Annotated in this window: 48 protein-coding genes and 2 tRNA genes (1 of these 50 only partly in view); 35 read left to right on the plus strand and 15 right to left on the minus strand. The window is 62.7% G+C overall.

The window, feature by feature from the left end:
• Positions 1-237: 237 nt before the first annotated feature.
• Genes betI through BLS60_RS13240 form a run of 3 tightly spaced genes read right to left on the minus strand, consistent with a single transcriptional unit; the run spans position 238 to position 3511 of the window.
• Positions 238-840 carry a transcriptional regulator BetI gene (gene betI, locus BLS60_RS13230; RefSeq protein WP_092368789.1) on the minus strand — a complete coding sequence of 201 codons (603 nt, stop codon included), beginning with the start codon at positions 838-840 and terminating at the stop codon, positions 238-240.
• A 59-nt stretch (positions 841-899) separates the two neighbouring features.
• Positions 900-1592: a response regulator gene (locus BLS60_RS13235; RefSeq protein ID WP_092368792.1), complete on the minus strand. Its 693-nt coding sequence runs from the start codon at positions 1590-1592 to the stop codon at positions 900-902.
• A complete protein-coding gene (locus BLS60_RS13240; protein WP_244153406.1) occupies positions 1589-3511 on the minus strand; it encodes an ATP-binding protein in 1923 nt (640 codons plus the stop codon). Before BLS60_RS13240 ends, BLS60_RS13235 begins: the two co-directional genes overlap by 4 nt.
• A 164-nt stretch (positions 3512-3675) precedes the next feature.
• On the opposite strand from BLS60_RS13240, the gene BLS60_RS13245 reads away from it, so the two are divergent.
• Positions 3676-5553 (plus strand): potassium transporter Kup, encoded by a 1878-nt coding sequence (locus tag BLS60_RS13245; protein ID WP_244153407.1) that lies wholly within the window; start codon positions 3676-3678, stop codon positions 5551-5553.
• A 145-nt stretch (positions 5554-5698) separates the two neighbouring features.
• Here BLS60_RS13245 and BLS60_RS13250 read toward each other — a convergent pair whose 3' ends face one another.
• A complete protein-coding gene (locus BLS60_RS13250) occupies positions 5699-6331 on the minus strand; it encodes a class I SAM-dependent methyltransferase (protein ID WP_092368795.1) in 633 nt (210 codons plus the stop codon).
• Positions 6332-6446: 115 nt separating this feature from the next.
• Here BLS60_RS13250 and BLS60_RS13255 point away from each other — a divergent pair, with 115 nt between their 5' ends.
• The 9 genes from BLS60_RS13255 (at position 6447) to BLS60_RS13295 (ending at position 15048) form a co-directional block, all read left to right on the plus strand.
• Positions 6447-8804, plus strand: coding sequence for a DNA polymerase II (locus tag BLS60_RS13255; protein ID WP_092368798.1), 2358 nt, complete (start codon positions 6447-6449; stop codon positions 8802-8804).
• A 116-nt stretch (positions 8805-8920) separates the two neighbouring features.
• The gene (locus BLS60_RS13260; protein WP_092368801.1) at positions 8921-9472 is read left to right on the plus strand and encodes a sugar O-acetyltransferase; all 552 of its coding nucleotides are present in this window, start codon (positions 8921-8923) and stop codon (positions 9470-9472) included.
• Between the two features lie 140 nt (positions 9473-9612).
• A complete protein-coding gene (locus BLS60_RS13265) occupies positions 9613-10251 on the plus strand; it encodes a peroxiredoxin (RefSeq protein WP_092368803.1) in 639 nt (212 codons plus the stop codon).
• Positions 10252-10261: 10 nt separating this feature from the next.
• Positions 10262-10849 carry an NADPH-dependent FMN reductase gene (ssuE, locus tag BLS60_RS13270; RefSeq protein WP_070880872.1) on the plus strand — a complete coding sequence of 196 codons (588 nt, stop codon included), beginning with the start codon at positions 10262-10264 and terminating at the stop codon, positions 10847-10849.
• A gap of 90 nt (positions 10850-10939) precedes the next feature.
• A complete protein-coding gene (locus tag BLS60_RS13275) occupies positions 10940-11932 on the plus strand; it encodes a sulfonate ABC transporter substrate-binding protein (protein ID WP_092368806.1) in 993 nt (330 codons plus the stop codon).
• Between the two features lie 56 nt (positions 11933-11988).
• On the plus strand, positions 11989-13137 hold the full coding sequence (gene ssuD, locus BLS60_RS13280) for an FMNH2-dependent alkanesulfonate monooxygenase (protein ID WP_092368809.1): 1149 nt from the start codon (positions 11989-11991) through the stop codon (positions 13135-13137).
• A 52-nt stretch (positions 13138-13189) separates the two neighbouring features.
• The gene (ssuC, locus tag BLS60_RS13285) at positions 13190-13984 is read left to right on the plus strand and encodes an aliphatic sulfonate ABC transporter permease SsuC (RefSeq protein WP_092368813.1); all 795 of its coding nucleotides are present in this window, start codon (positions 13190-13192) and stop codon (positions 13982-13984) included.
• The gene (gene ssuB / locus BLS60_RS13290; protein WP_092368817.1) at positions 13981-14781 is read left to right on the plus strand and encodes an aliphatic sulfonates ABC transporter ATP-binding protein; all 801 of its coding nucleotides are present in this window, start codon (positions 13981-13983) and stop codon (positions 14779-14781) included. Before ssuC ends, ssuB begins: the two co-directional genes overlap by 4 nt.
• A 51-nt stretch (positions 14782-14832) precedes the next feature.
• A complete protein-coding gene (locus tag BLS60_RS13295; RefSeq protein WP_013793202.1) occupies positions 14833-15048 on the plus strand; it encodes a TOBE domain-containing protein in 216 nt (71 codons plus the stop codon).
• Positions 15049-15272: 224 nt separating this feature from the next.
• Here the strand turns inward: BLS60_RS13295 and BLS60_RS13300 are convergent, their stop codons facing one another.
• Positions 15273-16796, minus strand: a complete 1524-nt coding sequence (locus tag BLS60_RS13300; protein WP_092368820.1) for an AhpA/YtjB family protein — start codon at positions 16794-16796, stop codon at positions 15273-15275.
• Positions 16797-16975: 179 nt separating this feature from the next.
• On the opposite strand from BLS60_RS13300, the gene serB reads away from it, so the two are divergent.
• On the plus strand, positions 16976-18187 hold the full coding sequence (gene serB / locus BLS60_RS13305; RefSeq protein ID WP_092368955.1) for a phosphoserine phosphatase SerB: 1212 nt from the start codon (positions 16976-16978) through the stop codon (positions 18185-18187).
• A 37-nt stretch (positions 18188-18224) separates the two neighbouring features.
• Here serB and BLS60_RS13310 read toward each other — a convergent pair whose 3' ends face one another.
• The 5 genes from BLS60_RS13310 to BLS60_RS13330 form a co-directional block, all read right to left on the minus strand.
• Entirely contained in the window at positions 18225-20288 is a 2064-nt protein-coding gene (locus tag BLS60_RS13310) for a GGDEF/EAL domain-containing response regulator (protein ID WP_092368823.1), read from the minus strand.
• 63 nt (positions 20289-20351) lie between these two features.
• The gene (locus BLS60_RS13315; protein ID WP_070880865.1) at positions 20352-22154 is read right to left on the minus strand and encodes a molecular chaperone; all 1803 of its coding nucleotides are present in this window, start codon (positions 22152-22154) and stop codon (positions 20352-20354) included.
• Between the two features lie 129 nt (positions 22155-22283).
• Positions 22284-23135 carry an archaetidylserine decarboxylase gene (gene asd / locus BLS60_RS13320; RefSeq protein ID WP_092368826.1) on the minus strand — a complete coding sequence of 284 codons (852 nt, stop codon included), beginning with the start codon at positions 23133-23135 and terminating at the stop codon, positions 22284-22286.
• A 65-nt stretch (positions 23136-23200) separates the two neighbouring features.
• The gene (locus BLS60_RS13325) at positions 23201-24016 is read right to left on the minus strand and encodes a rhodanese-like domain-containing protein (RefSeq protein ID WP_092368830.1); all 816 of its coding nucleotides are present in this window, start codon (positions 24014-24016) and stop codon (positions 23201-23203) included.
• A 67-nt stretch (positions 24017-24083) separates the two neighbouring features.
• Positions 24084-25598 carry an HDOD domain-containing protein gene (locus BLS60_RS13330; protein ID WP_092368833.1) on the minus strand — a complete coding sequence of 505 codons (1515 nt, stop codon included), beginning with the start codon at positions 25596-25598 and terminating at the stop codon, positions 24084-24086.
• 122 nt (positions 25599-25720) lie between these two features.
• Here BLS60_RS13330 and motA point away from each other — a divergent pair, with 122 nt between their 5' ends.
• Together motA and motB are read left to right on the plus strand one after the other, a co-directional pair.
• Positions 25721-26572 carry a flagellar motor stator protein MotA gene (gene motA, locus BLS60_RS13335; protein ID WP_070880861.1) on the plus strand — a complete coding sequence of 284 codons (852 nt, stop codon included), beginning with the start codon at positions 25721-25723 and terminating at the stop codon, positions 26570-26572.
• Between the two features lie 5 nt (positions 26573-26577).
• Positions 26578-27600, plus strand: coding sequence for a flagellar motor protein MotB (gene motB / locus BLS60_RS13340; protein WP_070880860.1), 1023 nt, complete (start codon positions 26578-26580; stop codon positions 27598-27600).
• A 79-nt stretch (positions 27601-27679) separates the two neighbouring features.
• Here the strand turns inward: motB and rsgA are convergent, their stop codons facing one another.
• Positions 27680-28711, minus strand: coding sequence for a small ribosomal subunit biogenesis GTPase RsgA (rsgA, locus tag BLS60_RS13345; protein WP_070880859.1), 1032 nt, complete (start codon positions 28709-28711; stop codon positions 27680-27682).
• Between the two features lie 119 nt (positions 28712-28830).
• Here rsgA and BLS60_RS13350 point away from each other — a divergent pair, with 119 nt between their 5' ends.
• Both BLS60_RS13350 and orn read left to right on the plus strand, forming a co-directional pair.
• Positions 28831-29622, plus strand: a complete 792-nt coding sequence (locus BLS60_RS13350) for a class I SAM-dependent methyltransferase (protein WP_092368835.1) — start codon at positions 28831-28833, stop codon at positions 29620-29622.
• 27 nt (positions 29623-29649) lie between these two features.
• The gene (gene orn, locus BLS60_RS13355) at positions 29650-30192 is read left to right on the plus strand and encodes an oligoribonuclease (RefSeq protein WP_092368838.1); all 543 of its coding nucleotides are present in this window, start codon (positions 29650-29652) and stop codon (positions 30190-30192) included.
• Between the two features lie 142 nt (positions 30193-30334).
• Here orn and queG read toward each other — a convergent pair whose 3' ends face one another.
• Positions 30335-31402: a tRNA epoxyqueuosine(34) reductase QueG gene (queG, locus tag BLS60_RS13360; protein ID WP_070880856.1), complete on the minus strand. Its 1068-nt coding sequence runs from the start codon at positions 31400-31402 to the stop codon at positions 30335-30337.
• Between the two features lie 58 nt (positions 31403-31460).
• Here queG and BLS60_RS13365 point away from each other — a divergent pair, with 58 nt between their 5' ends.
• From BLS60_RS13365 to BLS60_RS21990, 12 genes are all read left to right on the plus strand, one after another.
• A complete protein-coding gene (locus tag BLS60_RS13365) occupies positions 31461-32960 on the plus strand; it encodes an NAD(P)H-hydrate dehydratase (RefSeq protein ID WP_092368841.1) in 1500 nt (499 codons plus the stop codon).
• Complete coding sequence (gene tsaE / locus BLS60_RS13370; RefSeq protein ID WP_070880854.1) at positions 32948-33415, plus strand: tRNA (adenosine(37)-N6)-threonylcarbamoyltransferase complex ATPase subunit type 1 TsaE; 468 nt, start codon at positions 32948-32950, stop codon at positions 33413-33415. The genes BLS60_RS13365 and tsaE overlap by 13 nt, the downstream gene beginning before the upstream one ends.
• Before the next feature lie 8 nt (positions 33416-33423).
• Positions 33424-34854: an N-acetylmuramoyl-L-alanine amidase gene (locus BLS60_RS13375; protein WP_420831608.1), complete on the plus strand. Its 1431-nt coding sequence runs from the start codon at positions 33424-33426 to the stop codon at positions 34852-34854.
• On the plus strand, positions 34851-36725 hold the full coding sequence (gene mutL, locus BLS60_RS13380) for a DNA mismatch repair endonuclease MutL (protein ID WP_092368844.1): 1875 nt from the start codon (positions 34851-34853) through the stop codon (positions 36723-36725). The genes BLS60_RS13375 and mutL overlap by 4 nt, the downstream gene beginning before the upstream one ends.
• A 71-nt stretch (positions 36726-36796) precedes the next feature.
• Positions 36797-37753 carry a tRNA (adenosine(37)-N6)-dimethylallyltransferase MiaA gene (gene miaA, locus BLS60_RS13385; RefSeq protein WP_092368846.1) on the plus strand — a complete coding sequence of 319 codons (957 nt, stop codon included), beginning with the start codon at positions 36797-36799 and terminating at the stop codon, positions 37751-37753.
• Positions 37754-37865: 112 nt separating this feature from the next.
• Positions 37866-38126: an RNA chaperone Hfq gene (hfq, locus tag BLS60_RS13390; RefSeq protein WP_070880850.1), complete on the plus strand. Its 261-nt coding sequence runs from the start codon at positions 37866-37868 to the stop codon at positions 38124-38126.
• Positions 38127-38140: 14 nt separating this feature from the next.
• Positions 38141-39442: a ribosome rescue GTPase HflX gene (hflX, locus tag BLS60_RS13395; protein WP_092368848.1), complete on the plus strand. Its 1302-nt coding sequence runs from the start codon at positions 38141-38143 to the stop codon at positions 39440-39442.
• A 97-nt stretch (positions 39443-39539) separates the two neighbouring features.
• Positions 39540-40727, plus strand: a complete 1188-nt coding sequence (gene hflK, locus BLS60_RS13400) for an FtsH protease activity modulator HflK (protein ID WP_070880848.1) — start codon at positions 39540-39542, stop codon at positions 40725-40727.
• Positions 40727-41596, plus strand: a complete 870-nt coding sequence (hflC, locus tag BLS60_RS13405) for a protease modulator HflC (protein ID WP_070880847.1) — start codon at positions 40727-40729, stop codon at positions 41594-41596. The genes hflK and hflC overlap by 1 nt, the downstream gene beginning before the upstream one ends.
• Positions 41597-41941: 345 nt before the next feature.
• The gene (locus tag BLS60_RS13410; RefSeq protein ID WP_070880846.1) at positions 41942-43126 is read left to right on the plus strand and encodes an ATP phosphoribosyltransferase regulatory subunit; all 1185 of its coding nucleotides are present in this window, start codon (positions 41942-41944) and stop codon (positions 43124-43126) included.
• An 80-nt stretch (positions 43127-43206) separates the two neighbouring features.
• Positions 43207-44496, plus strand: coding sequence for an adenylosuccinate synthase (locus BLS60_RS13415; protein ID WP_092368851.1), 1290 nt, complete (start codon positions 43207-43209; stop codon positions 44494-44496).
• A gap of 191 nt (positions 44497-44687) precedes the next feature.
• Positions 44688-46622 carry a methyl-accepting chemotaxis protein gene (locus BLS60_RS21990; protein WP_092368853.1) on the plus strand — a complete coding sequence of 645 codons (1935 nt, stop codon included), beginning with the start codon at positions 44688-44690 and terminating at the stop codon, positions 46620-46622.
• A gap of 103 nt (positions 46623-46725) precedes the next feature.
• Here the strand turns inward: BLS60_RS21990 and BLS60_RS13425 are convergent.
• Positions 46726-46812, minus strand: a tRNA-Leu gene (locus tag BLS60_RS13425).
• A gap of 83 nt (positions 46813-46895) precedes the next feature.
• A tRNA-Leu gene (locus BLS60_RS13430) sits at positions 46896-46982 on the minus strand.
• Positions 46983-47184: 202 nt separating this feature from the next.
• On the opposite strand from BLS60_RS13430, the gene rnr reads away from it, so the two are divergent.
• The 7 genes from rnr to dnaB all read left to right on the plus strand — a co-directional run bounded on the left by rnr (position 47185) and on the right by dnaB (position 54310).
• On the plus strand, positions 47185-49680 hold the full coding sequence (gene rnr, locus BLS60_RS13435) for a ribonuclease R (protein WP_092368856.1): 2496 nt from the start codon (positions 47185-47187) through the stop codon (positions 49678-49680).
• Complete coding sequence (rlmB, locus tag BLS60_RS13440) at positions 49677-50426, plus strand: 23S rRNA (guanosine(2251)-2'-O)-methyltransferase RlmB (RefSeq protein ID WP_070880842.1); 750 nt, start codon at positions 49677-49679, stop codon at positions 50424-50426. The genes rnr and rlmB overlap by 4 nt, the downstream gene beginning before the upstream one ends.
• A 254-nt stretch (positions 50427-50680) precedes the next feature.
• Positions 50681-51103, plus strand: coding sequence for a 30S ribosomal protein S6 (rpsF, locus tag BLS60_RS13445; protein WP_070880841.1), 423 nt, complete (start codon positions 50681-50683; stop codon positions 51101-51103).
• A gap of 28 nt (positions 51104-51131) precedes the next feature.
• Positions 51132-51362 (plus strand): 30S ribosomal protein S18, encoded by a 231-nt coding sequence (gene rpsR / locus BLS60_RS13450; protein ID WP_003246847.1) that lies wholly within the window; start codon positions 51132-51134, stop codon positions 51360-51362.
• Positions 51363-51398: 36 nt separating this feature from the next.
• Complete coding sequence (locus BLS60_RS13455; RefSeq protein WP_070880840.1) at positions 51399-52292, plus strand: YybS family protein; 894 nt, start codon at positions 51399-51401, stop codon at positions 52290-52292.
• Positions 52293-52313: 21 nt separating this feature from the next.
• The gene (rplI, locus tag BLS60_RS13460) at positions 52314-52760 is read left to right on the plus strand and encodes a 50S ribosomal protein L9 (RefSeq protein WP_070880839.1); all 447 of its coding nucleotides are present in this window, start codon (positions 52314-52316) and stop codon (positions 52758-52760) included.
• 155 nt (positions 52761-52915) lie between these two features.
• On the plus strand, positions 52916-54310 hold the full coding sequence (gene dnaB, locus BLS60_RS13465; protein WP_070880838.1) for a replicative DNA helicase: 1395 nt from the start codon (positions 52916-52918) through the stop codon (positions 54308-54310).
• A 6-nt stretch (positions 54311-54316) separates the two neighbouring features.
• Here the strand turns inward: dnaB and BLS60_RS13470 are convergent, their stop codons facing one another.
• Positions 54317-56128: a diguanylate cyclase domain-containing protein gene (locus tag BLS60_RS13470; protein WP_244153415.1), complete on the minus strand. Its 1812-nt coding sequence runs from the start codon at positions 56126-56128 to the stop codon at positions 54317-54319.
• Between the two features lie 249 nt (positions 56129-56377).
• Here BLS60_RS13470 and BLS60_RS13475 point away from each other — a divergent pair, with 249 nt between their 5' ends.
• Positions 56378-57671: the 5' portion of a YgiQ family radical SAM protein gene (locus tag BLS60_RS13475; protein WP_092368961.1), read on the plus strand. 1034 nt of this gene lie beyond the right edge of the window; 1294 of the gene's 2328 nt are visible here — the first part of the coding sequence; it begins with the start codon at positions 56378-56380; the stop codon falls past the right edge of the window.

Consider the following 57671-nt stretch of genomic DNA (forward strand, 5'->3'; position numbering starts at 1 on the left):
TTATTTTTATTGATCGATCAATCAATAAAAATCCTGCGGGCGACGAGAAGCGAGCCGAATACGACATGTGAATCAGTGTCGGGGTGAAGCTGGCAGGGTGCTGCCATGTAGGCGCCGCGGCCCTGCGGCGTATGGCGCGGGCACTACCGATGGCGCGGCAAGGCCGTTATCGAGTCGCGCCGAGGTGGACGCTCCTACCTGGCCGGGGCTGCCGTGTAGGAGCCCGCTTGCAGACGATCAGCTGAGCGCGGTTTCTGCCTTGGCCAATTGCAGGTCGAGGTAGTCGTAGGCGATCTGCGCCGCCTGGCGAGTATCGAAGCTTTCCCCCGACAGCGCGCCGCGCAGCCACAACCCATCGATCAGTGCGGCCATGCCGCGCGCGGCTGCGCGAGCCTGCGGTTGCGGCAATACGCGGCGGAACTGGCCGCACAGGTTCGAGTACAGGCGCTGGTCGTTGACTCGCTGCAGGCGGCGCAGCGAGGGTTGGTGCATGCTGCTGGCCCAGAACGCCAGCCAGGTTTTCATGGCCGGCCCGCTGACTTGGGTTTCGTCGAAGTTGCCGTCGATGATCGCGCGCAGGCGTGCCTGGGGCGTGTCTTCACGCAGCAACCGGTAACGGGCATGGACGGCTTCGCTCAACGCCTGCATCAGATGACGCATGGTTGCTTCCAGCAGGCCGTTCTTGTCCTGGAAATAGTGACTGATGATGCCGTTCGACACGCCGGCGAGACGGGCGATGTAGGCGATGCTGGCATCGCTCATGCCCACTTGGTCGACGGCTTCGAGGGTCGCGGCAATCAGTTGCGAGCGGCGGATCGGCTGCATTCCGACCTTGGGCATCATGTTCTCCGGCAAGGGTTGTGGCGGCAGTCTAACAGAGGCATCCGGGGGCGGATCGTTCAGGCGTCCCGATCAACCAGCCGATAGCCGACCCCTGCTTCGGTGACGATCAACCTTGGCGCTGCAGGATCGTCGCCGAGCTTTTGGCGCAGGTGGGCGATGACGATGCGCAGGTAGTGGCTGTGCTCGATATGGCTGGGCCCCCAGATGTCACGCAATAGCTGCTGCTGGGTGACGACCATGCCAGGATGGCGGGCGAGCGTTTCCAGCACGGCGTATTCCTTGCGCGTCAGGCCGATGTCCTGGTCATCCAGGCTGACCCGGCGAAAGGCGAAGTCGACCCGCAACGGGCCACTGATCAGCGCGGCGGCAGGCCGTTGCGTCGAGGGACGGTTGCGCAGCAGGGCGCGTACCCGGGCGAGAAATTCCTGCACGCCGAAGGGTTTGCTGACGTAGTCGTTGGCGCCCTGGTCAAGGGCCATGACCTTGTCCTTTTCCCCGGCGCGTACCGAGAGCACCAGCACCGGTACACTCGACCACTCGCGCAGCCGCGCCAGCACTTCCTGGCCGTCCATGTCCGGTAGGCCGAGGTCGAGCACCACCAGGTCGGGTTGCTCCAGGGCTGCCAAACGCAGTGCCGCCTCGCCGCAATCGGCTTCGATCACTCGGTAATTCTGGGCTTGCAGGCCGATCCGCAGGAATTTGCGAATGGCCGCTTCGTCATCGACCAGCAGGATGCTTGCCGCATTCATGTTGGCGCGCCCTCGTGTTCGGCAGGTTCGCCACCCGGTGCGGCAGCCAGTGGCATGTGCAAGGTCAGTGTGCTACCGCGGCCGAGCACCGAGGCGACGCTCACGTGACCGCCGTGGGCGGTAAGCATGCCCTGACAGATCGCCAGGCCCAGGCCGGTACCACCGCCACCGCGGTCACCCCGCGCAGCGGTGTAGAACATGTCGAAGATGCGCGCTTGCTCATCCTCGGGAATGCCAGGGCCCTGGTCGCTCACGGCGATGTTCAGCCAGGCGCCATGGCTGCTGACACGAATACCGATTTCACCGCCCGGCGGCGAGAAGCGTGCGGCGTTTTCCAATACGTTGATCAAGGCCTGCTCGATCAATGCACCTTGTGCCCACAGCAGCGGCGTATCGTCCGGTACGTCGTAGCTGACACGCAGCGGCTGCAGCATCGGTCGCAAACGTTGCAGGGCCACGGCGATCAGGTCGCCAGCGCTCACCCAGTCGCGCTCCAGCTGCAAGGCGCCGTGGCTGAGGCGGGTCATATCCAACAGGTTCTGTATGTAACGATCCAGGCGGGCGGCCTCGGTGCCGGTGTCCTGCAGCAGTTCGTCGCGGACTGCCGCGTCGAGGTTGTCCGCGAACAGTTGCAGGGTTTCGATATTGCCGCGCATGGCCGTCAACGGGGTGCGCAGGTCGTGGGAAACCGAAGCCAGCAGGGCGCTGCGCAAGCGCTCGGTCTCGTGGTGCAGGCGTGAATGGGCCAATGCCTCGGCGATCCTTACGCGGGCCAATGCGTTACTCAGCAATGGCAGCAGGGTACCGATCAGGCGGCGCTGCTCAATGGGCGGCGCATCGCCTTGGCCGGTGCGCACGCCAAGCAGCGCCAGCGGTTGATCGACCTCCAGCAGCGGCCACCACCACCAGTGCGGGCGCGCCAGGCTGTGGCTGTCGTAACCACGGGGCTGGCCATTGCGCCAGGCATGTTCGGCACTGATCCGCTCCAGCTCGCTGAGGTCGGGAGGGCTGCCGTCGAGCGCCTGCCAGTGGCCGTTCTCGTCGAGGCTGAGCAGGCACAACTGCTGATCGGGAAGGTCCAGCTGACGAGCCATGGCGTGGAACAGGTCGCTGTGATCCCGTGCATTGCTCAGGCGTTCGGCGAACAGCAGCAACTGCTGGGTCTGCGCCTGCGCCTGCTGCAGGTCCTGATACTGCCGGCGCTGGCGGGCGGCAAGGTTGCCGGTGAGCAAGGCCATCAGCAGAAAAAAAACCAGAGTGAGGATGTCCTGCTCGCGGTGGATCACTACCGACCAGGCCGGCGGCAGAAAGTAAAAGCCATAGGCGCCGAACGACAGCAGCGCGCAAAGCAGCGCCGGGCCGGTGCTGCTGCGTACCGCCACCAGCAGCACGGCGGCGAGGAATACCAGGGAGATGTTCGGCAGGTCGAGCCAGCCCGAGACGGCCTGCGCCAGCAACGCGCCGACGAATGCTGCCACAACCGCCAGTAAGTACTCGGAGAACGGCGCGGTCGCTTGCGGCGGGCGCCTCTCGCTAGGCTTGCCCGGCAGGTTGAGCGCGCCGATCTCGAAGCCGTCGGCGTGGCGCAGCAAGGTCTTCACAAGCGCGCGTCGACCGCTACCAGCGCACCAGAGCCCTGCCGCCTGGCGGCTATGGGCGAACTCCACGAGTGAGGTTGCGCGGTTGCGGCCCTGCAGTTGCACGTAGCTGCCGCCGAGCTGTTCACAGAGGTGTTCCAGCGCGCCCATGGCCTGATGCCGGGCGCTGTCTGCAACCGCTACGGCGATCCACGGCCGACCGCGCAGCCGTGCCAGTTCGGCGACGTGGCTGAGCAGTGCCTCATCATTTGCCTGGCCGCTCAGGCAGGCCAGCAGTGGCCCCTGTGAATAACGCAGCGTGGAGGGTGCAGCGGTAGGCATGGTGATTTCCGTGGCCGGGGCTGTGCCGATCATGGCCCGCTGCAAGGTTGGCGTAAAGAACTGCGGATGGCCGTAAAAATGCCGTAAAACTTTGCCGGCCGGTGCTGTGGGTAACGGGCTTCAGGCGTATATCTGCAGGCATCTGCAGTCCCCGAGAAATCACTGTGAGCACCACCACACCCCGCACATCGTCCATCGCGCTGTTGGTCGGCGCCGTCGGCATCGTTTATGGCGATATCGGCACCAGCCCGCTGTACGCGCTGAAGGAAATCTTCTCGCCACATTACGGCGTCGACCTCTCCCAAAGCAGCGTGCTGGGCATTCTCTCGCTGATCTTCTGGTCGCTGACCTTGGTGGTCTCGGTCAAATACGTGATGTTCATCCTGCGCGCCGATAACGGCGGCGAGGGCGGCATCATGGCGCTGACCGCGTTGGCTCAGCGCGCCGCCGTCAATCATCCACGGCTGCGCGCGGCGCTGATCATGCTCGGCCTGTTCGGCGCCGCGCTGTTCTATGGCGATAGCATGCTCACCCCCGCGGTGTCGGTGGTTTCCGCCGTGGAAGGGGTCGGCCTGGTGGTCGACGGCATCGATCATTGGGTCGTGCCGGTGGCGTTGCTGATCTTGGTGCCATTGTTCCTGTTGCAACGGCATGGCACGGCCCGCATCGGTTATCTGTTCGGCCCGGTGATGGTGATCTGGTTCGTGGTGCTCGGTGCGTTGGGCGTGCACGGCATCGTGCAGCGGCCGGAAGTACTCCTGGCGCTGAACCCCTACTGGGCGCTGCAGTTTTTTATCAGCAATCCGCTGCTCGGGTTGACGGTGATGGGCGCGGTGGTGCTGACCATCACTGGCGCCGAAGCGTTGTATGCGGATCTTGGCCATTTCGGCCGTCGGCCCATCGTGCACGCCTGGCTGTTCCTGGCCTTTCCAGGCCTGATGCTCAACTACCTGGGGCAGGGCGCCGTGCTGCTCAGCGACCCTGAGGCGGTGCGTAATCCCTTTTACCTACTGGCGCCGTCGTGGGCACTGATACCGCTGATCGGCCTGTCCACCCTGGCCACCATCATTGCCTCCCAGGCGGTGATCACTGGGGCCTTCTCGGTGACTCGTCAAGCGATCCAGCTCGGCTATGTGCCGCGCATGCAGATCCTGCATACCTCCAGCGCCGAGCAGGGGCAGATCTATATCCCGCTGATCAACAGCCTGTTGCTGGTCGGCGTGGTGTTGCTGGTGCTGGGCTTCCAGTCATCCAGCGGCCTGGCAGAGGCCTATGGCGTGGCTGTGACCGGCACCATGTTGTGCACCACGTTGCTGGTGTCGGCGGTGATCCTGTTGTTGTGGCGCTGGCCGAAGGTGTTGGCGATACCGCTGTTGGCGGTGTTTCTGTTGGTCGATGTGGTGTTCTTTGCCGCCAACGTACCGAAAATCCTCGGTGGCGGTGCGGTGCCGATGATCGTCGGCATCTTGCTGTTCGGCCTGATGACTACCTGGAAGCGCGGTCGCCAATTGGTCCTCGAACGCCTCGACGAGCATGCGCTGGTGCTGCGTGACTTCATCGCCAGCATTGCCCTGCAGCCGCCCCATCGTGTGGTCGGCACCGCGGTGTTCCTGACCAGCCGGGTCGACGTGGTTCCCCACGCGCTGCTGCACAACCTGCTGCACAACCAGGTGCTGCACGAGCGGGTGATGTTGCTCACCGTGCTCTACGAGGATCGTCCTCGGGTGCCGCTGGCCGAGCGCTTCGAACTCGATGCCTATGACCAGGGGTTCTATCGCGTGCGCCTGCGCTTCGGCTTCCTCGAGGCGCCGGACATTCCTCAAGCACTGGCCCAGCTCAGCGACAAGGGCCTGGATTGCCCACCGATGCAGACCACCTACTTCCTCAGCCGGGAAACGGTGATCCCCTCCGAGCGCATCGGCATGGCGATGTGGCGTGAGCGGCTATTCGCCGTGCTGCAGAAGAACGCCGGCAGCTCCCTGGGCTTCTTCCGCCTGCCGGTGAACCGGGTGATTGAACTGGGCACGCAAGTGGAGATTTAGACTGTGAAGGCGAGAGCGGCCGGTCGTGGGGTGGACGACGCCTCACCTACGCGGCCCGATCCGTCCACCGCTCTGCGATCGCAAGGGTGGATGAAAAGAGCGTCATCCACCCTACGGCTGCTTCCGCCTTATATCGGTCACCGAGTCAGGTATGGCTGCGCCGCCACACGCTGGCCAGCCAGGGCTGCTGCTCGCGGGGCAGGCCGGCAGGGCGGTAGTAGTGCTCCAGCTCGTCGAAGCCGGCGGCCATGAGCAACTGACGCCAGCTCTCTAGGTCATGCCAGGCGCCGTAACGTTCACCGCTCCAGCCTTCCTGGTTGTCGCCCCGCGGGTTGGAGCTGAACAGCACGCCGCCCGGCTTCAGGCTGGCCCGCAGCTCCTTCAGCACGCGCGGCAGTTCCTGACTGGGGATGTGGAACAGCACGGCGTTGGCGAAGATGCCGTCGAAGTGGTCGGCGGGCAAATCCAGGGCGAGAAAATCCTGCTGCCAGACCTCGCAGCCGCTGTCGGCGCGGGCCATGGCGACGAACTCGGGGCAACCGTCGATGCCCACCGGGCGGTGGCCGAGGCGTGCGAAGGTACGCAGGTCACGGCCGGGGCCACAGCCGAAGTCGAGGATGCTCAGCGGTGCCGTGCCATGGGTGTGGCGCAGCAGCGCGTCGATGTTCTGGCTGACATCATGGTCGCGGGTGCCCTCGCGAAAGCCCTCGGCGCTGGCCTGGTAATGCGCCAGCGTGCGGGTGGTGATCTGTTGCAGCTGATCGGGGTCGAGTGGCATGGCGGCCTCGTCGCGGAACGTGGGCGTCTATTTAACCGTATTGCGCAGGCTTTGCGCGGGCGGGCTGCGGCCAGGCGCGATAACATCGCACCCTCAACAACAGGCGAGGTGGCAGGTGGATCTACAGCAGGGCTTCGTCCTGACCCGGCACTGGCGCGACACGCCGGCTGGCACCCAGGTGGAATTCTGGCTGTCGACCGACAGCGGCCCGCGCCTGGTTCGCCTGCCGCCACAGACCTCGGTGGCCTTCATCCCGGTCGAGCAACGCGCCCGCGCCGAGGCGCTGCTGGGCAAGGGCACGGACATCGAGTTGCGCCCGCTGCAGCTGCGCGATTTCCATCAACGGCCGGTGCTCGGCCTCTACAGCCGCCAACAGCGCCCGCTGATCCAGCTCGAGCAGACCCTGCGCCAGGGCGGGGTGGACGTCTACGAAGCCGATATCCGCCCGCCCGAGCGCTACCTGATGGAGCGCTTCATCACTGCGCCGGTGCTATTCGGCGGCACCCCAGGCGATGACGGCGTGCTGATCGATGCGCAGCTGAAGCCGGCGCCGGACTATCGCCCGCAGCTCAAACTGGTGTCTCTGGATATCGAAACCACTGCGCGCGGCGAGCTGTATTCCATCGCCCTGGAAGGCTGCGGGCAGCGTCAGGTGTACATGCTCGGGCCGCCGAATCGTCAAGCCGAGGTCGACTTCGATCTCGCCTACCTCGATAGCCGCGCCGAATTGCTGGAGGCCCTTAACGACTGGCTGGAGCGCCATGATCCGGACGCCATCATCGGCTGGAACGTGGTGCAGTTCGACCTGCGCGTGCTGCACGAGCATGCCCAGCGCCTGCAGGTGCCGCTGCGCCTCGGCCGTGGTGGGGAAACCCTGGGCTGGCGCGAGCACGGCTCCAAACAGCATTTCTTCGCCAGCGCGCCGGGGCGGCTGATCATCGACGGCATCGAGGCGCTGCGTTCGGCGACCTGGAGCTTTCAGTCCTTCAGCCTGGAAAGTGTCGCCCAGCAATTGCTCGGCGAGGGCAAGGCGATCGACAACCCCTACCAGCGCATGGACGAGATCAATCGCATGTTCGCCGAGGACAAGCCGGCCCTGGCCCGCTACAACCTCAAGGACTGCGAGCTGGTGACGCGCATCTTCGCCAAGACCGAGCTGCTCACCTTCCTCCTCGAACGGGCCACGGTCACCGGCCTGCCGGTGGACCGCAGTGGCGGTTCGGTGGCCGCGTTCAGCCACCTGTACATGCCGCTGATGCACCGCCAGGGCTTCGTCGCCCCCAACCAGGGCGAGCGCCCGCCCGAAGCCAGCCCGGGCGGCTTTGTCATGGACTCGCGGCCGGGGCTCTACGAGTCGGTGCTGGTGCTCGATTACAAGAGCCTCTATCCGTCGCTGATCCGCACCTTTCTGATCGACCCGGTCGGGCTGATCGAGGGCCTGCGCGAGCCTGACGATGCCCAGTCGGTGGCGGGTTTTCGCGGCGCGCGCTTTTCTCGCACCCGGCATTGCCTGCCGGCCATCGTCGAGCGCGTGTGGCAGGGCCGCGAGGCGGCGAAGCGTGCGGGCAATACGCCGTTGTCCCAGGCGCTGAAGATCATCATGAACGCCTTCTACGGCGTACTGGGGTCCAGCGGTTGCCGCTTCTTCGACACGCGCCTGGCGTCCTCCATCACCCTGCGCGGCCACGAGGTGATGCGCCGCACGCGCCAGCTGATCGAGGCCGAGGGGCATACGGTGATCTATGGCGACACCGACTCCACCTTCGTCTGGCTGCACAGCGCCCATGCCGAAGCGGACGCCGAGCGGATCGGCCGTGGCCTGGTGCAGCGCGTCAATGCCTGGTGGCGCGAGCATCTGCAGGCCGAGTTCGGTCTGCAGAGCGCGCTCGAGCTGCAGTTCGAAACCCACTTCAGCCGCTTTCTGATGCCGACCATCCGCGGCATGGAGGAGGGCAGCAAGAAACGCTACGCCGGGCTGATCCGCCAGGCCGATGGCCGCGAGGAGATGGTCTACAAAGGCCTGGAGACGGTGCGCAGTGACTGGTCGCCGCTGGCCCGGCAATTCCAGCAGGAGTTGTACCTGCGCATCTTCAAGCGTCAGCCTTACCAGGATTATGTGCGCGACTATGTACAGCGCACCCTGGATGGCGAATTCGATGAACGCCTGGTGTACCGCAAGCGGCTGCGTCGGCGCCTGGACGACTATCAGCGTAACGTGCCGCCTCACGTACGGGCCGCGCGCCTGGCCGACGCCCACAACGATGAGCAAGGGCGGCCGCGGCAGTACCAGAGCGGCGGCTGGATCAGCTACGTGATGAGCGTGGCCGGGCCGGAGCCGCTCGAATTGCGCCGCGCGCCGATTGATTACGGCCACTACCTGAGCAAACAACTGCAGCCGGTGGCCGACGCGATTTTGCCCTTCGTGGACGATGATTTCAGTGCGTTGATTGGCGGACAGCTGGAGCTGTTCTGAAGCCCGCACGCCAGGTGACGGGGCACACGAATTGATGCAATACCGCGCGGCTGATCGCCGGAACCCATGGCGGCACGAGGGTTCTCTACTTCACATTCGTGAAGGAGCAACGCGCTATGGCACTCGGTGAAAAATACAAGATGCTGACCGGCGAACTCTATCTGGCCAGCGATCCCGAGCTGCAGGCCGAGAGCGCGGCTACCATGGCGTGGCTGGCACGCTACAACGGCAATCTTGGCCTCTCTCCGGCCGAGCGTAGCCAGGTGCTGGGCGAGCGCCTGGCAGCAATCGGCAGAGGCGTGGTGGTGCGCTCGCCGTTTCATTGCGACTACGGTTTCAACATCAGCCTGGGCGATGAGGTGTTCATCAACTTCAACTGCGTGATTCTCGATGTGGTGGCCGTGAGCATCGGCGACAAGACGCAGATCGGCCCGGGCGTGCAGATCCTTACCGCCGACCACCCTCGTGATCCTGCCGAGCGTGAATCCGGGCTGGAGTTCGGCCGCCCGGTGACCATCGGGCGCAATGTGTGGATTGGTGCCGGTGCACTGATTCTGCCGGGGGTGAGCGTTGGCGATAACGCGCTGATCGGCGCTGGCAGCGTGGTTACCCGCGATGTGCCCGAGGGCACGACGGTGGTCGGCAACCCGGCTCGGGTGCGCGACTGAGGCAGTGCATCACTGGCCCGCTGGAGGCGGGTCAGTCGAATGTTATTTTGGTTATAAATAAATCGTTATTTATTCTTTTTAATATTTTTCGCTTCTGAGCATAGTGAGTCCCACGCAAGCACTTACCAGGAGCAACCGTCATGAGCATCCGCCTGGGCGATATCGCCCCCGACTTCGAGCAGGACTCCAGCGAAGGCCGTATCCGCTTCCACGAGTGGCTGGGTAGCCAGTGGGGCGTCCTGTTTTCCCATCCTGCTGATTTCACCCCGGTATGCACTACCGAGCTGGGTTTCACCGCCAAGCTGAAGGACGAGTTTGCCAAGCGCAACGTCAAGGCCATCGCCCTGTCTGTCGACCCGGTGGACTCCCACCTGAAGTGGATCGGAGACATCAACGAGACCCAGAACACGGCGGTCAACTTCCCGATTCTCGCCGATGCCGACCGCAAGGTGTCCGAGCTCTACGATCTGATCCACCCGAACGCCAACGACACCCTCACTGTGCGTTCGCTGTTCGTCATCGACCCGAACAAGAAGGTGCGCCTGACCATCACTTACCCAGCGAGCACCGGGCGCAACTTCCACGAAATCCTCCGGGTGATCGATTCCCTGCAGCTGACCGATAGCCACAAGGTGGCCACGCCCGCCAACTGGCAGGACGGCGACGAGGTGGTGATCGTGCCGTCGCTGAAGGACGAAGACGAGATCAAGCAGCGCTTTCCGAAAGGCTACCGTGCGGTGAAGCCTTACCTGCGCCTCACACCGCAGCCGAACAAGTAAGGGGCGCCCCATGCTGGTGGTTTTGCTGGGCGGTAGCCCGAGCCTGAAGTCGCGTTCCAACGCGTTGCTCGATTGGTCCCGGCAGTGGCTGCAGGCCCGCGGTGTCGAGGTGGTCAGCTATCAGGTGCGCGACTTTGACGCCGAGGACCTGCTCCATGCCCGCTTCGGCAGTTCGCGCATTCAGGAACTGCAGGCCCATGTGGCAACTGCAGACGGGTTGATTGTGGCGACGCCGGTGTACAAAGCGTCGTTTTCCGGAGCCTTGAAAACCTTGCTCGATGTACTGCCCGAGCGCGCCCTGCATCACAAAGTGGTGCTGCCCATCGCCACGGGCGGCAGCAGTGCCCACTTGCTGGCGGTGGACTACGCCCTCAAGCCGGTGCTGTCTGCGCTCAAGGCGCAGGACGTGCTGCACGGCGTGTTCGCCGAGGACAGCCAGATCGCCTACACCGACAGCGGTGCCGACCTGCTGCCGTTACTGGAACAGCGTCTGGATGACGCCTTGCAACAATTGATTCAGTCGCTCAACCGCCGACCGCAACCGATCGAACCGGGGCTGTTGAACGAACGCCTGCTTAGCGGGCGCTGGAGCGCCTGACGTCACTCACCCGTACTTGTCCAACCCCCACCTTACTTGCCCGCCAACGAGGCAGCAGGTGGCCAAACACTCAATGCAGAGGAGCGTGCCATGCGCACCATCACTTTGCGTCGGAGTCTGGTCGCCCTGTTTGTCGCGACCCTGTCTTTCGGCGCCACCCAGGCTCACGCCGCTGACAGCAACAAGGTGTTGCGAATCGGCTATCAGAAATACGGCACTCTGGTGCTACTCAAAGCCAATGGCTCGCTAGAGAAACGTCTGGCGTCCCAGGGGATCGAGGTCAAGTGGACCGAGTTTCCCGGCGGCCCGCAGCTACTCGAAGGCCTAAATGTTGGCTCGGTGGATTTTGGTACCACGGGCGAAACGCCGCCGGTGTTCGCGCAAGCCGCTGGCGCTGATCTGCTGTATGTCGCCTACGAGCCGCCAGCGCCCACCAGTGAAGCGATTCTGGTCGCCAAGGATTCGCCGCTGCGCTCGGTGGCGGATCTCAAGGGCAAGAAGGTCGCACTGAACAAGGGCTCCAACGTGCACTACTTGTTGGTGCGTGCGCTGGAGGAGGCCGGCCTGAAGTACAGCGACATCCAGCCGGTATACCTGCCACCGTCCGATGCCCGCGCCGCGTTCGAGCGCGGCAGCGTCGACGCCTGGGTCATCTGGGATCCCTTCCAGGCAGCTGCCGAGCAGCAATTGCAGGCCCGCACGCTGGTCGACGGCAAGGGTCTGGTGAGCAACCACCAGTTCTACCTGGCAACCCGGCCATACGCCGAGCAGCACCCGGAAGTGATCGAGACGCTGGTCGAAGAAATCCGCGCCATCGGCGAGTGGGTCAAGGCGCACAACGACGAGACCGTCGCTCAGGTGTCGCCCTTGCTCGGCCTCTCTCCAGAGATCACACGCCTCGCCGTGCAGCGCCAGAGCTATGGCGCTCAGTTGATCACGCCGGAGGTGGTCGAGGCGCAGCAGAAAATCGCCGACACCTTCACCGACCTCAAGCTGATCCCCAAAAAGCTGAGCATCAAGGAGGTGATCTGGTCTGCGCCCGATGCGCCGCCGCTCACCGCTGCCCAGCACGCCCAGCAGTAAGTATTCAGCTGCGTGGCGGGTCGTCATGCAGCGAGCAATCCCAAGGAGATCACTTCATGAGCCTGAACATTTTCTGGTTCCTGCCGACTCACGGCGACGGCCATTATCTCGGCACCTCGCAAGGCGCTCGCGCCGTCGATCATGGTTACCTGCAGCAGATCGCCCAGGCTGCCGACCGCCTCGGCTTCGGCGGCGTGCTGATTCCCACCGGCCGTTCCTGCGAGGATTCGTGGCTGGTCGCCGCCTCGCTGATCCCGGTGACCCAGCGCCTGAAATTTCTCGTCGCGTTGCGGCCGGGAATCATCTCGCCAACCGTGGCTGCACGGCAGGCCGCGACACTGGATCGTCTATCCGGTGGCCGCGCGCTGTTCAATCTGGTCACCGGCGGCGACCCGGACGAATTGGCCGGCGACGGCTTGAACCTGTCACACGCCGAGCGCTACGAGGCCTCTGTCGAGTTCACTCGCATCTGGCGCCGTGTGCTGGAAGGCGAAGTGGTCGACTACCACGGCAAGCACATTCAGGTAAAAGGCGCCAAGCTTCTCTACCCGCCGATCCAACAGCCGCGTCCGCCGTTGTATTTCGGTGGCTCGTCCGAGGCCGCGCAGGATCTCGCTGCCGAGCAGGTCGAGCTGTACCTGACCTGGGGCGAGCCGCCGGCCGCGGTGGCCGAGAAGATCGCCGCCGTCAGGGACAAGGCCAAAGCCCAGGGCCGCGAGGTTCGCTTCGGCATTCGCCTGCACGTGATCGTGCGCGAAAGCAACGAAGAAGCCTGGAAAGCCGCCGACAAGCTGATCGCTCATCTCGACGATGACACCATCGCTCGTGCCCAGGCCTCACTGGCGCGCTTCGACTCGGTCGGCCAGCAACGCATGGCCGCCCTGCATGGCGGCAGCAAGGACAACTTGGAAGTGTCGCCCAACCTCTGGGCCGGCGTCGGCCTGGTACGTGGCGGCGCCGGCACTGCGCTGGTCGGCGACGGCCCGACGGTAGCCGAGCGGGTCAAGGAGTACGCCGCCCTGGGCATCGATACCTTCATCTTCTCCGGTTATCCGCACCTCGAAGAATCCTATCGCGTCGCCGAACTGCTGTTCCCGCATCTGGACGTGAACCGCCCCGCGTTGCCGGAAGGCGCGGGCTACGTCAGCCCATTCGGTGAAATGGTCGCCAGCGACATTCTGCCCAAGGCTGTTTCGGCCAGCTGATTACGCGCCGGGCGCGGAGCGCTCGGCCAACCTGCGATGAATGAGGTATGCGATGAGTGACACATCTTTCAATCGGCTGGCGTTACGCCTGGCGCCCTGGGCCTTGCCCGTGGCGCTAGTGGCTGCCTGGCAAGGCGCAGTGGTGGCAGGGCTGCTGTCCACGCGCATCCTGCCGGCGCCCAGCGCGGTGCTGGAGGCAGGCTGGCAGTTACTGGCCAGTGGCGAGATCTGGACACACCTGGCGATCAGCGGCTGGCGTGCCGGTGTCGGTTTCGCCGTCGGTGCCGGTATCGGTCTGGTGCTGGGCTTCATCACCGGCCTGTCGACGTGGGGCGAGCGGCTTATCGACAGCTCGGTACAGATGATCCGCAACGTACCGCACCTGGCGCTGATTCCGCTGGTCATCCTGTGGTTCGGCATCGACGAGAGCGCGAAGATTTTTCTGGTCGCCCTCGGCACGCTGTTCCCGATCTACCTGAACACCTACCACGGCATTCGTAACGTCGACCCGGCGCTGGTGGAGATGGCGCGCAGCTACGGTCTGTCCGGCTTCGCCCTGTTCCGCCAGGTGATCCTCCCTGGTGCGCTGCCGTCGATCCTGGTCGGCGTACGCTTCGCCTTGGGGTTGATGTGGCTGACGCTGATCGTTGCCGAAACGATTTCCGCCAGCGCCGGGATCGGTTACCTGGCGATGAACGCCCGCGAGTTTCTGCAGACCGACGTCGTGGTGCTGGCGATCCTGCTGTACGCGGTACTTGGCAAGCTGGCCGATGTCGCCGCCCGCGGACTGGAGTATGTCTGGTTGCGCTGGCATCCGGCCTATCAGACCAAGGCAGGTGGCAAATGACCGCTTTGCATCGCCTCAATCGCGGCACGCCGCTGACCATTCGCGGCATTCAGAAATCCTTCGGCGAGCGCCAGGTGCTCAAGGACATCGACCTGCGCATTCCTGCCGGGCAGTTCGTGGCCGTGGTCGGCCGCAGCGGTTGCGGCAAGAGCACGCTGCTGCGCCTGCTGGCAGGCCTCGACCAGCCCAGTGGCGGCGAACTGCTGGCCGGCAACGGCACGCTGGCCGCCACCCGCGGGGCTACGCGGCTGATGTTTCAGGAAGCCCGCCTGCTGCCATGGAAACGGGTGATCGACAACGTCGGCCTTGGGCTTACCGGCGACTGGCGCCCCAAGGCCCAGCAGGTGCTGGACGCGGTCGGCCTGGGTGAGCGCGCCAATGAGTGGCCGGCGGCGCTATCCGGCGGCCAGAAGCAGCGTGTCGCCTTGGCCCGGGCATTGATCCACGAGCCTCGCCTGCTGCTGCTCGACGAGCCATTGGGCGCACTCGACGCGCTGACGCGCATCGAGATGCAGCAACTAATCGAACGCCTTTGGCAGCAGCACGGCTTTACCGTGCTGCTGGTTACCCACGACGTCAGCGAAGCCGTGGCAACCGCGGACCGGGTCATCCTGATCGAGGATGGCCAGGTCGGCCTCGATCTGCAGGTGAATCTGCCGCGCCCGCGCAACAAAGGGTCTGCCCATCTCGCCGCGCTGGAAGCCGAGGTGCTCAACCGCGTTCTGCAACTGCCCGCGCTACCTGCGCAGCCCGATCCCGTATCACCGCTCCCGACGCAATTGCGCTGGGCACTCTAACCCGACCTCATGCCCCGTTCCGGGGCCATTCAACATGCCAGGAGATTCGCCATGACCATTAAAGCCATCAACGTACGCAACCAGTTCAAGGGCACCATCAAGGAAATCGTCGAAGGTGACGTGCTGTCGGAAATCGACGTGCAGACCGCTGCCGGCATCGTCACTTCGGTGATCACCACCCGTTCCGTGCGCGAGCTGGAACTGGGCGTAGGCAGCGAAGTGATTGCCTTTGTGAAGTCGACAGAGGTATCCATCGCCAAGCTCTGATTGCCTGGCGGGAGAAGGCCGGCCTTGCGCCGGCCTTTTTGTGGGCGCTGTGTAATGCCTGACAGGCCGCCTAGCTCGTAGGGTGGATGACGCTGTTTTCATCCACCTTGGGAGTCGCGGCCGGCGCACGCAAAAAGCGTCACCTGCCGCCTTGCCGCTTTTGCATTCCTGCGGTCGAACATACTGCTTCTGCAGCTGACACGCAGCGGACCGCGAGCAGGCTCCTAGCGCTCTTCGCGCAGCCGGGCGAGTTGCCGTTCGAGCAGCGCTGGGTACGGTTCGAGCAGGCGCTCGACGCAGCTGGCACCCTCGGGGCTGGCGATAGCGCGGATGCGTGCGCGCTGACGCAACGTTGTATCCTCGCCTACCCGACGCTCAACCAGCAGCAGGTTGCGGCTGTGCTGCGACAAGGCCAGCGCACTCTGCGCGGTCTCGCTCAATAACAGGTCACCCTGGCTCAGGCCCTGCAGGTCTTCACCCAAGGTCAGGCCGAGCTGCAGATGCAGCGTAATGCCGCTGTCTGCCACTTCGATTTGCAGCGCATGACCGAGGGCACGCAGTAGTTCGCCGCAGCAGATGGCGTGGGTCAGGTAATCGTCGCCGCTGTCCTGGTGGTGGAACAGCAGCAGGCTGCTGCCATCGTTCAAGGTATGCAGCTGCGCCTTGTAAAGTGTCGCGGCCTTGTCCAGGCAGTCGCGGTAACGCTGCAGCAGCTCCATCAGACGGGTACGCGGCAGGCGACGTAACTGCTCCTGGGCGCCCAGCTGGACGGCCAGCACCGCGCTCTTGCGTGGCGCGGCTGGCAGCATGGGCGGCAGAGACTCGGGTGTTTCGTCATCATCGTGCAGGTCGGCGAACGCGTCGTCGTCGATGTCCACGTCACGTCGACGGCTCGGCGGGTCGTAATCATCGGCGTCGAAACGCTCATCACGCAGATTGCGCATCTCGAAACGCGGTTCGTCGTCGCGCAGGTCGTCATCCTCGTCCTGCACGTCATCGAGGAACTGCTCGTTCAGATCGTCGAGGTCGTCGAATTCCGGTTCCGGCTCCGGTTTCTCGGGCACCAGCCGCGCTTGCAGCTGGCGCGCCAGATCACCGATTTCATCCTGGCGCCCAGCACCAGGGGCAGGATCATCCGGGTCGCGCAGCCACACGCGCATTTGCAGCAGCGGCGTAGAAATCTGCCGGCCCAGGCGCAAGCTCAGGGACAACGTCAGCGCCAGCAGAATCAGGCTGAGAATGCCCATGCTTTGCAGACTGATGGTCATCGGCTGCTCGAACTGCTGCATATCGAGGCTGATGCGCAGTTGCCCGGCCATCACTTCCTGGAAGGTGATGGGTGTGGAATACAGGCCTTCGTTCTCGCCCAACATGCTCTTGCTTGGCCGCGTGCCGGCTTCAGCGAGAGTGCGATTGTCCACGCTGTAGATGGCCGCGTGGGCCACCAGCGGGTTCTTCACCAGGTTGTTGAGCAGCACGTTGAGGCTGAGGATGTCGTTGGACACCAGCAACTCGGTCGCCGAGGCGGCCGTCTGGGTTATCAGGCTACTACCCAGCGCTTCAGCCTGCTGCTGCATGGCCTGCTTGAACTGCATGCCGATCACCCAGGCGTAGATCACCAGCGCCATGGCCACCAGCAACACGCTGTGACTGACGATGCGCAACACCAGCGGCACGCGACGTTGACGCAGTGCGCGGAAAAGCAGAAGGAAGAAATTGTCGGGCTTTACGGGGGCGGGCCGGTTCACAGAGCTCGGCTCTCGTTGGCTGGAAGTGGCGCGCAGTATAGCGAGCGGCCCGCGCAGGGCAAAGCGCCGCGCGTGTCCCGAGGGCCTTGAAAGCGGTTAGAATGCGGGTTTTTTCACCGGCCCTGCTGCACATTGCCGTTCGGCAGACCATTCATAGTCCTGCGAGCCCGGAGTACGCCTTGCGCGAAATCGTCCTGATCAACATTACCGGTGAAGATCGGCTTGGCCTCACGGCTGCCATCACCGGCGTTCTGGCCCAAGGTGGCGTGACGCTCCTCGATATCAGCCAGGCCGTTATTCACGGTGCCGTGACGTTGGGCATCCTGGTTGAAATCGCCGATGACGCTCAGGCTTCTCGCGTGCTCAAGGACGTTCAGTCCACCGCCCATGAGCTTGGCCAGCAGGTGCGTTTCACGCCCGTGTCGGAAGCTGACTATCTGAGCTGGGGCGCCGACCAGGCGAAGATGCGCTACAGCGTGACGCTGCTGGCCCGCAGAATCACCGCCGAGCAACTGCAGCGCGTCAGTTCGATCACTGCGCAGCATGGCCTGAATATCGAGCAAATCGACCGCTTGTCTGCGCCTCAGCTGGGCGTCCCGGGCGAGCAGGGCAATGGCTGCATCGAGTTTTCGGTGCTGGGCGAGCCGCAAGATGCGGTGGCCTTGCGCGCTGAGTTCCTTGGCGCGGCCGAAGCGCTGGACGCGGATATCGCCTTTCAGGCTGACTCGCTGTATCGCCGTAACCGCCGCCTGGCGGTGTTCGACATGGATTCGACGCTGATCGAGGCGGAGGTCATCGACGAGCTGGCCAAGGCGGCCGGTATCGGTGAGCTGGTATCGGCTATCACCGAGCGGGCCATGCGCGGCGAGCTGGATTTCCGTGCCAGCTTCAAGGAGCGCCTGGCGTTGCTCAAAGGTCTGGATGTTGGCGTGCTGGACGACATCGGCGCCTCGTTGCGCCTGACCGAGGGCGCCGAGCGGCTGTTTGCCGAGCTGAAGCGCCTGGGCTACAAGACTGCCATCCTGTCGGGCGGCTTCACCTACTTCGCCAAACAATTGCAGGCCAAGCTGGGTATCGACTATGTGTTCGCCAATGAGCTTGAAGTGGTCGACGGCAAAGTGACTGGCGTGGCGGTCGAGCCGATCGTCGACGCCCAGCGCAAGGCCGATCTGTTACGCGAACTGGCGCACAAGGAAGGCCTGAGCCTGGAACAGACAGTCGCGGTTGGCGACGGCGCCAACGATCTGCCGATGCTGGCTATAGCCGGGTTGGGCGTCGCGTTCCGTGCCAAGCCGCTGGTCAAGCAGTCCGCCAAGCAAGCGATTTCCACACTGGGCCTGGACGGCGTGCTGTATCTGCTGGGCTTCCGCGACCGCGACGGTCAGCGATAAGGCGCATAAAACGGGGCGGTTCGGCTGCCCCGTTGGCTCATTCGTCCGATGAGAAGTTGTAGTTCATCGACTGGCTTGGGCCCTGCAGGTAGTAGCCCTGGATGTAATTGGTGCCGGCCTGCCACAGCGTCGCCAATACGCTCGCGGATTCCACGAATGGCACGATGGTCAGCTTGGCCTGCCCATGCAGGCTGGCCAGCATGGCTTTCAACGCTTCCTGATTGGCCGGGTCATTCAGGTCCTTGGCGAACGAGCCGTCGACTTTGACGAAGTCGACCGGCAGATGCCGCAGCGTGTTGAAGGGGTTCAAGGCGCAGCCGAACTGGCTCAGCGCGATGTGGCAATGCAGGTCCTTGAGGCCCTGGACCATCGCTCTGGCCTGCTTCAGGTAGGCAATGGCATCCGGCTCGCTGAGCTGGAAAACCAACGCATCAGAAGGCAGGCGTGCGGCTTTGAGGGCGACGCTGAGCCAGGGCAGCAAGGTTTGATCCTGCAGGCTGGCGCTGGAAAGATGGATGAACAGGCGCGTGGCGTGCCCTTTGGAGCGGTGGTCGGCGAGCAGTTTGATCGAGTTGAGGATTACCCAACGGTCGATCTTCTCGCCCATCCCCGACTCCCGAGCTACCGCCAGGAACTGGTCTGGCGGTACTTCCTGCCCTGACGGACTTAGCAAGCGCAGCAGCACTTCATAGTGTTCATGCTCATCGCCGCGCAGGCTGATGACCGGCTGGAACAGCAGGCGGAAACTGTTCTGCTCCAGTGCTTGCTGAACCATGGCCACGACGCTGCCGCGGCTGGCGGCTGCGGCCAGTTCTTCGGCGGGATCGAACAGCTTGAGGGTGCCAGGCTCGTCGAGTTGATCGGCGCAGCGTTGCGCACGATCAATCACTTCGCCAGCTTTGGGCGTGGTCTCGTTGAGACCCGCAACCCCGATCGACAGCGTGGTCTGCGCAGTGCGCCCATTGATATCGAACAGATGCCCTTCGGCTTTTTTCAACAAGGCCTCGAGCTGCGGGCGCTGTTGTTGCGGCGAAATACCGCTCTGCAACACGGCAAACACATCGTCGCCGAAGCGCGCCAGTTGCGCGTCCTGCGGGAAATGTGAGCGCAGCAGGCCGGCCAGGTCGGTGAGCAGCAGGTCGATGGCGCCGAGGCCCATCTCGGCAAGCAGCGCGGCGTAACGATCAACGCGGATGTAGGCCAGGCTCGCCGGTTGTTCGTCGTTGACGGCGCGATGAGCGGCCTTGTCCATCAGTTCGATGAAATGGACGCGGTTGTACAGGCCGGTGACCAGATCCAGGCTGCTGATTTCCCGCAGTTTCTCTTCCAGCTCGGCGTTGGCGCTTTCCGCACGGATCACCACCTGGATGCACGGCTCGCCATCATAGGCTGCTGGAGACAGGTTGACCCGCGCCGAGAAAGTGCTCTCGTCGGTGCGCACACCCGAGCAGGCCAGCTCGTTGTTATCCAGGTTTTGGTGGTTCTTGAGGAAGTCCTTGAAGGCGCTCTGATCACAGCTACCGATCAGGTCGATCATCGGCAGGCCTTCCAGCTCTTCAGCGTCGTCGAAACCGAACAATTCCAGGTAAGCGCGGTTGGCATAAATATGCATGCCATCGTGCACGTAGGCGATGGCATCGACCGAGCTGTCCAACAGCAGCTGGCAACGCTTTTCCACTTCGCGCAGGGCGACATCGGCAGCACGGCGGGCGCGTCGCTCTTCGAGGTTGACCAGTTCACGACGTGCGACCAGCACCAGGCGCTCGTCTTCGCCTTGCGGCAACGCGTCCTGAGCACCCAGCATCAACGCTTCGGTGACGCTGTCGGTGTCGTTGTCTGCCAGCAGCAGGATCACCGGAATGTCCTTGCCGTGATGCCGGACGCAGGAGAGCGCCTCGTGAGGATCCAGGCATTCGCTGGTGGGCGCACACACCAACAGGTCCCAGTTGTGTTCGAGGGCTTCGAGCAGATCGTCGCGGGAGACCAGGCGATGGACGCGGGTAGCGTTGCCGGCATTGCGGAACAGGCTGACGAGACGCTCGGCCTCGTTCTGCGAATCTTCGAGAATCAGCAGGCGGATGGTTTTCTTTTCGATGGCCATTAGCGAAGTCGAATCTGCGATAAAACAGCAGAAGAGAGCGGGAAAGTAGAGGTTTTCGGCAATCTACAGCGACTTCCAGAGTGAGTCAAAGTCTTCCTCGCCGGCCGGTCGATGGCTGCCGGAGGCTGTGACAGAGGTCGCGTGATCCGCGGGTTTCTGCTCAAGATCGTGGTACACGAACTGGCTGAAACTGCCGGTGCTGGTCTGTTTCTGGCTGAGTACCGCGCGACGTTCCTTGCCGTTGATATTGATCAATACCTTGTTGCCTTCCTGAAAGGGCAGGCGCGGTGTGATCAGCGTGGCAGGGCGGGAAATGGCAGAGATTTCCGGCAGCAGCAGGGCACGCAGGTACTGGCTGTTCTGCTCGGCCTTGCGCACCAGCTGCAGCCCACAGGACTGTGCATGCGGGGCAATCAGCTCGATGCCCATCTGGGTGCCACCACCGCGTACTTGGCGAATCCAGCGCACCACCGCCACGCTCCAACCTTGCTGCGGATTGTCGCGGATACCCAGAAGCTCACCAGCCTGTAATTGGCTGGGCACCTCTTTGGGCCAGGACAGGCAGTAGCCGCCGGGGCTGTGATTGACGATCGACAACACGTAGGTGGGGTAGCTGTCAGCTGCTCCAGACTCCGCCTGCTCCAGCTCTGCAACCGGCTTGGCATATTCGATCTCTTCGAAGGCAAGGCCGTTTTCCCACTCGTTGCCACGCCGTGCGTCATGGGCGCTGGCCCATATATCCGGCTCATTGTTGGCCGGTTTGAACGAGGCTGTGGTTTCTCTCGGCTGCTTGAGAATCTCGCTGAACGCCCGGCCATTGGCCAGGTAGTAGTTAAGTGCGCTCATGCCGATGCACAGCGTCATGCCACCCGTGCCCTCGGTACGCTGAAACGTGCGCTCGGAGATATCGCCCCAGGCGGCTGCCGCGTGTTGCAGCATGTCGAGGGTAAAACCATCCGGCACGCGCAAGCGCGACTGGGTACGTTCCTCGGGCAGCAATTGCAGGTGATCCTTGATGGTGTCGACCAGTGGCGTCGGGTCGATACCCAGCGCCCCTTGCAGTTCGCTGGGTTGAAACAGCGAGGTGTAACGCGGCGGGCCATCCAGCTGCGGGGCGACGGCAAAAATGCTCGACGGGTGGCCACCTGCCTGCAGGTTGACCAGTGCGCTCCACGGCTCCAACGCTTCGGCCAGGCGGGCGATGGCGCTTTGGCGCATCTGGTTGCAGCGCGAACAGCCGATCAGCAACGCCACAACATAGCTTTGTTCGACGCTCAATCCCTGGGTATGGCGCGCCAGCGGATCACGGATCACCACCTGATGGAGGTTCTGCTTGCGCGCGATCAGGTACAGCTGATGCAGCTCCAGCCACAGGCCTTCGGGAACCGGGCAATACAGCTGGCTGGTGCGGATCAGCGGACCGTTGAGGCTGTGCACGGCGCGTTGCAGGGCGATGCCGAACAGCTGATTGCGTTCGCGGCTGGGCTGCGAAGCGAGACGCGAAATGATCAGCTTGTAGCCGATAGCCAGGTGGTTTTGTAGGGCCTGACAAAGATTCGCGACCTTGCGCGGGCGCTCGTCGAGCACGATGGCCTGGTTGAGGAAGTGCCGCTCCAGGTGCTGGCAGACGAAATACACTTCAGGGCGCAGCAATTCGAGCAACTGCACACGGTTGTCCGAAGGCGTCAGCAGCTGGTTGAGTTCGATCAGCGCCTGGTACAGCTGGCGGGCGGTTTCGCCGATATTGGCCTTGGGCAGGCCGGCGATCCAGCGTTTCAAATCACGTGGCGTGGCGTCGCAGAAAGTCAGGCCCTGCTTGGTCGGCGTTGGCACGCGGAGCAGTAGGTGGGGACTCTGTTTATCCATCTAACTTGGTTACTCCAGCGCCAGCGTGCGAGCGAATCATTTAATAATCGTGGGGCGACTGTAGCAGCATCCTGCCATCCTCGCAGCCTGAGCGGGGTGGACGGCAGGCCTGCCAGTTGCCTGCGCGGCTCAGTTACCCAGCAACTGACCCATGCGAACCGGGCTGTTGGCGCCGAGCTCCGCAGCCCATTGCACCTGCGCGGGGCCAAACAGCACGATGGCGGTAGAACCAAGTTTGAAACGACCCAGCTCAGCGCCTTTTTCGAGGCTGATCGGGGCGCGGGCGGCTTCATCGTAGCGGACTGTTTTCAGCTCGCGCTTGGGCGGTGTGATCAGCCCGGCCCAGACGGTTTCGATGGAAGCGACGATCATCGCGCCAACCAGCACCACGGCCATCGGACCGCGCTCGGTATCGAACACGCAGACCACGCGCTCGTTGCGAGCGAAAAGCTCGGGCACGTTTTCGGCGGTCGTCTGGTTGACCGAGAACAGGCGACCTGGCACGTAGATCATTTCCCGCAGCGTTCCCGCCAGTGGCATGTGCACACGGTGGTAATCCTTGGGAGACAGGTAAACGGTGGCGAAGTCGCCGCCCATGAAAGGCGCGGCGCGATCACTGTCGCCGCCTAGCAGCTCGGTCACGCTGTAGCTGTGACCCTTGGCCTGGAAGATGCGGCCGTGCTCGATGCGGCCGAGCTGGCTGACGGCGCCATCGGCCGGGCAGAGAACCGCGCCGGGCTGGTTATCCAACGGGCGAGCACCGTCTTTCAGGGCGCGGGTGAAGAACGCGTTGAAGTGTTCATAAGCAGTGGGCTCCTCGACCTGCGCCTCGCTCATGTCCACCTGATACTGCTTGGCGAACCAGGTGATCAGGCGATTCTTGAACCAAGGGGCGCGGCACTCGGCAGCGCAGCCGATCAGGCGCGACAGCAGGTGATGCGGCGTCAGGTACTGGCTGAGGATAAACAGGCGTTCTTTCATCTTTATTCCTTGGCGGCCCGGCGTGTGTTTCCAGGCGAATTAACGAGTGGACAGTCAGATCGCACTCAGTGTTCGATAGGTGTATCGGCCAGGTTGCCCCATTCGCTCCACGAGCCGGCATAGGCCTTGACCCGCGGGTAGCCCAGGGCTTTGGCGACCAGGTAGGTGAAGCCGGAGCGGCGATGGGTCTGGCAGTGGGTGATGATTTCCTTGTCGGCGCTGAGGCCCAGTTGATTCAACTGTTGCTGAATGTCCGCACGAATGCGCAGGCCGCGACTCGGATCCATGCCGGCAGTCCACTCGAAGTTGATCGCGCCGGGAATATGCCCGCCACGGGCCGCCTGTAGCTTCTCGCCGCGGTATTCCTCTGCCGAGCGGGCGTCCCAGACCGCCATGTCATCGGCGCCGAGGCGTGACTTCAGGTATTCCAGGCTGGCAGTCGGCGCGTCGCTCAGCGACAGCGATACCGGGGTGTTTCTCGCGTCGGTAACGTCCTGGCTGAGCGGTCGTTGCTCTGCTTCCCAGGCGGTCAGCCCGCCGTTGAGGAAATGGTAGCGGTGATGGCCGATCACATCGAGCAACCAGATGAACCGCCCGGCCCAACCGCCGCCTTCATCGTCGTACACGACGTAGGTCGCCTGCGGCTGATGGCCGAGTTCGCTGAACAACTGCTCCAGCGCCTCGCGTGGCGGCAGCAGGCCAGGCGCTGGCGGCTGGCCCAGCTGCGTGCGCTTGGGGTCCACCCAGTGGGCGCGGGGAATGTGCCCAGCCCCGTAGCGAGCGCTGCTGCTGAGGTCGACCAGAATCAAGCTAGGCTCGTCCAGCCGTGTGGCGAGATCCGCCGGCTCGATGACCAGCGGCAGTTCGGCGAAGGCAGTCATGCGGGCCTCGTGGGGAAAATAGGGGCGCGATTGTAGCGCAGGCAGGGCTTGGGAAAAGAGCCGTTGCTCAGCGGTTACGGTTGCTGAACGTGTCCAGCGCGCGCTCTACGCACTGGGCGGTCTTCGTGAACGCTTGCAGTGCGGTGTCGCCGATGGGTTTTCCGTGCTGGTCGGCGAATAGAATCATCACCACGCGCTCGTTGCTGGCCAGGGAGCGGATCAGCAGATGTTCACTGGGCAACAGAGCTTTCAGGTCGCCCGGCAGCAGGGCGGAAAACTGCGCGATATTGGTCGGCGTCAGGCGCAACTGCGCGGGCTTCTGCAGCAAGCGACGCAGCACTTGGCTTTGCGCCGGGTCAAAGGTCAAACCGCTGGCGGTCACATCGACACCGGCATGTTGCTGCACCTGCAGGCGGCTGTGGTTGCGATCAGCGAGCAGCATTACCAGGCGCGACAGGCCGGCCGCCTGCAACGCCTGGTTCGCGCAGTGCGTGAGTTGCTGGACGTTGGCGAAGGCGCTGGGCTGAGCAAGCAACTGCGTGCATAGCTGACGCCAGTCGGCTGCTTGCGGTATGGGCGCCGCTTTGGGCGGCTGAATATGTCGAGCATTCCAGGGCCAAAGCAGGGCCTCGGCAGGGTGCCAGAGCCCGACTGTGTCGAGCTGTCGCGCGCTTTGCGCAGCGTTCTGGTGGATATGCTGATGCAGCTCCGGTAGCGGCATTTGCAGGTAGAGGCTGTTCAACCGTTGCCAGCGCCGCGTGTGGGCGCCGCCCCAGGCATTATGGGCCGAGACGGCGAGTACGTTCGCCAAGAGGATGCTATTGGCTGGCTGGGTGAGCCAGCGCTGCAAGACTGGATCAGCGTCCAGCTCCTGTTGCTGACGAAGCGGCTCGTCATGCCGGCGCGCCAGGCGCAGCGCCTTGGCCAGCAGGCGGCGATCGTTGAGCAGCAACTGATAACCCTGGATGATCCACGCCGGCAGGCGCCACTGCTCGGCCAGCGCCAGGCACAGCGCGAACAGCGGGATGCCGAGCAGGTCGCGCTCGACCCGCGCTGGCGGTTCGCCGTCTATCAGCACTCGGTGTTCCCATGCATCGAACAGCTGTGGGTGCGCAGCGACCAACGCCCAGATCGGTGAGAGAAACAGCAGGCTGCCCCAGTGGATTTCCTGCCAGAGGCGCGCTAGGCGGGCCGCGAACAGACCGTTGGCCTGCTGGGCGGCGTGTTGGCTGATCAGCTGGATCTGCCGCAGCGGCCGAGGGATTTCTTCGAGCGGCTTGGCCGGAATGCGTACCAGCAGTTCTTCGGCGCGCTTTAGGCCCAGTCGATTGAGGGCCGTTTCCAGGCTCTCCGCCGCTTCACCGAGGCTGCTGGTGCTTTTGCGATTGGCTTCGCGCAGCACGCACAGCACCAGCGCGGGGCTGTCCTGCATCAAGTCGGCGATCTCGCGCAACGAGCGGCGGCTGTCGCCCAGCGCGCGGCGGACTTGCTGGTGATGGTGCGTCGAAATGGGCAGCACCTGACCGTCCAGCTGCTTGAGCCAGGCATCGAGGGTGCGCGGTAACGGCGTGCTTGCGACCATGGGGATATGCCAAAATGGCTTTTTTTAGACTTAACTGACTATAGTCTCGCGCATCTCTTCCGATAAGTAGAAGGGATGTTTCGCACGCCCTTTCTCTTTCTGTTCACTTTCGTAGTTTTCTTATGGCCAAAATCATCGGCATCATTGTTGTCTTCGCCTGCGTCTTCGGCGGTTTCGTTCTGTCCGGCGGTAACCTGATGGCGCTGGTGCACCCCTTCGAGGTGCTGATCATCGGCGGGGCAGCGCTGGGGGCGTTCCTGCAGGCCAACCCCGGCAGCATGTTCATGACTGTCTTCAAGAAATCGCTGAAGATGTTCAAGTCGCGCTTCACTCACGACTACTACCTGGAAGTGCTGCGTCTGCTCTACGAAATCCTCAACAAGGCCCGTCGTGAAGGCATGATGGCCATCGAGGCTGACCTCGAAGACCCGGCCGCCAGCCCGATTTTCAGCAAGTACCCGGCAGTCGTGGGCGATGAGCGTATGGTCGCCTTCATTTGTGATTACCTGCGCATCATGTCCTCGGGCAACATGGCGCCGCATGAGCTGGAAGGCTTGTTCGACATGGAGCTGGTGGGCCTCAAGGAGGAGCTCGAACACCCCTCCCACGCCGTGGCGAAGATCGCCGACGGCATGCCGGCCATGGGTATCGTCGCTGCGGTACTGGGCATCGTGATCACCATGTCGATCCTTGCCGAAGCCGATAACGCGCAGATCGGTGAAAAGGTCGGTACCGCACTGGTTGGTACCTTCCTCGGTATTCTCGCCTCCTACGGTTTCTTCGGCCCGCTGGCCGCCGCCCTCGAGCACGATGCCAAGGAAGAACTGAACGTCTACGAGGCCATCAAGGCCGGTCTGGTCGCTTCGGCCTCCGGCATGCCGCCGTCGCTGGCGGTCGAGTTCTCGCGCAAGACCCTCTACCCGGCGCACCGCCCGAGCTTCAGCGAGCTTGAGCAGGCTATGCGCGGGAGCTAAACAGCATGGAAAACAACCAGCCAATCATCGTCAAACGGGTCAAGAAGGTTGCCGGAGGCCATCACGGTGGCGCCTGGAAAATCGCCTTCGCCGACTTCGCCACGGCGATGATGGCCTTCTTCATGGTGATGTGGCTGATGTCCTCGGCCACGCCCGAGCAGAAGAAGTTGATCTCCGGCTACTTCAAGGACCCCATCGGCTTTTCCGAAAGTGCCAGCCCCTATGTGATCGATCTCGGCGGCTCGCCGACGCCGTCGCCGGACCGCACACTCAACGATCAGCCGCAGGAAGCGCCGGGCGAGCAGGCCGATGCCGATCCCAAAGATCCAGCCGAACTGGACGCCGAGCAGGCCGAAGCCAAGGCGGAAGAAGTCGAGCGTGAGCGCCTGGAGCTGCTGCTGCAGGAGCTGCAGAACAAGGTCGAACAGGATCCGCAGCTACAGCGCTTCAAGGATCAGATTCTGTTCGAGATCACCCAGGACGGTTTGCGCATCCAGATCGTCGATGCCGAAAACCGGCCGATGTTTGCGCTGGGCAGCGCGCAACTGCAGCCCTATTTCGAAGACATCCTGTTTGCCCTGACCGACACCATCAAGGCGGTGCCGAACAAGATCAGCATCAGCGGCCACACCGATGCCAAGCCGTTCGCCGGTGCCGGCGGTTTCGGCAATTGGGAGCTCTCGGCCAACCGCGCTAATGCGGCGCGGCGCGTGCTGATCGCCGCCGGTTACGATGATGCGCAGGTCGCGCGCGTTGTCGGCTATGCGTCGTCGGCACTGTTCGACCGCAACGACCCGTTCAATCCGGTCAACCGCCGCATCGACATCGTGGTGCTGACCAAGAAAGCTCAGCGAAATATCGAAGGTGAGCAGGGCGGCGGTGAGCTGCCGCCCGATCCGGCAACGGACGCGCCAGCGCCGGACTCCGGTGCTGCGCCTGCTGGCGAACCGTTATCCGGTGACCAGGTGCGCGAGCGGCTGAACATTTTCGAAGACGGCACGCTGCAGATGGATCAGCCCAAAGAGTAACCAGGCAGACAGGCTGTTACGCAATTAAAAGGGGCGCCCAATGGCGCCCCTTTTGCGTATCGCAGGCATCCGCCGTTGCTCAGTACTCCGACTCCGGCAGGCTGGCCAGAATATGCCGGTAGCTGTTCATCCGCTGCGGTTGAATACGCCCGTCCTCCAGCGCTTTGAGCAGCGCGCAGCCGGGCTCTCGATCGTGCTTGCAGTCGCGGAAGCGGCAATGGCCAAGCAGGTCGGCGAATTCGATGAAGCCTGCCTCGACGTCGTCACGGCTGACATGCACCAGGCCGAATTCACGGATACCCGGTGAGTCGATCAACTGGCCGCCGCCGGGGAAATGGAACAGCCGCGCCGTGGTGGTGGTGTGCGTGCCCTTGCCGGTCAGCTCGGACAGCGGCCCGACCCGTGTATCGACACCCGGCAGCAGGCTGTTGACCAGCGACGACTTGCCCACACCGGACTGGCCGACGAACACGCTGATGTTGCCGTCCAGCTGCTGCTTGAGCTGCTCCATGCCATCGCCTTCAAGGGCGGACACTTCCAGCAGTGGATAGCCCAGCTGGCGGTACACGCCGAGCAGCGCGTTGAGGGCCGTTTCGTTCTGCGCGTCGATCAGGTCGGCCTTGTTGAGCAGCAGCAGCGGTCGGATGCCGGCGTGCTCGGCCGCCACCAGATAGCGGTCGATCAGGTTGGCGTGCGGCTCCGGCAGGGGCGCGAAGACGATGACGATGAGGTCGACGTTGGCCGCCACCGGCTTGAGTTGGCCACGGGTGTCCGGGCGGCACAGCTCGGTATCGCGTGGCAGCTGCGCAACGATCACGCCGATGCCTTGGTTGCCCGGGCGCCACACCACACGGTCGCCGGTTACCAGCGTCGGCAGGTTGGCACGCAGGTGGCAACGAAAGACTTGTCCCGACAGCTCGCCATCGGTTGCCTCGACTTCCACCTGCACACCGAAGTGAGCGATTACCAGGCCGGTCTGTTCCGGACCCAGATCGCCGCCTTCCAGAGTTTCCACTACGCGTGATTCGCGTTTGGCTGCGCGTGCGGCGCGTTCACCCTGGATCTTTTCGATGCGCCAGTTTTGCCGGCGGTTGAGTTGGCGTTTGGCCATGGGGCTTCCGAGTGTGTGATGCGCTGAAAATGAACGCCAGTCTAGCATGCCCGGTAAGGCGGTAATTTGCTGATGCTGGCGCTAGACTGGCCGTCTCTCCGTCATTGAGCCGCTTGGGCATGGTCGACTTTCATTGCACGCTGCACCGCCTCGGGAATCGCTACCCGGCGTTGCTGGCACTGCTTATCCAGCTGTTCGTGACGCTGTGCCTGGGTGTGACAATCGTGGCTGCGGTGCACCTGTCCAGTTGGCGGCCGAGCCCGCTACCGGCCGGGCTGTTGCACGGTTTGCTGGCGGCCGGTCTGGCTCGCTGGCTTGGTTTGTCGCGCTGGTGGTGGTGGCTCAATCTGCTGTTCGTGCCGGCACTGTTGCTGGCCAGTGGTGCGCCGCTGCCGTCCTGGCTGTTTTTGCTCGGTTTCCTGCTGGTGCTGCTGCTCAACTGGAACAGCTTCGGTGAACGCGTGCCGTTGTATCTCACTGGTGCAGGCAGCCGGCGCGAGCTGGCGCGGCTGCTCGAGGAACGTGGTGAGCGTTTCGCATTCGTCGATCTCGGCTGTGGGCCGGCCGGTACGCTGTTGTGGCTGGCGCGACGCTTTCCCCACGCGCAGTTCACCGGCGTGGAGACCGCGCCGCTTTCCTATGCCATTGCACGACTGCGCAGTGTGGCCCAGCGCAATTGCCGGATTCGCTACCAGAACCTGTGGCGCAGCGACCTGGCCGCCATCGATGTCGCTTACTGCTTCCTGTCGCCTGCGCCCATGCCGGCGCTGTGGGACAAGGCCCGCGCTGAGCTGCCGCCCGGTGCCTGGCTGATCAGCAATACCTTCGAGATTCCCGGCGTACCGCCGCAGCGTTTAGTAGCGTTGAAGGACTGGCGTGATTCGCGCCTTCTTCTCTGGGAGATTGGCTAGAATGGCGGCACTACAGAGGAGCGCAGCATGCAGAATCCACAGAACCTGATCTGGATCGACCTGGAAATGACCGGCCTCGACCCCGAGACGGACGTGATCATCGAAATGGCCACTATCGTCACCGACACCGAGCTCAACGTGCTGGCCGAAGGCCCGGTGATTGCCGTGCACCAGAGCGATGAGCGCCTGGCCGCCATGGACGAATGGAACACGCGCACCCATGGCGAAAGCGGGCTGACACAGCGTGTGCGTGAGTCCCGAATCAGCCAGGCCGACGCCGAGGCGCAGACCATCGCCTTCCTGGAGCAGTGGGTGCCGAAGGGCAAGTCGCCGATCTGCGGTAATAGCATCGGCCAGGACCGCCGCTTCCTCTACAAATACATGCCGGCGCTGGAAGCCTACTTCCACTACCGCTACCTGGACGTGTCGACCTTGAAGATCCTCGCCGAGCGCTGGGCGCCTGGCATCAAGGATGGTTTCGTGAAAGCGGGCAGTCACCAGGCGTTGGACGATATTCGCGAGTCGATTGCCGAACTCAAGTACTACCGCCAGCACCTGCTCAAGGTCTGAAGGCTAAAGGATCGCCAGCTCAGCGCGATCCTGTGTGAGCGCTGCTTGTAGCCTGGGTTAGCCGAAGGCGTAACCCGGGTAGCTTGGGTCACGCAACGCCCTGGGTATCGCTGCGCTCAACCCAGGCTACGGGACAGCGGTGCTAAGCGCGCTTCGCGTGTTGCTCCAAGGCCCACTCCACGTGCTCGCGCACCAGCTCCGATGGGTAGTCGCGACGAGCTTGCAGTGCCTCCAGCACCGGGATGCTCGACGGGGCATTGCCCAGGCCCACGGCCAGGTTGCGCAGCCAGCGTTCGTAGCCGGCGCGGCGCAGCGGTGAGCCCTCGGTGCGACTGAGAAACTCGTCCTCGCTCCAGCGAAACAGCTCGGCCAGCTCGGCATTGTCCAGGCTGTGCCGTGGCTGGAAGTCGCTCTGCTCGGTGGCTTTGGCGAAGCGGTTCCAGGGGCAGACCATCTGGCAGTCGTCACAGCCGAACACGCGGTTGCCGATGGGCGCGCGCAGCTCCTCGGGGATCGGGCCTTTCAACTCGATGGTCAGGTAGGAAATGCAGCGTCGCGCGTCGAGCAGGTAGGGACCGACGAATGCGGCCGTCGGGCAGACATCCAGGCAGGCGCTGCAGCGACCGCAATGTTCGCTGCCGTGGGGCGCGTCCTCGGGGAGCGGAATGTCGACGAACAGTTCGCCGAGAAAGAAATAGCTGCCGGCCTTGCGATTGAGTACCAGGGTGTTCTTGCCGATCCAGCCAAGACCGGACTGTTCGGCGATGGCCTTCTCCAGTACCGGGGCGCTGTCGACGAAAGCGCGGTAGCCGAACGGCCCGATGGCCTGCTGAATACGCTCGGCCAGTTGCTGCAGGCGTTTGCGGATCAGCTTGTGATAATCGCGGCCCAGGGCGTAGCGCGACACGTAGGCCTTTTCCGGCTGTTGCAGGCGCTCAGCCATTTGCGTATCGCCGGGCAGGTAATCCATGCGCAGCGACACCACCCGCAGGGTGCCGGGCACCAGCTCGTCCGGATGTGAACGTTTGCGGCCATGCGCGGCCATATAGTCCATCTCGCCCTGGTAGCCGGCGTCCAGCCAGCGTTGCAGGTGTGCTTCGTGCTCGCCGAGCTCCAGGCCGCTGATGCCCACTTGCTGAAAGCCCAGCTCACGGCCCCACTCCTTTATGGACTGGGCGAGGTGGGCGAGGTCGGGGGTGGCATCGGTCATGCTGGGCGGGAATCTATAATGAGCGGCGTATAATTCTGCCAGACATCGGAGCACAGGCATGCGGCATTCATCAGACGATCTTCCCACTGCGCTCTACAGCGGCGCACAAGTGCGCGCGCTGGACGCCCGGCTGATCGCTGCTGGCACGCCGGGATTCGAGCTGATGCAGCGGGCTGCACATGCCATCTGGCGGGCGCTGCGCCGCCGTTGGCCGGATGCAGGCGCCGTCACCGTGCTGGCCGGGCACGGCAACAATGCGGGCGATGGTTACCTAGTGGCCACGCTGGCATTGCGTGCGGGGTGGAAGGTTCGGGTATTGGCCGTGAGTGAGCCGCAGTGCCTGCAGGGTGACGCAGCCCTGGCGCGCGATGAGGCCCTGGCCGCCGGGGTTGAGGTGCTCGCCTGGCAGAAAACACACGCGCCGCAGGGCGTGCTGGTCGATGCGCTGCTTGGCACAGGCCTGTCTGGCGCCGTGCGCGAGCCTTACGCTGCGGCGATCGAGTGGATCAACGGCAGCGGCAGCCCGGTGCTGGCGGTGGATATTCCTTCAGGGATTAGCGCCGATACCGGCGAGGCGCTGGGCGCAGCGGTAAAGGCGCAGCTCACCGTGACCCTGATCGGGCTGAAAATCGGTCTGTTCGTCGGCCAGGCGCTGGATCATGTTGGCTCGCTGCTGTTCGACGACTTGCAGGCCGAGCCGGCAATCGTTGCCGATCAACAGCCGGTGGCGCAGCGCTTGGCCGGGCATCTGCTGCCGCGTGTGCCAGTTCGTCAGCCGACTGCCCACAAGGGCCAACTCGGCCATGTGTTGGTGGTCGGCGGTGATCACGGTACGGGCGGCGCCGCCCTGTTGTCTGCGCAGAGTGCACTGCGCAGCGGCGCGGGTATGGTGTCGCTGGCGACACGCGCGGAGCACCTCGCGGCGGCGCAAACCCGCCTGCCGGAAGTGATGAGCTTGGCGGCCGCCTCGGCCAATCAGCTGCATGAGCTGGCGGGCAAGGTCAGCGTATGGGTCGTTGGTCCGGGTCTCGGTCAGGGCGCCTGGGCGCGCAGCCTGTTGTCGTTGGTGTCGATAGCTTCTTCCGCTCAGGTGTGGGATGCCGATGCGCTCAACCTGCTCGCCGCCGGTGCCGTGAGCATCGCCCCCGGACAGGTGATCACCCCGCATCCCGGCGAGGCGGCGCGTCTGCTGGGCATCTCGACTCGCGAGCTGCAAGCTGATCGGCCCGCTGCCGCCAGGGCACTGGCTCAGCGTTATCAGGTGGCTTGTGTGCTGAAAGGGGCCGGCACGCTGGTCGCGGACCCGCACGGTCGCCTGTTGGTCTGCGATCGCGGCGACCCGGTGATGGCCGGCGCCGGGCTCGGCGATGTGCTGGCCGGGTTGATCGGCGCGCTGATCGCTCAGGGTTGCACACCCTGGCAGGCGGCCGGGCTCGGTGTATGGGTGCACGCCGGGGCGGGCGAGTACCTGGCAGCTAAAGGAAATGGTCTGGCGGCCGGCGATCTGTGCGACGCTATCCGCCATTTGTTACAGGAGCGAGCCGCTTGTCCGAAATAGAATTGTTCGCCGCCGATGAGGACGCCATGCTGGCGCTCGGCGCGCGCATCGCCGCGGTCACCGAAGGCCGCGGGATCATTTACCTCGAAGGCGACTTGGGCGCAGGCAAGACCACGCTTTCACGCGGCCTGTTGCGAGGTCTTGGGCATCAAGGTGCGGTGAAGAGCCCGACGTTTACCTTGGTCGAGCCCTATGAAATCGGCGCGATCCGCGCCTACCATTTCGACCTTTATCGGCTGGTCGATCCTGAAGAGCTGGAGTTCCTAGGTATTCGCGATTACTTCGAGGGCGACGCCTTGTGCCTGATCGAGTGGCCGCAGCAAGGCGCTGGCGTTTTGCCAAAGGCCGACATGGACATTACCATTAGCCCGCGAGCGGGCGGCCGTTCGCTGTTGCTACGTGGTCAGACCGCAAAAGGTGAAGGCTGGTGTACCGCATTGGTTGCCAGGGCATGAGTGAAAAGGTGGGGACGGGTATGCGCATAAGCGCGCGATTGATTGCGGTCGGGTTGATGTGGGCGGTCATGGCTGCCGACGTGTGGGCCGCATCGGATGTGCGCAGCGTTCGCCTGTGGCGCGCGCCAGATAACACACGTCTGGTTTTCGACCTCTCCGGGCCCGTGCAGCACAGCGTGTTTACCCTGTCGGCCCCGGACCGTATCGTCATCGACATCAGTGGCGCCAAACTGGCGACGCCGCTGGACAAGTTGGCGTTGAACAACACCCCGATCACCGCAGTGCGCTCCGCGCAGCGTACCGCCGATGACTTGCGCGTGGTCATCGATCTGTCGTCCCAGGTGACCCCGAAGAGTTTTACCCTGGCGCCGAACCAGCAGTACGGCAATCGTCTGGTCGTTGACCTGTTCGATCAGCCCTCGGACGCGGCGCCAAGCCTGCCTTCCACCACCACTGCCAGCGCCCCGCCTGTGCCGGTCACGCCGACGCAGGCGCCGCCCAAGCTAGCGCCGGTGCCCGGCGGCAAACGCGACATCGTGATCGCCATCGACGCCGGTCATGGCGGTGAGGACCCGGGCGCCCTGGGCCCGACCAAGGGTCAGTTCGAGAAGAACATCACTTTGGCCATCGCCAAGGAACTGCAGCGCCAGATCAATGCCGAGAAGGGCTTCCGTGGTGAGCTGGTGCGCACCGGCGATTATTTCATCCCGCTACGCAAGCGCACCGAGATCGCCCGCAAGAAGGGCGCCGATCTGTTTGTTTCCATCCATGCCGACGCGGCGCCCCGCGCCGCAGCGTTTGGCGCGTCGGTGTATGCCCTGTCTGATCGCGGCGCCACATCGGAAACCGCGCGGTGGCTGGCTGATGCGGAAAACCAGTCCGATCTGATCGGTGGTGCCGGCAATGTCAGCCTCGAGGACAAGGACCGGATGCTCGCCGGCGTGCTGCTGGATCTGTCGATGACCGCCTCACTGTCGTCGAGCCTGAACGTTGGCCAGAAGGTGCTCGGGCAGATGGGGCAGATCACCCCGCTGCACAAGCGGCGTGTCGAGCAGGCCGGGTTCATGGTGCTCAAGTCGCCGGACATTCCATCGATCCTGGTGGAAACCGGGTTCATCTCCAATCCCAGTGAGGCGCGCAAGCTATTCACCTCGTCACACCAGCAAAAGCTGGCGCGCTCGATCGTCACCGGGGCCAAGCAGTTCTTCGAGCAGAACCCGCCGCCCGGTACCTATATCGCCTGGCTGCGCGACAACGGCAAGATTGCTCAGGGGCCGCGTGAGCACAGGGTAAGTCCGGGTGAAAGCCTGGCCCTCATCGCCCAGCGTTACCAGATCAGCCTGGCCACGCTGCGCAGTGCCAATTCGCTGAAAACCGATGTCATCAAAGTCGGTCAGACGCTACAGATTCCCGCCACTTCGCTGGCTGCCCAGCCATGAATGATGCGCTACGCATCCAGCTGCTGAGCCCGCGGCTGGCGAACCAGATTGCCGCTGGCGAGGTGGTCGAGCGGCCCGCTTCGGTGATCAAGGAGCTGCTGGAAAACAGCCTGGATTCCGGCGCCAAGCGTATCGACGTGGAGGTCGAGCAGGGCGGTGTGAAACTGCTGCGGGTGCGTGATGACGGGCGTGGCATCGCCGCTGACGACTTGCCCCTGGCACTGGCGCGGCATGCCACCAGCAAGATTCGCGAGCTCGAGGACCTCGAGCAGGTCATGAGCATGGGCTTTCGCGGTGAGGCGCTGGCCTCCATCAGTTCTGTCGCACGTCTGACCCTGACCTCGCGTACCGCCGATGCCGATCAGGCCTGGCAGGTGGAAACCGAAGGTCGCGACATGCAGCCTCGCGTGCAGCCCGCCGCACACCCGGTTGGCACCTCGGTTGAAGTGCGCGACCTGTTCTTCAATACCCCGGCGCGCCGCAAGTTTCTGAAAGCCGAGAAAACCGAGTTCGATCACCTGCAGGAAGTGATCAAGCGTCTGGCCCTGGCCCGGTTCGATGTGGCCTTCCACCTGCGCCATAACGGTAAGAGCATCCTCTCACTGCACGAAGCCAATGACGATGCAAGCCGTGCGCGGCGGGTCGCCTCGGTGTGTAGTACCGGGTTTCTAGAGCAGGCGCTGCCCATCGATATCGAGCGCAACGGCTTGCATCTGTGGGGCTGGGTCGGCTTGCCGACGTTCTCCCGCAGCCAGGCGGACCTGCAGTATTTCTACGTCAACGGCCGCATGGTGCGCGACAAGCTGGTCGCCCACGCGGTGCGTCAGGCCTATCGCGACGTGCTGTTCAACGGTCGACATCCGACGTTCGTGCTGTTTCTGGAAATCGACCCGACAGCGGTGGACGTGAACGTGCACCCGACCAAGCACGAGGTGCGCTTCCGCGAGGGGCGCACCGTGCATGATTTTCTCTACGGCACCCTGCACCGGGCGCTGGGCGAGGTACGGCCCGAAGATCAGCTGGCGACGCCTGCTGCGGTCGAGACCATGCTGCGGCCCACCGGCCAGGCAGCGGGCGAGTTCGGTCCGCAGGGCGAAATGGGCCTGGCCGCCAGCGTGCTGGAACGCCCGGCTGAGTCAGTCTGGCGCTCGCCAGGCGCCGGCTACCAGGGGCAGCGCAGCGAGTCGTCACTGCCGGCCGCCGAGGCGCAAGGTGTTTACCGTGAGTTCTTTGCGCCGATGCCGGCCGGCAGCGCGCCGGTCGCCTTGCCCGACGCTCAGGGCGATATTCCGCCCCTGGGCTATGCCATCGCACAGCTCAAAGGCATCTACATCCTTGCCGAAAGCGCACATGGCCTGGTCATCGTGGATATGCACGCAGCGCACGAACGCATCATGTACGAGCGCCTCAAAGTGGCGATGGCCAGCGAGGGGCTTCGCGGCCAGCCGCTGCTGGTGCCTGAGTCGATCGCGGTGAGCCAACGTGAAGCGGATTGCGCCGAAGAGCACGGCCAGTGGTTTCAGAAGCTGGGCTTCGAATTGCAGCGCCTGGGCCCGGAAACCCTGGCGATTCGGCAGATTCCGGCGCTGCTCAAGCAGGCCGAGGCGACGCGACTGGTCAGCGATGTGCTCGCTGATCTGCTCGAATACGGGACCAGCGACCGAATCCAGGCTCACCTCAACGAGCTGCTTGGCACCATGGCCTGTCACGGCGCGGTGCGCGCCAACCGTCGCCTCACGCTGCCGGAGATGAATGGCCTGTTGCGTGACATGGAGCAGACCGAGCGCAGCGGTCAATGCAACCACGGTCGGCCGACCTGGACGCAGATGAGCATGGATCAGCTGGACAAATTGTTCCTGCGCGGCCAGTAAGCAGCGGCCCGTGCTTGCGAGCGGCGGCCCGTGCCGTGAAAATGGGCCGCCGTTTTATCCGAGTTCCGCCGATGTCTTCCCTTCCTCCCGCCATCTTTCTGATGGGCCCGACTGCTGCAGGCAAGACCGATCTGGCGCTGGCGCTGGCGCGCGTGTTGCCGTGTGAGCTGGTCAGTGTGGATTCCGCGCTGGTTTATCGCGGCATGGATATCGGTACGGCCAAGCCGGACAAGGCTACGCTGCAGGCTTTTCCGCATCATTTGGTGGATATCCGCGACCCGGCTGAGGCTTATTCGGCTGCCGAGTTTCGTCGCGATGCGTTGGCCGCCATGGCGGACATATCTTCACGTGGGCGGATTCCGCTGCTGGTCGGCGGCACCATGCTGTACTTCAAGGCATTACTCGATGGCCTGGCTGACATGCCGGGCGCAGACGCAGAGGTGCGTGCCGGGCTTGAAGTGCAAGGGCTGCGTGATGGTTGGGGCGCGTTGCATGATGAGTTGCTCGCGGTGGACCCGCAGTCGGCAGCCCGCATACATCCCAATGATCCGCAGCGGCTGGTGCGTGCGCTGGAGGTCTTTCGGGTCAGCGGCGTCACCATGACTGAGCTGCGCCAGCGGCAGAACGAAGCCAGCTCAAGCGCCGGGCATTTCCCCTATACTGTGGCCCAGATAGCGGTGGCGCCGGCGCAACGCCAGGTACTCCACGAACGAATCGCACAACGATTTGATCTGATGCTGGAACAGGGCTTCGTTGCCGAGGTCGAACGCCTGCATCAGCGAGGTGACCTGCACGCCGAATTGCCGTCTATAAGGGCAGTCGGCTACCGGCAAGTATGGGATCATCTGGAGGGGCGACTGAGTGCGCCGTTGATGCGTGAGCGCGGTATTATCGCTACCCGTCAGCTGGCCAAGCGGCAGTTCACTTGGTTACGTAGTTGGGAAAATGTGCACTGGCTGGACAGTCTGGATTGCGACAATCTGCCACGTGCCTTGAAATACCTCGCGACGGTCTCCATATTGACCTGAGACCTTGCCGCAGGCCGTCTATCCTTTGAAGGTGCGCGCGCCAAAGCCGTTCTTTGGTTACTCACGTTGTTCAAAAAACTATTCTTTATCGATCCATTTAGGAGTGCGGCACATGTCAAAAGGGCATTCGCTACAAGACCCTTACCTTAATACCCTGCGTAAGGAACGCGTCCCGGTTTCCATCTATCTGGTCAACGGCATCAAGCTGCAGGGCCAGATCGAATCGTTCGATCAGTTCGTCATCCTGCTGAAGAATACTGTCAGCCAGATGGTCTACAAACACGCTATCTCCACTGTGGTGCCGAGCCGTCCGGTTCGTCTGCCCACTGCATCCGAGACCGATCAGGCTGAATCCGAGCCTGGCAACGCTTAATCCAGGGGGCTGCATTGTTCTTCGAACGCCATGAAGGGGGTGAACGGGCTATTCTGGTTCATCTGGATAGCCAAAACACCGAGGCGAGCGAGGATCCCCAGGAGTTTAAAGAGCTGGCTCTTTCTGCTGGCGCCGATACGGTGGCTTTTTTCAGTGTGCCGAACAGTCGGCCCACGGCGAAATTCCTAATCGGCAGCGGCAAGGTGGAAGAGCTGCGTGATCAGGTTCACGCCCACGAGGCTGACCTGGTCATCTTCAATCATGTCCTGACGCCCAGTCAGGAACGCAACCTCGAACGCGTGTTCGAGTGTCGCGTCCTGGATCGTACCGGGCTGATTCTCGATATCTTCGCCCAGCGCGCGCGTACCCACGAAGGCAAGTTGCAGGTCGAGCTGGCTCAGCTTGACCACATGAGCACGCGGCTGGTGCGTGGCTGGACTCACCTTGAGCGTCAGAAAGGTGGTATCGGCCTGCGTGGTCCAGGTGAGACCCAGCTGGAAACCGACCGTCGCCTGCTGCGTGTGCGTATTCGTCAGATCAAACAGAAGCTGGACAAGGTGCGTAGTCAGCGTGAGCAGGCTCGTCGTGGGCGCAAGCGCGCGGATATTCCGTCGGTTTCCCTGGTTGGCTATACCAACGCCGGCAAGTCCACGCTGTTCAATGCGCTGACCGAGTCCGATGTCTACGCCGCCGATCAGCTGTTCGCCACGCTCGACCCCACCCTGCGCCGTCTGCAGCTCGATGACCTGGGGCCGGTAGTGCTGGCCGATACTGTGGGATTCATTCGCCATCTGCCGCACAAGCTGGTTGAAGCCTTCCGCGCCACGCTCGAGGAATCGAGCAACTCCGATTTGCTGCTGCACGTGATCGACGCCCATGAGCCCGAGCGCACGGCGCAAATCGAGCAGGTACTGGACGTGCTGGGGGAAATCGGCGCGCAGGATCTTCCGATCCTCGAGGTTTACAACAAGCTCGATCTGCTGGAAGGTGTCGAGCCGCAGATTCAACGTGACGCCAACGGACGACCGGAGCGGGTGTGGTTGTCCGCTCGCGATGGGCGCGGTTTGCCGCTGCTCAAGCAGGCCGTAGCCGAGCTGCTGAGCGACGACCTGTTCGTCGCGACTCTGCAGCTGCCGCAGGAGCTGGCGCGCCTGCGCGCACAGTTTTTCGAGTTGGGCGCGGTGCAGCAGGAGTCTTACGCCGATGATGGCAGCAGCCTGTTGCAGGTACGCATTCCGCGCGTCGAATTGAATCGTTTGGTCAGTCGCGAAGGTTTGCAACCGCTAGAATTCATTGAGCAACACACTTTGCAATAAAGCCTGCGGCGGTGATTTTGCCGCTGGATGCGGGCATTCTGTAGCATTGGTGGGCGCGCCGTTGGCGCGTCTTTGCTTTATCAGTATGGAGAGCGCTATGGCTTGGAATGAGCCGGGTGGCAATTCGAACAATCAGGATCCCTGGGGTAACGGCGGCCGTCGTGGTAATGGCGGCGGTGGCGGCGGTGACCGCAAGGGACCACCGGATCTTGACGAAGCCTTCCGCAAGCTACAGGACAGCCTCACTGGCTTGTTCGGTGGCGGCAAGAAACGCGGCAGTGACAACAATGGCTCCAGAGGCAAGGGTGGCGGCTTTGGCCTGCTGTTTGTTGCGCTGGCCGTGGTGGGCGCCTTTTGGCTGTACAACGCTATCTATGTGGTCGATGAGCAGGAACAGGCCGTCGTGCTGCGTTTCGGTAAATACCACGAGACAGTCGGCCCGGGTCTGAATATCTATTTCCCGCCGATTGATCGCAAGTTTCAGGAAAACGTCACCCGGGAGCGTGCTTACAGCAAGCAGGGGCAGATGTTGACCGAAGACGAAAACATCATCGAAGTGCCGTTGACCGTGCAGTACAAGATCAGCAATCTGCAGGATTTCGTACTCAACGTCGACATGCCGGAAACCAGTCTGCAGCATGCGACCGACAGCGCCGTGCGCCACGTGGTGGGTTCCACCGAGATGGATCAGGTGCTGACCGAAGGTCGTGAGCAGATGGCGGGCGACGTGCGCGAACGTCTGCAGCGTTTCCTCGACAACTACCGCACCGGTATCACCGTGACTCAGGTGAACCTGCAGAGCGCTGCGGCGCCGCGTGAAGTGCAGGAAGCGTTCGATGACGTGATCCGTGCCCGTGAAGACGAGCAGCGCGAAAAGAACCAGGCCGAGACCTATGCCAATGGCGTAGTGCCGGAAGCGCGTGGTCAGGCTCAGCGTCTGATCGAGGACGCCAGTGGTTATCGCGATGAAGTGATCTCCCGCGCCCAGGGTGAGGCGGATCGTTTCACTGCATTGGTGGCGGAATACCGCAAGGCACCAGAGGTGACGCGTGAGCGTCTGTATCTGGACACCATGCAGCAGATGATGAGCAACACCAGCAAGGTGCTGGTGACTGGCGACAAGGGGCAGAACAACCTGCTTTACCTGCCGCTGGATAAAATGATCGACAGCCGTGGTGGCAGCAGCTCGTCCACTGGCGCGACAGGTGCCGGCGCAGCTGATCTCGGTGCGCGTGTTGGCAACAATGCAGGGCAGACTGACTTGCGCACAAGGGAGAGCCGTTGATGAGCAATAAATCACTGGTGACCCTGATCGTAGGGGTGGTGCTGGCACTGATCGTCTGGAGCAGCTTCTACATCGTGGCGCAAACCGAGCGCGCGGTGCTGTTGCAGTTCGGTCGTATCGTCGAGCCCGATGTGCAGCCCGGTTTGCACGTGAAGATTCCGTACGTTAATCAGGTGCGCAAGTTCGATGCCCGTCTGCTGACGTTGGATACCGTCAACTCGCGCTTTTTGACGCTCGAGAAGAAAGCGCTGATGGTTGATGCCTATGCCAAGTGGCGTGTGCTCGATGCTGAGCGTTACTACACGGCAACCTCGGGCATGAAACAGATCGCTGATGAGCGTCTGTCGCGTCGTCTCGAAGCGTCGCTGCGTGACCAGTTCGGTAAGCGCACTCTGCACGAGTCGGTTTCTGGCGAACGTGATGCGTTGATGGCTGACGTGACCGCATCGCTCAACCGTGCGGCGCAGCGCGAGCTGGGTATCGAGGTGGTGGACGTTCGCGTCAAGGCCATCGACCTGCCCAAGGAAGTCAACCGCAGCGTCTTCGATCGTATGAGTTCGGAGCGTGAGCGTGAGGCTCGTGAGCATCGCGCCAAGGGTAAGGAGCTGGCTGAAGGTATTCGTGCCGACGCTGATCGTCAGCAGCGTGTACTGCTCGCTGAAGCCTATCGTCAGGCAGAAGAGCTGCGCGGTGAGGGTGATGCCCAGGCCGCTGCGATCTACTCCAAGGCGTACGGTCAGGATCAGGAGTTCTACTCCTTCTACCGCAGCCTGAACGCCTACCGCGAGAGCTTCTCCGACAAGCGTGATGTGTTGGTGCTGGATCCGAGCAGCGACTTCTTCCGTTACCTGGAAAAGTCCAAGCCCTGATGGCTCTCTGAGCCACCAGCTGCAGGCCACAGGTAGCGCCTCGTGCGCGCCTGTCGCTTGAAGCTTGTGGCTTGAGGCTTTTCACGTGGTATGATGCGGCAGCCGGGAAAATCCCGGCTTTTTTACGCCTGTGGGAATCATGCGGCACGAACTGAGCGTTACGTTCTGTCTTTCAAGGCTTTTGACCTTGCCTCTTTCCGCGCCGCTGGCGTGGGGGCTTCGTGCAATCAATTCACTGATCGTATCGATGCCCGCTCCTGGAGCTGACCGGCCTGTTGCCGCGCTCGGCTTTCCATCCGCTTCACTGAAGGCTTGTGCCGCCCGAATCAAGAGGGAAATGGCGAAATGGCGACCGTAGACCGCTGGCTGCTGCCAGATGGGATCGAAGAAGTATTGCCTCCAGAAGCGGCGCGCATCGAAGTCGCGCGTCGTCAGGTGCTGGATCTTTTCCAGCGCTGGGGCTATGAATTCGTGGTAACCCCGCATATCGAATACCTGGAGTCGTTGCTGACCGGTGCCGGTCAGGACCTGGATCTGCGCACCTTCAAGGTGACCGATCCACTGTCCGGCCGGCAGATGGGCTTTCGTGCCGACATCACGCCGCAAGTGGCACGCATTGATGCGCATACGCTGCGTCGCGAAGGGCCGAGCCGCCTGTGCTACGCCGGCAGCGTGCTGCATGCACAACCGCGTGCATTGACCACCTCGCGCAGCCCGATTCAGTTGGGCGCCGAGTTGTATGGCGATGCCAGCCCGGCCAGCGACGTCGAGGTGATCAGCCTGCTGGTCGATACCCTCGAGTTGGCCAAAGTGCCGGACGTGCATATGGATCTCGGCCATGTCGGTATCTATCGTGGTCTGGCGCGTGCCGCCGAGCTGTCCGGGGAAGTCGAGCAACAGCTGTTCGACGCGCTGCAGCGTAAGGCCATGGACGAAATCGATGCATTGACCGATGCCCTGCCGGACGCGCTGCGGCGCATGCTGCGGGCGCTCGGCGAGCTGTGCGGCGGGCGTGATGTGCTGGATCTGGCGCAAGCCTGTCTGGTCGATGCGCCGGACGACGTGCACGCCGCGCTGGATGATTTGCTGGCCATCGCCGATTCGCTGGAGTTGCGCTATCCAGAGCTGCCGCTGTACTTCGACCTGGGCGAGCTGCGCGGTTATCACTACCACACCGGTGTGGTGTTCGCCGCGTTCGTGCCGGCTGTTGGGCAAGCGATCGCCCAGGGCGGCCGCTATGACGATATCGGCGCTGACTTTGGTCGCGCTCGTCCTGCCACCGGCTTCTCCACCGACCTGAAAACGCTAGTGACGCTGGGCAATATGCCGCTTGGCGAAGAGCCGGCTGGCATCTGGTCGCCGGACAGCCATGACGTTTACCTGTGGCAGGCGGTTCGCCGTCTGCGTGCCGATGGTGAGCGCGTGGTGCAGGCGTTGCCGGGGCAGGAGCTGGGCGAGGCTGCGCAAGCGCGCTGTGATCGCCAATTGTTATTGCGTGACGGTCGCTGGCAAGTGCTGGCGCTGGACTGAGACGACCGCCGTGGTCGTCTATTCTGAATTACTTTCGCCGGCCGTGACCGGCTCAAGCTTGCGCGAAGAGGACCAATGTTATGGGTAAGAATGTCGTCGTCCTGGGCACCCAGTGGGGTGATGAGGGCAAGGGCAAGATCGTCGATCTGCTGACCGAACATGCTGCCGCCGTAGTGCGCTATCAGGGCGGTCACAACGCCGGTCACACCCTGGTGATCGACGGTGAGAAGACCGTGCTGCACCTGATTCCCTCGGGCGTGCTGCGCGAAGGCGTGCAGTGCCTGATCGGCAACGGCGTGGTGGTTGCACCTGACGCCCTGCTGCGCGAGATCACCAAGCTGGAAGAGAAAGGCGTACCGGTGCGCGAGCGCCTGCGTATCAGCCCGTCCTGCCCGCTGATCCTGTCCTTCCACGTGGCGCTGGACCAGGCTCGTGAAAAAGCCCGTGGCGAACTGAAGATCGGCACTACCGGTCGCGGCATCGGCCCAGCCTACGAAGATAAGGTCGCACGTCGTGGCTTGCGTGTGGGCGACCTGCTCAACATGCCGCGCTTTGAAGACAAGCTGCGTGAGCTGGTGGATTACCACAACTTCATGCTGGTCGGTTACTACAAAGAGCCGGCCATCGACTTCGAAACCACCCTGGCCGAGTGCAAGGCCTACGCCGAGCTGCTCAAGCCGCTGATGCTCGACGTGACCGCCGAGCTGCACGACCTGCGTCGCGCCGGCAAGGACATCATGTTCGAAGGCGCTCAGGGCTCGTTGCTCGACATCGACCACGGCACCTACCCCTACGTGACCAGCTCCAACACCACCGCTGGCGGCGTTGCGACCGGTTCGGGCGTGGGCCCGATGTTCCTGGACTACATCCTCGGCATCACCAAGGCTTACACCACTCGCGTCGGTTCGGGTCCGTTCCCGACTGAGCTGTTCGACGACGTCGGTGCGCACCTGGCCAAGCAAGGTCATGAATTCGGCGCCACCACTGGCCGTGCCCGTCGTTGTGGCTGGTTCGATGCAGTGATCCTGCGCCGCGCTATCGACGTCAACAGCATCTCGGGCATCTGCCTGACCAAGCTGGATGTGCTCGACGGCCTGGAAACCATCAACATCTGTATCGGTTATAAAGATGCAGAAGGTAACGCCGTTGCGCCGACCGACGCTGATAGCTACGTCGGTCTGCAGCCTGTGTATGAAGAAGTGCCGGGCTGGAGCGAGTCGACCGTGGGTGCCAAAACCCTGGAAGAGCTGCCGGCCAACGCTCGTGCCTACATCAAGCGCGTGGAAGAACTGATTGGTGCGCCAATCGACATCATCTCCACCGGGCCGGACCGCAACGAGACCATCGTGTTACGCCATCCGTTCGCCTGACAGGTGCTGGCTCCCCTGGAGCCGTGACTGCAAACGATGAAAGCGGGCCGCCCTTGTGCGGCCCGTTTTTCGTTTGACGGGTGCTCGTTATCGGGCGCAATCTGGCCATGTGCCGCCATTCGGCACGCGCCTTGCTTTGTCTTGATCCTACCTTGAAGTCGCCGCTCCTCTGGCGGTCGGAGGATTCACCCGTGGTTGCTGTTCTGTCGTTGTTTCGAAGCCGTTTGCTGCTGCCCGTGTTCATTGCGCTGGGTGTCGCGCTGTTTGTCCAGGTGGTGCTGGTTCTGGGCTTGACCCGCAGCACGGTAGACGCGCTGGTGATGGACCTCGAGCGGCAGCTGGGCAGTGATGCCAGCCGTCTTTCCAGCGAGCTTGAACAAGCCAATCGGGACGTCTCCGCCAGCCTGGGCAGCCTCTCGACGCGCACGCGCGAGAGCCTTTCCGCCGGCTTGTCGAGTCGACTGGGCGAGGAGCGCGTGCAAATGCGTGCCAGCCTGGAGAAAAGCCTGAAGGATTCCGCCAACGATCTGGCGCAGTTGCTCGCTGCCGTCGCGCCACGAGCCATTTGGGATTCCGATATACCCGCGTTGTCAGAGTTCGCTCGGCGTGCGCAACGTAATCCCAATGTGCTGTTCGTCATTTATGACGACGCCGAGGGCAATCACTTGACCCGTTACCTCAACCGGCAGAACGAGCAGGTCAAGGTGCTGCTCGACAAAGGTGCCGGTGAGCGTGCGCTGGACAAAGTGATCGATGCAGCCAAAAACGACCCGACGGTGTATTTCGTGGAGGCCGGTATCAACCCCAGTGGCGTGGAAATCGGCAGAGTGCTGATGGGCGTGTCCACTGCGGCGATCGATGCCGAGCTTGCCGCCATCGACTCACGCTTCGAGGCGCTACTGGCCAGTGGCGGGCAGCTGGTCGCTGATAGCCTGGCGGGTGCGTCCACTGAAAGCGCTGCGGCACTATCGGCACGGCTGGCCGCGGCACAGCAGGCTGCGCAAGGCATGTCGGCGAACACCAGTGCTGCGGTCGACGCAGCCGCTTCCAATCTGCGCTGGCGCATTGGTTTGGGATTGGCGGTGGTCGGCCTGGTTGTATTGTTGGTTCTGGCGATTGTGTTGGGGCGCCGCGTGGTAGTCCGCTTGCGCACCCTGATCGCTGCCCTTGATGACCTGGCGGCAGGCGAGGGCGATCTGACCCGGCGTATCCAGATCGACAGCCGGGACGAAGTTGGCGAGATGGCCTCGGCAGTCAATCGGTTCGTTGCCAAATTGCAACCCATCGTGCGCGAGGCGGGTGATGTCGCGGTGCGTACCGGCCAGGAAATCAGCGCGTTGACAGCGCGCAGTGCGGCCGCCGAGTCGGCGGCCAAGCGGCAGCGTGATGAAGTGGCGGCCAGCCTGCAGGCGTTGGCGGCGATGGCCGATGAGGCGCAATCGGAAAGTCGTGCCATGCAGGAAGCCTTGCAGCGCGTCGAGGCGATTCGCCAGGCGGCCCAGGAAAACGCCACCATTGCCAACCGGGTCGGCGCCTCCATTGATGAGCTTGTTCAGCGTGTCGAGGCCGGTTCAGCGGTGATCGAACGGCTGGCGGAGCAGAGCGAGCAGATCGAGGTGGTGCTGACCGTCATTCGTTCCATCGCCGAGCAGACCAATCTATTGGCGCTCAATGCCGCCATCGAGGCGGCACGTGCTGGCGAGAGTGGTCGTGGCTTTGCAGTGGTTGCCGATGAGGTGCGCGCACTGGCCAGCAAGACCCAGCAATCGACTGGCGACATCCAGTCACATATCGTTGCTCTGCAGCAGGGCGCTCGCGAGGCGGTCGACGCAATCGGGCAGGCAGGTCAGCAGGCTGATCAGGGGCTGGCGGCGCTACGTGAGAGCGCGCGCATTCAGCAGACGGTGCAGCGCTCGGTGGAAGAGGTTCATGGGGCGATCAACGCAGCGACCCAGGCTGCCGCTCACCAGGCCGAGGGCGCCAATGCGGTGCGTGGGCGAGTCGAGGTGATTCACGTCGAGGCCCAGCGTGCGGCCGAGGCGGTGGCTGCGACGGCCAATAGCGGGCGTGTGCTGGATGGGCTGGCGGGGCAATTGAAAGCCAGCCTCGGGCAGTTCAAGGTCTGACCGGGAATCGCTGGCGAGAGAGATCGGCAATTGCCGGTCTCGTTTGCCGATCACTTTTCAGCAGGCAATAAAAAACCGAGCCATTGGCTCGGTTTTTTGAATTTGGTGCCCAGGAGAAGACTCGAACTTCCACGACCTTGCGGTCACTGATACCTGAAACCAGCGCGTCTACCAATTCCGCCACCTGGGCACTGCAGTAATGTTCACCGTTGCCGGTACGGATCATTACGTCCGTTATTTGCAAAGTAGGTTATCAAGCTACTTCACGAAATTTGGTGCCCAGGAGAAGACTCGAACTTCCACGACCTTGCGGTCACTGATACCTGAAACCAGCGCGTCTACCAATTCCGCCACCTGGGCACTGAAACGGATGATTGCTCATCTATTCCGTGTTACAACGTCTCCTCGACGCTGTGGGCGCGAACTATACGGTCGTGCTTTTACCTTGTAAACCCCTGGCGGCGAAAAATTATTCGCGCGGAAAGCTGACCCGAAGGGCGCTTTCGCGCTTCAATAGACACATGGCAAAACCGACTCTAATAGATAAGGTGAACAGGTTCTAATGGCCGATTGGCAATCCCTCGATCCCGAGGCCGCTCGTGAAGCGGAAAAGTATGACAACCCTATTCCAAGCCGTGAGCTGATTTTGCAGCACCTGGCTGAACGCGGCTCGCCCGCCAACCGGGAAGAGCTGCTCGACGAGTTCGGGCTGACCACCGAAGAACAAGCCGAAGCGCTGCGCCGCCGGCTGCGCGCCATGGAGCGTGACGGTCAGCTGATCTACACCCGCCGTGGCACCTATGCGCCGGTGGACAAGCTGGATCTGATCCTCGGCCGCGTCAGCGGTCATCGTGATGGCTTCGGTTTTCTGGTGCCGGATGACGGCAGTGATGATCTGTTCCTGAGCCCGGCACAAATGCGCCTGGTGTTTGATGGTGATCGCGCGCTGGCGCGGGTTTCCGGTCTCGACCGCCGTGGTCGCCGCGAAGGCGCCGTGGTCGAAGTGATTTCCCGTGGGCACGAGACCATTGTCGGCCGTTATTACGAAGAGAGCGGTATCGGCTTCGTGATCCCTGACAACCCGAAGATCCAGCAGGAAGTGCTGATTACCGCCGGTCGCAATGGCGGTGCCAAGCAGGGCCAGTTCGTCGAAGTGGCGATCACCCATTGGCCGACGCCGCGTTTCCAGCCCCAGGGCGACGTGACCGAAGTGGTCGGCAACTATATGGCGCCGGGCATGGAAATCGACGTGGCGCTGCGCAGCTACGACATTCCGCATGTTTGGCCCGAGGCCGTGGTCAAGGAAGCACGCAAGCTCAAGCCGGAGGTCGAGGAGAAGGACAAGGAAAACCGCGTCGACATGCGGCATATCCCCTTCGTCACCATCGACGGTGAAGATGCGCGCGATTTCGACGATGCGGTGTACTGCGAGAAGAACGGCAGCAACTGGCGCCTGTTCTCCGGCGGCTGGAAGCTGTATGTCGCCATCGCCGATGTATCGCATTACGTGAAAGTCGGCTCGGCGCTGGATGCCGAAGCGCAGGTGCGCGGCAACTCGGTGTACTTCCCGGAGCGGGTCATCCCGATGCTGCCGGAAGAGCTGTCGAACGGCCTGTGCTCGCTGAACCCGAAGGTCGACCGTCTGGCCATGGTGTGTGAAATCACCATCTCCAAGACCGGCAAGATGGCTGACTATAAGTTCTACGAAGCGGTGATCCACTCCCACGCGCGCCTGACCTATAACAAGGTCAGTGCCATGCTCGAGCAGCCCAAGAGCAGCGAAGGCAAGGCCCTGCGCAGTGAATACAAGGAGGTGCTGCCGCACCTCAATCAACTGTACTCGCTGTATCAGGTGCTGCTAGCGGCGCGTCATGAGCGTGGCGCGATTGATTTCGAGACCCAGGAAACCCGCATCATCTTCGGTTCCGGTCGCAAGATTGCGGAAATCCGTCCGACTCAGCGCAATGATGCCCACAAGCTGATCGAGGAATGCATGCTGGCGGCCAACGTGGCCACCGCTGCGTTCATGCAGAAGCACGGCATTCCTGCGCTGTACCGCGTGCATGACGGTCCGCCGCCTGAGCGCCTGGAGAAACTAAAGGCGTTCCTGACCGAGCTGGGTTTGTCGCTGCATCGCGGCAAGTCCAAGGATGGTCCTTCGCCCAAGGATTATCAGGCGTTGCTGGAAAGCATTCGTGGCCGTGACGACTATCACCTGATCCAGACCGTGATGCTGCGCTCCCTCAGTCAGGCGGTGTACAGCGCTGATAACCAAGGCCACTTCGGTCTGAATTACGACGCGTACGCACACTTTACCTCGCCGATTCGTCGTTATCCGGATCTGCTGATCCACCGTGCGATCCGCAGTGTGATCCGTTCCAAGCAGGACACACCACACGTTCAGCGTGCCGGTGCGGTCAGCATGCCCAAAGCGCGCATCTATCCGTACGATGAGGCGATTCTCGAGCAGCTCGGTGAGCAGTGCTCGATGTCCGAGCGGCGTGCCGACGAGGCCACCCGTGACGTGGTCAACTGGCTCAAGTGCGAGTTCATGAAGGATCGCGTTGGCGAAACCTTCCCAGGCGTGATCACTGCGGTGACTGGCTTTGGTTTGTTCGTCGAACTCAAAGACATCTATGTCGAAGGCCTGGTGCACGTCACGGCGCTGCCGGGCGATTACTACCATTTCGATCCTGTGCACCATCGCCTGGCCGGTGAACGCAGTGGGCGCAACTTCCGCCTGGGCGACAGCGTGTCGGTGAAGGTCATGCGTGTCGACCTGGACGAGCGCAAGATCGATTTCGAAATGGCTGAGGGTGCCGATCAGGCGTCAGCTCCGCGGGCCAAGCGCCGTGATGGTGGCAAAGATAGCCGTGGCGGCAAGAGTTCGCGTGGTGGTTCGGCCAGCAACACCGATGTGCAGAAGAGTCGTGACGTGAAGAAGGCGCTGCTCGCCGATTCCAAGTCGTCAGGCAAGGGTGCCGGCAAGCCAGCGGACAAGGCCGGCAAGCCAAGCCGGCACCGCAAGGGGCCGTCGAAGAGCAAGGCTAAATCATGAGTCAGCTGGAAAAGATCTACGGCCTGCATGCCGTGGAAGCGCTGTTGCGTCATCACCCCAAGCGTGTGAAGCAGATCTGGCTGGCTGATGGTCGCAGTGATCCGCGCGTTCAGCCGCTGCTCGAGTTAGCCGGCCAGGCACGTGTTGCCGTCGGTCAGTGCGAGCGTCGCGAGATGGATGCGTGGGTCGAGGGCGTGCATCAGGGCGTTGTGGCTGACGTCAGCCCAAGCCAGGTGTGGGGCGAGGCAATGCTCGAAGAGCTGCTCGACCGCTGTGAAGGCCCGCCGTTGCTCTTAGTGCTCGATGGCGTGACCGACCCGCACAATCTCGGTGCCTGCCTGCGTACCGCCGATGCGGCGGGTGCGCTCGCCGTGATCGTGCCCAAGGACAAGTCCGCAACCTTGACGCCGGTGGTGCGCAAAGTCGCGTGTGGCGCTGCTGAGGTGATTCCTCTGGTGGCGGTCACCAACCTGGCGCGTAGCCTGGAAAAGCTTCAGCAGCGTGGCCTGTGGATCGTCGGTACTGCTGGCGAGGCTGAGCAGGAGCTGTTTCAGCAGGACATGACCGGCCCAACGGTGCTGATCATGGGGGCTGAAGGCAAGGGCATGCGTCGCCTGACGCGTGAGCATTGTGATTACCTGGTCAAGCTGCCCATGGCCGGTAGCGTCAGCAGCCTCAACGTGTCGGTGGCCACTGGTATCTGCCTGTTCGAAGCGCTGCGCCAGCGGCGTTCGGCCAAGCGCTGAGGGGCTGGTCGGCGCGACGTCGATCATCAAGCCCAGGGCTCCCCCTGCAATGCACCAGCGCTGCAGGGGAGTAGCGCTTCATTGTTCAAAATATCACCAGTTCATCTTGCGTGCGCTTGGGGGCTTCTCTAGAATGTCGCCCCTTGCCGTCGCGGCAGGTGCGTTCGCGCCCCTTCGTTTCAGCAAGTCAACAGTGTCATTCACTCCTTGCCTGACCGCATTTCGCGGCAGGCTACAACCCGTAAGGAGCATTCATGCGTCATTACGAAATCATCTTTCTGGTTCACCCGGACCAGAGCGAGCAAGTCGGCGGCATGGTCGAGCGTTACACCAAGCTGATCGAAGAAGACGGCGGCAAAATCCACCGTCTGGAAGATTGGGGCCGTCGTCAACTGGCCTACGCAATCAACAATGTTCACAAGGCTCACTACGTGATGCTGAACGTTGAGTGCAGCGGCAAGGCCCTGGCCGAGCTGGAAGACAACTTCCGCTACAACGATGCCGTGATCCGTAACCTTGTCGTCCGTCGTGAAGAAGCCGTTACTGGCCAATCCGAGATGCTCAAGGCCGAAGAAAACCGCAGTGAGCGCCGTGAGCGTCGTGAACGTCCTGAAAACGCCGAGTCCAACGACGGCGATGACAGCGACAACAACGACAGCGACAACGCTGACGAGTAATCACCGGATCTATTGAGGAGCCAATCCCATGGCACGTTTCTTCCGTCGTCGTAAATTCTGCCGTTTCACCGCTGAAGACGTGAAAGAGATCGATTTCAAAGATCTCAACACCCTGAAAGCCTACATCTCGGAAACCGGCAAAATCGTTCCTAGCCGTATCACCGGTACCAAGGCTCGTTATCAGCGTCAGCTGGCTACCGCTATCAAGCGCGCCCGCTTCCTGGCCCTGCTGCCCTACACCGACAGCCACGGCCGATAAGATCAGACGATCGACAAGTAGTAAGGGATAAACCGCATGCGCGCCTTGGCAGAATTCATTATGCGCGGCCGTATGCAGGCCACTCTGGTAGTGGTCGGTTCTGCGGCATTGCCGCTGCTGTTCTGGTTGAGTGCTGCCGCAGGATGCCTGGTGCTTCTGCGGCGTGGCCTGAGTGATGCCGCTGGCATCCTCGTCTGGGCGTTGCTGCCGGCCATTGGCTGGTGGTACTTCGGCGAACCGCGCACCTTGTTGGTGTTGCTGGGCGCGCTGGGGTTGGCGTGTGTACTGCGCGCCAATCAGTCCTGGAGGCGGGTGCTGTTGTTCAGCATCGCGCTGGGCCTGGTGTATGGACTGGTATTGGGGTCGACGTTCCGCGAGCCTATCGAAGCCATGGCGCAGGAGCTGAACAAGCTGCTGCCGCAAATGTTCGATGGCGTTCACCAACAGATGTCGGTGGATGATCAGGCGCGTCTCCAAGGTCTCATTGCACCGGTGTTAACCGGATTGCTGGCAGCTCTGCTGCAGGTGGTCAGTTTGCTAAGCCTGATGCTTGGGCGGTTCTGGCAAGCGACGTTGTACAACCCTGGAGGTTTCGGTTCCGAGTTTCGTGAGCTGAGATTTCCGCCGATGCTGGCGATGTTACTGCTGGTCGGCATGCTGCTCGGGCCCAGTCTGGGTATCGAGATGGCGATGCTGACGCCGTTGTGCAGTGTTCCGCTGGTGTTCGCGGCTATTGCCCTGTTGCACGGGCTGGTAGCCAAGGGCCGACTGTCGAAGTTCTGGCTGGTCGGGTTGTACATAACGCTGCTGCTGTTCCTGCAATTGATCTTTCCCTTGCTGGTGGTGTTAGCCATCGTCGACAGTCTGTTTGATTTTCGTGGTCGTCTGGCGGACAAGCCCGGTTCGGGTCCCGCCAACGGTGAAGGTTAAAAGTTAAGAGGTAACACCCAAATGGAAGTCATCCTGCTGGAAAAAATCGCCAACCTGGGCAACCTGGGCGATAAAGTGAACGTTAAAGCCGGTTACGGCCGTAACTTCCTGCTGCCGCAAGGCAAAGCCACTGCTGCCACCGAAGCCAACGTTGCTGCTTTCGAAGCACGTCGCGCTGATCTGGAAAAAGCAGCTGCTGACCGTAAAGCCTCGGCTGAAACTCGCGCTGCTCAGCTGGCCGAGCTGGAAGTCACCATCACCGCTACTGCGGGCGATGAAGGCAAGCTGTTCGGTTCCATCGGTACTCACGACATCGCTGACGCCCTGACCGCCTCCGGCGTTGAAGTGGCCAAAGCTGAAGTTCGTCTGCCGAACGGTACCATTCGCCAGGTTGGCGAATACGACGTAGCCGTGCACCTGCACAGCGATGTCGAAGCGACTGTCAAAGTAGTCGTAGTAGCCGCCTAAGAACCTGTCTGCGATCTACTGGATCGCAGTAAGGCTCTAATCGCGCTGCTCAGCGGGCTTGCACTCAGGTGCGTTCCCGCTAACATCGGGCACGGCATTGCGAAAGCGATGCCGTGCCTTTTGTTTTCCAACGCACGCATATTTTCCAGGCTCTCATGAACGACATCAGCATCACCGAACAGTACGACCTGCAAACCTCTGCGCTGAAAGTGCCGCCGCACTCGATAGAGGCCGAGCAGTCGGTGCTCGGAGGCCTGATGCTCGATAACAACGCATGGGAGCGGGTGCTCGATCAGGTGTCCGATGGCGATTTCTACCGCCACGATCACCGCCTGGTCTTCCGCGCCATCCACAAGCTGGCTGAGCGCAACCAGCCGTTCGACGTGGTGACCCTCTCCGAACAGCTGGACAAGGAAGGTCAATTATCCCAGGTCGGCGGCATGGCCTACCTGGGCGAGTTGGCGAAGAACACGCCGTCGGTGGCCAATATCAAGGCCTATGCGCAGATCATTCGTGAGCGGGCCACGCTGCGCAAACTGATCGGCATCAGCAACGACATTGCCGACAGCGCCTATGCGCCAGAAGGCCGTACCGGCGAGGAAATCCTTGATGAGGCCGAGCGTCTGATCTTTCAGATCGCCGAGGCGCGGCCGAAGACCGGTGGTCCGGTGGGCATCAACGACATCTTGGTCAAAGCCATCGACCGCATCGACGAGCTGTTCAATAACGGCGACGCGATTACCGGTCTATCGACTGGCTTCTCCGATCTGGATGACCTGACCAGTGGCCTGCAGCCTGCCGACCTGGTCATCGTCGCCGGGCGCCCGTCGATGGGTAAGACCACGTTCGCCATGAACCTGGTGGAAAACGCGCTGATGCGCAGCGACAAGTCGATCTTGGTGTATTCCCTGGAGATGCCCTCGGAATCCATCGTGATTCGTATGCTCGCGTCACTGGGGCGTATCGACCAGACCAAGGTGCGTGCCGGCCGCCTCGATGACGACGATTGGCCGCGACTGACCTCGGCGGTCAACCTGCTCAATGACCGCAAGTTGTTCATCGATGACACCGCCGGTATCTCACCGTCGGAGATGCGTGCGCGCTCGCGCCGTCTGGCCCGTGAGCACGGGGAGATCGGCCTGATCATGGTCGACTACCTGCAGCTGATGCAGATTCCCGGTTCGAGCGGCGACAGCCGGGTGAACGAGATTTCCGAAATTTCGCGCTCGCTCAAGGCTCTGGCAAAGGAATTCAACTGCCCGGTGATCGCGCTATCGCAGCTCAACCGCGGCCTCGAACAGCGGCCCAACAAGCGCCCGATCAACTCCGACTTGCGTGAATCCGGGGCGATCGAGCAGGACGCCGACATCATCATGTTCGTGTACCGCGACGAGGTGTACCACCCCGAAACCGAGTACAAGGGCGTCGCCGAGATCATCATCGGCAAACAGCGTAACGGCCCGCTGGGCACCGCGCGCCTGGCATTTCTGGGTAAATACTCGCGCTTCGAAAACCTGGCGCCGGGCAGCTACCAGTTCGAAGACGAATAACCCGGCCTACGCCTCGCCGTATACCGCTGTGCCTGAGCGACCGGCCGCCTTGGCCTGGTAAAGCGCCTGGTCGGCCGCCTTGTAGAGGCCGGCAAACTGCCCGGCGTGCTGGGGATAGAACGCCACGCCGATACTGATGCTCACCGTCAATGCGTGTTCGGCGTAGGCGACGGGTCTGGCCAGCTCGGTGAGCAAGCGGCCTGCAATATCGTGCGCATACTCCTGCGCATCTGCGCCCTCGATCAATACCGCAAATTCGTCGCCGCCGAGCCGCGCCACTGTGTCGGTGGTACGCACATGCTCCCGTATCCGCCTGCCGATTTGCTGCAGCATCAAGTCACCGGCGTCGTGGCCGTGTCTGTCGTTGATCGGTTTGAAGTGATCGAGATCGATCAGCAGTAGAGCCAGCGTTTCCTCTGTCTGGCTGGCTTCGCGCGCTGCACGCTCGAACTGCTCGATCAAGTGGCGGCGGTTTGGCAGCTCGGTCAGCGCATCGTGGAACGCAGCGTGATGCAGTTCCTGCTCGCGCTGTGATAGCTGCAAGTTGGTCGCCTTGAGTTCCGCCGTGCGTTTTTCCACTGCCCGCTGCAGTTCGTTGGCGCTGGCCTGCACATGTGCCAGGCGTGCGGTTTTTTCCTGATCGGCTTGCAGCAGTGCTTCGGCACGCTGGTTCTTCAGCAACTGGATGCGATATGCCAGAGCGAAAGAGAACAGGATCGACTCGGCGGCGACTGCAATGGGAAATACATAGGTGCTCCAGGACGCGGGCTGGACTATGCCAGTGGCGCGCAACAGCAGCAGGTTGATGCTGGCCAGGATCATTCCGTAACCGCAAAAATACAGGCACGCCGGGAAATAGCCCTGACGCCAGCGCACCAGCGACGCCCAGATGGCAGACGGAATGGCGGTGAATGACAACAGTACAAATATCCATGCACCCACCGCGCGGTACCCAAGCACATCGGCGATCACGGCGACGACGTACAGCGCGCAACTGATGGTCAGCAAGTGATGGGCCCATGGTACGTGTCGGCGTGTTTGCAGTAGCGTCTGGGTAAAGCGACAAGCGCCGAAGCCCCAGAGTGCTGGCAGGCTGATGCGGTCCAGCCAGAACGGCACAGCTGCATTCGGCCACAGGTACTGGAAGCCATGCCCGGTCATGCCGAGGATCATCAGCAGAGCCCCGGTGGTAGTGACCACGTACCAGAAGTACGCCGAATCGCGCAGGGCGAGAAAGATGAACAGGTTGTACAGCAGCAGGGCAGTGATCACCCCGTATATCACGCCGAGCCAGAGATTCTCGTTGGCCGCCAGCTCGTTCAGGTCGTTGAGTTGCCAGACCTTCAGCGGGAAGGAGTTACCCGCAGGGTCATAGCTCCGCAGGTAGAAGGTCAGCGGTTGCTCGCCAAGCGCCGGCAGCTGGAATAGCAGCCGGCGGTGGGCGTGGTCGCGGCCTTCGTCGAAGGCCACCGCTTCGCCCGACCGGCGCTGGCTCCAGCCCTGTTTGCCGTCAGGCAGGAACAGTTGCAGGTCGAGCAGGCTGACCGCCGCAACCTCCAGCCACCAGGCGCCTGGCGAAGGCTCGCGGGCCTGCAGGGTAACCTTGATCCACCAGGGGTTGGGGCTCTGGCCGACGCTGCCCTTGCCCTGCGCTGGAACGAAGCGCTGTTGCACCGCAGGATCGGCCATGTCATCGATGCTCAACCTCGCGCCGGGGTCTTCGAGCAATTCGATGTGCGGATTGAGTGCTCGGCCGCTGCTGTTGGCATCGAGGGTAATGACATCAGCCCGGGCAGCAAGGGTCAGCCCGGAAAGCATGCACAGCGAGATCAGGAAAATGGCTAGCCGCTGCAAGCGGAGACTCCTTGGCGGTCGGCGCCTGGCGGTCATGTTGTGGGCAAGAGTATACCCAGCGGGCGTGCGTTTGATGACGTACGCGCGTGCATATTGCATACCGTCGGATTAAGGCTCCGGCCGATGGATTAGCCCAGCGACACGGTCGGGTTTGGTTAAAATTTGTGCTATATTCCGCGCCCCGTGAAATCCCTGAATAAATCGGTTATCACCATGCAAGCCGCCAAGCCGCTGTTCGACTATCCAAAATATTGGGCCGAGTGTTTCGGTCCTGCGCCGTTCCTGCCGATGAGCAGGGAGGAGATGGATCAGCTCGGCTGGGATTCCTGCGACATCATCATCGTCACCGGTGATGCCTATGTCGATCATCCCTCGTTCGGCATGGCGATCATTGGCCGGCTGCTGGAGTCCCAGGGCTTCCGCGTCGGGATCATCGCTCAGCCGGATTGGACATCCAAAGACGACTTCATGAAGCTTGGCGAGCCGAACCTGTTCTTTGGTGTCGCGGCCGGCAACATGGATTCGATGATCAACCGCTATACCGCGGACAAGAAGATCCGCTCTGACGATGCCTACACGCCTGGCGGCCTGGCCGGCAAGCGCCCGGACCGCGCCAGCCTGGTCTACAGCCAGCGCTGCAAGGAAGCCTACAAGCACGTGCCGATCGTGCTCGGTGGCATCGAGGCCTCGCTGCGCCGCATCGCCCATTACGATTACTGGCAGGACCGCGTGCGCAATTCGATTCTGATCGACGCCAGCGCCGACATCCTGCTCTACGGCAACGCCGAGCGCGCCATCGTCGAAGTGGCCCAGCGCCTGTCCTATGGTCAGAAGGTCGAAGACATCACCGACGTACGCGGCACCGCGTTTATTCGCCGCGACACGCCGAAGGACTGGTACGAAGTCGACTCCACGCGCATCGACCGTCCGGGCAAGATCGACAAGATCATCAACCCGTACGTCAATACCCAGGACACCCAGGTCTGCGCCATCGAGCAGGAAAAGGGTGCGGCCGGCCCAGGCAACGTCGAGGACCCCAACGAAGCCAAGGTCGTGCAGATCCTCGCCAGCCCGAGGATGACCCGCGACAAGACGGTGATCCGTCTGCCTTCGATGGAAAAGGTGCGCAACGACCCGGTTCTGTACGCCCACGCCAACCGCGTGCTGCACCTGGAAACCAACCCGGGCAACGCCCGTGCGCTGGTGCAGAAGCATGGCGAGATCGACGTGTGGTTCAACCCGCCACCCATCCCGATGACCACCGAAGAGATGGACTACGTGTTCGGCATGCCGTATGCCCGCGTTCCGCATCCGGCGTATGGCAAGGAAAAAATCCCGGCCTACGACATGATCCGTTTCTCGGTGAACATCATGCGTGGCTGCTTCGGCGGCTGTACCTTCTGCTCGATCACCGAGCACGAAGGCCGCATCATCCAGAACCGTTCCGAAGAGTCGATCATTCGCGAGATCGAAGAGATCCGTGACAAGGTGCCGGGCTTCACCGGCG

This window comes from Phytopseudomonas seleniipraecipitans, from assembly GCF_900102335.1.
GTDB lineage: Bacteria > Pseudomonadota > Gammaproteobacteria > Pseudomonadales > Pseudomonadaceae > Aquipseudomonas > Aquipseudomonas seleniipraecipitans.

Excerpts from the sequence above, each read along its gene's own strand:
- asd (WP_092368826.1), bottom strand. The coding sequence starts at position 23,135 with ATGAAAGAACGCCTGTTTATCCTCAGCCAGTACCTGACGCCGCATCAC.
- BLS60_RS13315 (WP_070880865.1), bottom strand. The coding sequence starts at position 22,154 with ATGGATAAACAGAGTCCCCACCTACTGCTCCGCGTGCCAACGCCGACC.
- BLS60_RS13455 (WP_070880840.1), top strand. The coding sequence starts at position 51,399 with ATGCGCGCCTTGGCAGAATTCATTATGCGCGGCCGTATGCAGGCCACT.
- rlmB (WP_070880842.1), top strand. The coding sequence starts at position 49,677 with ATGAGTCAGCTGGAAAAGATCTACGGCCTGCATGCCGTGGAAGCGCTG.
- BLS60_RS13235 (WP_092368792.1), bottom strand. The coding sequence starts at position 1,592 with ATGAATGCGGCAAGCATCCTGCTGGTCGATGACGAAGCGGCCATTCGC.
- betI (WP_092368789.1), bottom strand. The coding sequence starts at position 840 with ATGCCCAAGGTCGGAATGCAGCCGATCCGCCGCTCGCAACTGATTGCC.
- rplI (WP_070880839.1), top strand. The coding sequence starts at position 52,314 with ATGGAAGTCATCCTGCTGGAAAAAATCGCCAACCTGGGCAACCTGGGC.
- orn (WP_092368838.1), top strand. The coding sequence starts at position 29,650 with ATGCAGAATCCACAGAACCTGATCTGGATCGACCTGGAAATGACCGGC.
- BLS60_RS13365 (WP_092368841.1), top strand. The coding sequence starts at position 31,461 with ATGCGGCATTCATCAGACGATCTTCCCACTGCGCTCTACAGCGGCGCA.
- ssuC (WP_092368813.1), top strand. The coding sequence starts at position 13,190 with ATGAGTGACACATCTTTCAATCGGCTGGCGTTACGCCTGGCGCCCTGG.
- hfq (WP_070880850.1), top strand. The coding sequence starts at position 37,866 with ATGTCAAAAGGGCATTCGCTACAAGACCCTTACCTTAATACCCTGCGT.
- motA (WP_070880861.1), top strand. The coding sequence starts at position 25,721 with ATGGCCAAAATCATCGGCATCATTGTTGTCTTCGCCTGCGTCTTCGGC.
- mutL (WP_092368844.1), top strand. The coding sequence starts at position 34,851 with ATGAATGATGCGCTACGCATCCAGCTGCTGAGCCCGCGGCTGGCGAAC.
- ssuE (WP_070880872.1), top strand. The coding sequence starts at position 10,262 with ATGCTGGTGGTTTTGCTGGGCGGTAGCCCGAGCCTGAAGTCGCGTTCC.
- BLS60_RS13250 (WP_092368795.1), bottom strand. The coding sequence starts at position 6,331 with ATGCCACTCGACCCCGATCAGCTGCAACAGATCACCACCCGCACGCTG.
- BLS60_RS13470 (WP_244153415.1), bottom strand. The coding sequence starts at position 56,128 with ATGCTTTCCGGGCTGACCCTTGCTGCCCGGGCTGATGTCATTACCCTC.
- BLS60_RS13260 (WP_092368801.1), top strand. The coding sequence starts at position 8,921 with ATGGCACTCGGTGAAAAATACAAGATGCTGACCGGCGAACTCTATCTG.
- BLS60_RS13295 (WP_013793202.1), top strand. The coding sequence starts at position 14,833 with ATGACCATTAAAGCCATCAACGTACGCAACCAGTTCAAGGGCACCATC.
- BLS60_RS13350 (WP_092368835.1), top strand. The coding sequence starts at position 28,831 with ATGGTCGACTTTCATTGCACGCTGCACCGCCTCGGGAATCGCTACCCG.
- motB (WP_070880860.1), top strand. The coding sequence starts at position 26,578 with ATGGAAAACAACCAGCCAATCATCGTCAAACGGGTCAAGAAGGTTGCC.
- BLS60_RS13330 (WP_092368833.1), bottom strand. The coding sequence starts at position 25,598 with ATGGTCGCAAGCACGCCGTTACCGCGCACCCTCGATGCCTGGCTCAAG.
- BLS60_RS13240 (WP_244153406.1), bottom strand. The coding sequence starts at position 3,511 with ATGCCTACCGCTGCACCCTCCACGCTGCGTTATTCACAGGGGCCACTG.
- BLS60_RS13410 (WP_070880846.1), top strand. The coding sequence starts at position 41,942 with ATGGCGACCGTAGACCGCTGGCTGCTGCCAGATGGGATCGAAGAAGTA.
- BLS60_RS13325 (WP_092368830.1), bottom strand. The coding sequence starts at position 24,016 with ATGACTGCCTTCGCCGAACTGCCGCTGGTCATCGAGCCGGCGGATCTC.
- ssuD (WP_092368809.1), top strand. The coding sequence starts at position 11,989 with ATGAGCCTGAACATTTTCTGGTTCCTGCCGACTCACGGCGACGGCCAT.
- ssuB (WP_092368817.1), top strand. The coding sequence starts at position 13,981 with ATGACCGCTTTGCATCGCCTCAATCGCGGCACGCCGCTGACCATTCGC.
- hflC (WP_070880847.1), top strand. The coding sequence starts at position 40,727 with ATGAGCAATAAATCACTGGTGACCCTGATCGTAGGGGTGGTGCTGGCA.
- BLS60_RS13310 (WP_092368823.1), bottom strand. The coding sequence starts at position 20,288 with ATGGCCATCGAAAAGAAAACCATCCGCCTGCTGATTCTCGAAGATTCG.
- rnr (WP_092368856.1), top strand. The coding sequence starts at position 47,185 with ATGGCCGATTGGCAATCCCTCGATCCCGAGGCCGCTCGTGAAGCGGAA.
- queG (WP_070880856.1), bottom strand. The coding sequence starts at position 31,402 with ATGACCGATGCCACCCCCGACCTCGCCCACCTCGCCCAGTCCATAAAG.
- dnaB (WP_070880838.1), top strand. The coding sequence starts at position 52,916 with ATGAACGACATCAGCATCACCGAACAGTACGACCTGCAAACCTCTGCG.
- rpsR (WP_003246847.1), top strand. The coding sequence starts at position 51,132 with ATGGCACGTTTCTTCCGTCGTCGTAAATTCTGCCGTTTCACCGCTGAA.
- BLS60_RS13415 (WP_092368851.1), top strand. The coding sequence starts at position 43,207 with ATGGGTAAGAATGTCGTCGTCCTGGGCACCCAGTGGGGTGATGAGGGC.
- rpsF (WP_070880841.1), top strand. The coding sequence starts at position 50,681 with ATGCGTCATTACGAAATCATCTTTCTGGTTCACCCGGACCAGAGCGAG.
- BLS60_RS13265 (WP_092368803.1), top strand. The coding sequence starts at position 9,613 with ATGAGCATCCGCCTGGGCGATATCGCCCCCGACTTCGAGCAGGACTCC.
- hflK (WP_070880848.1), top strand. The coding sequence starts at position 39,540 with ATGGCTTGGAATGAGCCGGGTGGCAATTCGAACAATCAGGATCCCTGG.
- miaA (WP_092368846.1), top strand. The coding sequence starts at position 36,797 with ATGTCTTCCCTTCCTCCCGCCATCTTTCTGATGGGCCCGACTGCTGCA.
- BLS60_RS13275 (WP_092368806.1), top strand. The coding sequence starts at position 10,940 with ATGCGCACCATCACTTTGCGTCGGAGTCTGGTCGCCCTGTTTGTCGCG.
- rsgA (WP_070880859.1), bottom strand. The coding sequence starts at position 28,711 with ATGGCCAAACGCCAACTCAACCGCCGGCAAAACTGGCGCATCGAAAAG.